The organism is Hyphococcus sp. D3-15, assembly GCF_055809375.1.
In genome coordinates this window covers 57,672-113,890 of sequence record NZ_CM147910.1, presented here as the reverse complement: position 1 = coordinate 113,890, position 56,219 = coordinate 57,672, and the positions used below count along the sequence as shown (strand labels likewise).

Annotated in this window: 53 protein-coding genes and 3 pseudogenes (1 of these 56 only partly in view); 37 read left to right on the top strand and 19 right to left on the bottom strand. The window is 59.5% G+C overall.

The window, feature by feature from the left end; translation table 11 throughout:
* Window positions 1–93: 93 nt before the first annotated feature.
* From AC0L8G_RS00540 to AC0L8G_RS00525, 4 genes are read left to right on the top strand one after another with little or no spacing between them, the layout of a single operon-like run.
* A complete protein-coding gene (locus AC0L8G_RS00540; protein WP_473386043.1) occupies window positions 94–1,437 on the top strand; it encodes an anthranilate synthase component I family protein in 1,344 nt (447 codons plus the stop codon).
* Window positions 1,434–2,015, top strand: a complete 582-nt coding sequence (locus AC0L8G_RS00535; protein ID WP_473386042.1) for an anthranilate synthase component II — start codon at window positions 1,434–1,436, stop codon at window positions 2,013–2,015. The genes AC0L8G_RS00540 and AC0L8G_RS00535 overlap by 4 nt, the downstream gene beginning before the upstream one ends.
* Window positions 2,012–2,869, top strand: a complete 858-nt coding sequence (locus AC0L8G_RS00530; RefSeq protein ID WP_473386041.1) for an aminotransferase class IV — start codon at window positions 2,012–2,014, stop codon at window positions 2,867–2,869. The genes AC0L8G_RS00535 and AC0L8G_RS00530 overlap by 4 nt, the downstream gene beginning before the upstream one ends.
* On the top strand, window positions 2,866–4,020 hold the full coding sequence (locus AC0L8G_RS00525; protein WP_473386040.1) for an acyl-CoA synthetase family protein: 1,155 nt from the start codon (window positions 2,866–2,868) through the stop codon (window positions 4,018–4,020). The genes AC0L8G_RS00530 and AC0L8G_RS00525 overlap by 4 nt, the downstream gene beginning before the upstream one ends.
* 44 nt (window positions 4,021–4,064) lie before the next feature.
* Here the strand turns inward: AC0L8G_RS00525 and AC0L8G_RS00520 are convergent, their stop codons facing one another.
* Complete coding sequence (locus AC0L8G_RS00520; RefSeq protein WP_473386039.1) at window positions 4,065–4,535, bottom strand: pilus assembly protein N-terminal domain-containing protein; 471 nt, start codon at window positions 4,533–4,535, stop codon at window positions 4,065–4,067.
* A 176-nt stretch (window positions 4,536–4,711) separates the two neighbouring features.
* Here AC0L8G_RS00520 and AC0L8G_RS00515 point away from each other — a divergent pair, with 176 nt between their 5' ends.
* The 10 genes and pseudogenes from AC0L8G_RS00515 (at window position 4,712) to AC0L8G_RS00470 (ending at window position 14,742) form a co-directional block, all read left to right on the top strand.
* A complete protein-coding gene (locus AC0L8G_RS00515) occupies window positions 4,712–5,434 on the top strand; it encodes a Crp/Fnr family transcriptional regulator (RefSeq protein ID WP_473386038.1) in 723 nt (240 codons plus the stop codon).
* Between the two features lie 169 nt (window positions 5,435–5,603).
* Entirely contained in the window at window positions 5,604–5,771 is a 168-nt protein-coding gene (locus tag AC0L8G_RS00510; protein WP_473386037.1) for a Flp family type IVb pilin, read from the top strand.
* 142 nt (window positions 5,772–5,913) lie between these two features.
* Window positions 5,914–6,420 carry an A24 family peptidase gene (locus tag AC0L8G_RS00505; RefSeq protein WP_473386036.1) on the top strand — a complete coding sequence of 169 codons (507 nt, stop codon included), beginning with the start codon at window positions 5,914–5,916 and terminating at the stop codon, window positions 6,418–6,420.
* A gap of 91 nt (window positions 6,421–6,511) precedes the next feature.
* A complete protein-coding gene (cpaB, locus tag AC0L8G_RS00500) occupies window positions 6,512–7,255 on the top strand; it encodes a Flp pilus assembly protein CpaB (RefSeq protein WP_473386035.1) in 744 nt (247 codons plus the stop codon).
* Between the two features lie 67 nt (window positions 7,256–7,322).
* On the top strand, window positions 7,323–8,621 hold the full coding sequence (locus AC0L8G_RS00495) for a type II and III secretion system protein family protein (RefSeq protein ID WP_473386034.1): 1,299 nt from the start codon (window positions 7,323–7,325) through the stop codon (window positions 8,619–8,621).
* Window positions 8,622–8,770: 149 nt separating this feature from the next.
* Window positions 8,771–9,451, top strand: coding sequence for a CpaD family pilus assembly protein (locus tag AC0L8G_RS00490; RefSeq protein WP_473386033.1), 681 nt, complete (start codon window positions 8,771–8,773; stop codon window positions 9,449–9,451).
* Between the two features lie 39 nt (window positions 9,452–9,490).
* On the top strand, window positions 9,491–11,263 hold the full coding sequence (locus AC0L8G_RS00485; RefSeq protein WP_473386032.1) for a CpaE/TadZ family protein: 1,773 nt from the start codon (window positions 9,491–9,493) through the stop codon (window positions 11,261–11,263).
* 9 nt (window positions 11,264–11,272) lie between these two features.
* Window positions 11,273–12,764: pseudogene (locus AC0L8G_RS00480) on the top strand (CpaF family protein).
* A gap of 12 nt (window positions 12,765–12,776) precedes the next feature.
* Window positions 12,777–13,763 (top strand): type II secretion system F family protein, encoded by a 987-nt coding sequence (locus AC0L8G_RS00475; RefSeq protein ID WP_473386031.1) that lies wholly within the window; start codon window positions 12,777–12,779, stop codon window positions 13,761–13,763.
* A gap of 4 nt (window positions 13,764–13,767) precedes the next feature.
* Entirely contained in the window at window positions 13,768–14,742 is a 975-nt protein-coding gene (locus AC0L8G_RS00470; RefSeq protein ID WP_473386030.1) for a type II secretion system F family protein, read from the top strand.
* Window positions 14,743–14,745: 3 nt separating this feature from the next.
* Here the strand turns inward: AC0L8G_RS00470 and AC0L8G_RS00465 are convergent, their stop codons facing one another.
* The gene (locus AC0L8G_RS00465; protein WP_473386029.1) at window positions 14,746–15,762 is read right to left on the bottom strand and encodes a GlxA family transcriptional regulator; all 1,017 of its coding nucleotides are present in this window, start codon (window positions 15,760–15,762) and stop codon (window positions 14,746–14,748) included.
* A 50-nt stretch (window positions 15,763–15,812) separates the two neighbouring features.
* Here AC0L8G_RS00465 and AC0L8G_RS00460 point away from each other — a divergent pair, with 50 nt between their 5' ends.
* The gene (locus AC0L8G_RS00460) at window positions 15,813–16,451 is read left to right on the top strand and encodes a DJ-1/PfpI family protein (protein WP_473386028.1); all 639 of its coding nucleotides are present in this window, start codon (window positions 15,813–15,815) and stop codon (window positions 16,449–16,451) included.
* Between the two features lie 13 nt (window positions 16,452–16,464).
* Window positions 16,465–17,109: a glutathione binding-like protein gene (locus AC0L8G_RS00455; RefSeq protein WP_473386027.1), complete on the top strand. Its 645-nt coding sequence runs from the start codon at window positions 16,465–16,467 to the stop codon at window positions 17,107–17,109.
* Window positions 17,110–17,115: 6 nt separating this feature from the next.
* Here AC0L8G_RS00455 and AC0L8G_RS00450 read toward each other — a convergent pair whose 3' ends face one another.
* The 5 genes and pseudogenes from AC0L8G_RS00450 to AC0L8G_RS00430 all read right to left on the bottom strand — a co-directional run bounded on the left by AC0L8G_RS00450 (window position 17,116) and on the right by AC0L8G_RS00430 (window position 21,007).
* Window positions 17,116–17,526 (bottom strand): GFA family protein, encoded by a 411-nt coding sequence (locus AC0L8G_RS00450; protein ID WP_473386026.1) that lies wholly within the window; start codon window positions 17,524–17,526, stop codon window positions 17,116–17,118.
* A 54-nt stretch (window positions 17,527–17,580) separates the two neighbouring features.
* Entirely contained in the window at window positions 17,581–18,057 is a 477-nt protein-coding gene (locus AC0L8G_RS00445; protein WP_473388919.1) for a lytic transglycosylase domain-containing protein, read from the bottom strand.
* Between the two features lie 328 nt (window positions 18,058–18,385).
* The gene (locus AC0L8G_RS00440; protein ID WP_473386025.1) at window positions 18,386–19,339 is read right to left on the bottom strand and encodes a hypothetical protein; all 954 of its coding nucleotides are present in this window, start codon (window positions 19,337–19,339) and stop codon (window positions 18,386–18,388) included.
* Between the two features lie 164 nt (window positions 19,340–19,503).
* A pseudogene (locus tag AC0L8G_RS00435) lies at window positions 19,504–20,285 on the bottom strand (uracil-DNA glycosylase).
* Between the two features lie 83 nt (window positions 20,286–20,368).
* Window positions 20,369–21,007, bottom strand: a complete 639-nt coding sequence (locus AC0L8G_RS00430; RefSeq protein WP_473386024.1) for a lysoplasmalogenase — start codon at window positions 21,005–21,007, stop codon at window positions 20,369–20,371.
* Window positions 21,008–21,136: 129 nt separating this feature from the next.
* Here AC0L8G_RS00430 and AC0L8G_RS00425 point away from each other — a divergent pair, with 129 nt between their 5' ends.
* The 4 genes from AC0L8G_RS00425 to AC0L8G_RS00410 are packed head-to-tail and all read left to right on the top strand — an operon-like array spanning window position 21,137 to window position 26,565.
* Window positions 21,137–22,831, top strand: coding sequence for an electron transfer flavoprotein-ubiquinone oxidoreductase (locus AC0L8G_RS00425; RefSeq protein ID WP_473386023.1), 1,695 nt, complete (start codon window positions 21,137–21,139; stop codon window positions 22,829–22,831).
* 12 nt (window positions 22,832–22,843) lie between these two features.
* Window positions 22,844–24,565, top strand: coding sequence for a tetratricopeptide repeat protein (locus tag AC0L8G_RS00420; protein WP_473386022.1), 1,722 nt, complete (start codon window positions 22,844–22,846; stop codon window positions 24,563–24,565).
* A complete protein-coding gene (locus AC0L8G_RS00415; protein ID WP_473386021.1) occupies window positions 24,562–25,428 on the top strand; it encodes a 4-(cytidine 5'-diphospho)-2-C-methyl-D-erythritol kinase in 867 nt (288 codons plus the stop codon). The genes AC0L8G_RS00420 and AC0L8G_RS00415 overlap by 4 nt, the downstream gene beginning before the upstream one ends.
* 36 nt (window positions 25,429–25,464) lie before the next feature.
* Complete coding sequence (locus AC0L8G_RS00410; protein WP_473386020.1) at window positions 25,465–26,565, top strand: glycosyltransferase family 4 protein; 1,101 nt, start codon at window positions 25,465–25,467, stop codon at window positions 26,563–26,565.
* A gap of 1 nt (window position 26,566) precedes the next feature.
* Here the strand turns inward: AC0L8G_RS00410 and AC0L8G_RS00405 are convergent, their stop codons facing one another.
* Window positions 26,567–27,487 carry a polyprenyl synthetase family protein gene (locus AC0L8G_RS00405; protein WP_473386019.1) on the bottom strand — a complete coding sequence of 307 codons (921 nt, stop codon included), beginning with the start codon at window positions 27,485–27,487 and terminating at the stop codon, window positions 26,567–26,569.
* A 320-nt stretch (window positions 27,488–27,807) separates the two neighbouring features.
* On the opposite strand from AC0L8G_RS00405, the gene AC0L8G_RS00400 reads away from it, so the two are divergent.
* Window positions 27,808–28,692, top strand: coding sequence for a S49 family peptidase (locus tag AC0L8G_RS00400; RefSeq protein WP_473386018.1), 885 nt, complete (start codon window positions 27,808–27,810; stop codon window positions 28,690–28,692).
* Window positions 28,693–28,751: 59 nt separating this feature from the next.
* Window positions 28,752–28,964 (top strand): hypothetical protein, encoded by a 213-nt coding sequence (locus tag AC0L8G_RS00395; protein WP_473386017.1) that lies wholly within the window; start codon window positions 28,752–28,754, stop codon window positions 28,962–28,964.
* Between the two features lie 9 nt (window positions 28,965–28,973).
* Here the strand turns inward: AC0L8G_RS00395 and AC0L8G_RS00390 are convergent, their stop codons facing one another.
* Window positions 28,974–29,384 carry a secondary thiamine-phosphate synthase enzyme YjbQ gene (locus AC0L8G_RS00390; RefSeq protein ID WP_473386016.1) on the bottom strand — a complete coding sequence of 137 codons (411 nt, stop codon included), beginning with the start codon at window positions 29,382–29,384 and terminating at the stop codon, window positions 28,974–28,976.
* Window positions 29,385–29,498: 114 nt separating this feature from the next.
* Here AC0L8G_RS00390 and AC0L8G_RS00385 point away from each other — a divergent pair, with 114 nt between their 5' ends.
* From AC0L8G_RS00385 to AC0L8G_RS00370, 4 genes are all read left to right on the top strand, one after another.
* Window positions 29,499–29,990, top strand: a complete 492-nt coding sequence (locus AC0L8G_RS00385) for a 3'-5' exonuclease family protein (RefSeq protein ID WP_473386015.1) — start codon at window positions 29,499–29,501, stop codon at window positions 29,988–29,990.
* Between the two features lie 30 nt (window positions 29,991–30,020).
* Complete coding sequence (locus tag AC0L8G_RS00380) at window positions 30,021–30,884, top strand: alpha/beta fold hydrolase (protein WP_473386014.1); 864 nt, start codon at window positions 30,021–30,023, stop codon at window positions 30,882–30,884.
* A 144-nt stretch (window positions 30,885–31,028) separates the two neighbouring features.
* Complete coding sequence (locus AC0L8G_RS00375) at window positions 31,029–31,820, top strand: SapC family protein (protein ID WP_473386013.1); 792 nt, start codon at window positions 31,029–31,031, stop codon at window positions 31,818–31,820.
* Window positions 31,821–31,964: 144 nt separating this feature from the next.
* Window positions 31,965–34,067 carry a protein-disulfide reductase DsbD family protein gene (locus tag AC0L8G_RS00370; RefSeq protein WP_473386012.1) on the top strand — a complete coding sequence of 701 codons (2,103 nt, stop codon included), beginning with the start codon at window positions 31,965–31,967 and terminating at the stop codon, window positions 34,065–34,067.
* Here AC0L8G_RS00370 and AC0L8G_RS00365 read toward each other — a convergent pair.
* On the bottom strand, window positions 34,056–34,235 hold the full coding sequence (locus AC0L8G_RS00365) for a hypothetical protein (RefSeq protein ID WP_473386011.1): 180 nt from the start codon (window positions 34,233–34,235) through the stop codon (window positions 34,056–34,058). The two genes, AC0L8G_RS00370 and AC0L8G_RS00365, sit on opposite strands and share 12 nt — an antisense overlap.
* 95 nt (window positions 34,236–34,330) lie before the next feature.
* Here AC0L8G_RS00365 and pgi point away from each other — a divergent pair, with 95 nt between their 5' ends.
* On the top strand, window positions 34,331–35,998 hold the full coding sequence (pgi, locus tag AC0L8G_RS00360; protein WP_473386010.1) for a glucose-6-phosphate isomerase: 1,668 nt from the start codon (window positions 34,331–34,333) through the stop codon (window positions 35,996–35,998).
* 14 nt (window positions 35,999–36,012) lie between these two features.
* Here pgi and AC0L8G_RS00355 read toward each other — a convergent pair whose 3' ends face one another.
* Complete coding sequence (locus AC0L8G_RS00355) at window positions 36,013–36,213, bottom strand: hypothetical protein (protein ID WP_473386009.1); 201 nt, start codon at window positions 36,211–36,213, stop codon at window positions 36,013–36,015.
* Window positions 36,214–36,308: 95 nt separating this feature from the next.
* Between AC0L8G_RS00355 and AC0L8G_RS00350 the strand changes: the two genes are divergently transcribed.
* On the top strand, window positions 36,309–36,902 hold the full coding sequence (locus tag AC0L8G_RS00350; RefSeq protein ID WP_473386008.1) for a peptidylprolyl isomerase: 594 nt from the start codon (window positions 36,309–36,311) through the stop codon (window positions 36,900–36,902).
* A 3-nt stretch (window positions 36,903–36,905) separates the two neighbouring features.
* On the opposite strand, the gene AC0L8G_RS00345 is transcribed toward AC0L8G_RS00350, so the two are convergent.
* Window positions 36,906–37,379 (bottom strand): hypothetical protein, encoded by a 474-nt coding sequence (locus AC0L8G_RS00345; protein WP_473386007.1) that lies wholly within the window; start codon window positions 37,377–37,379, stop codon window positions 36,906–36,908.
* A gap of 144 nt (window positions 37,380–37,523) precedes the next feature.
* On the opposite strand from AC0L8G_RS00345, the pseudogene hisS reads away from it, so the two are divergent.
* A pseudogene (hisS, locus tag AC0L8G_RS00340) lies at window positions 37,524–39,006 on the top strand (histidine--tRNA ligase).
* On the opposite strand, the gene AC0L8G_RS00335 reads toward hisS, so the two are convergent.
* A complete protein-coding gene (locus AC0L8G_RS00335) occupies window positions 39,003–39,935 on the bottom strand; it encodes an AEC family transporter (RefSeq protein ID WP_473386006.1) in 933 nt (310 codons plus the stop codon). The pseudogene hisS and the gene AC0L8G_RS00335 overlap by 4 nt on opposite strands.
* 298 nt (window positions 39,936–40,233) lie before the next feature.
* On the opposite strand from AC0L8G_RS00335, the gene AC0L8G_RS00330 reads away from it, so the two are divergent.
* On the top strand, window positions 40,234–40,575 hold the full coding sequence (locus tag AC0L8G_RS00330) for a DUF2794 domain-containing protein (protein ID WP_473386005.1): 342 nt from the start codon (window positions 40,234–40,236) through the stop codon (window positions 40,573–40,575).
* Window positions 40,576–40,585: 10 nt separating this feature from the next.
* Here the strand turns inward: AC0L8G_RS00330 and AC0L8G_RS00325 are convergent, their stop codons facing one another.
* The 4 genes from AC0L8G_RS00325 to AC0L8G_RS00310 form a co-directional block, all read right to left on the bottom strand.
* Window positions 40,586–41,812, bottom strand: coding sequence for a tetratricopeptide repeat protein (locus AC0L8G_RS00325; RefSeq protein WP_473386004.1), 1,227 nt, complete (start codon window positions 41,810–41,812; stop codon window positions 40,586–40,588).
* 90 nt (window positions 41,813–41,902) lie between these two features.
* Window positions 41,903–42,766 (bottom strand): sulfurtransferase, encoded by an 864-nt coding sequence (locus AC0L8G_RS00320; protein ID WP_473386003.1) that lies wholly within the window; start codon window positions 42,764–42,766, stop codon window positions 41,903–41,905.
* Window positions 42,767–42,955: 189 nt separating this feature from the next.
* Window positions 42,956–43,684, bottom strand: a complete 729-nt coding sequence (locus AC0L8G_RS00315; protein ID WP_473386002.1) for a Bax inhibitor-1/YccA family protein — start codon at window positions 43,682–43,684, stop codon at window positions 42,956–42,958.
* Window positions 43,685–43,870: 186 nt separating this feature from the next.
* Window positions 43,871–45,433: an RsmB/NOP family class I SAM-dependent RNA methyltransferase gene (locus AC0L8G_RS00310; RefSeq protein WP_473386001.1), complete on the bottom strand. Its 1,563-nt coding sequence runs from the start codon at window positions 45,431–45,433 to the stop codon at window positions 43,871–43,873.
* Between the two features lie 181 nt (window positions 45,434–45,614).
* Between AC0L8G_RS00310 and AC0L8G_RS00305 the strand changes: the two genes are divergently transcribed.
* Complete coding sequence (locus tag AC0L8G_RS00305) at window positions 45,615–46,349, top strand: YbjN domain-containing protein (RefSeq protein ID WP_473386000.1); 735 nt, start codon at window positions 45,615–45,617, stop codon at window positions 46,347–46,349.
* A gap of 60 nt (window positions 46,350–46,409) precedes the next feature.
* Here AC0L8G_RS00305 and AC0L8G_RS00300 read toward each other — a convergent pair whose 3' ends face one another.
* A complete protein-coding gene (locus AC0L8G_RS00300; protein WP_473385999.1) occupies window positions 46,410–47,456 on the bottom strand; it encodes an ABC transporter substrate-binding protein in 1,047 nt (348 codons plus the stop codon).
* Window positions 47,457–47,597: 141 nt separating this feature from the next.
* Between AC0L8G_RS00300 and AC0L8G_RS00295 the strand changes: the two genes are divergently transcribed.
* The 6 genes from AC0L8G_RS00295 to AC0L8G_RS00270 all read left to right on the top strand — a co-directional run bounded on the left by AC0L8G_RS00295 (window position 47,598) and on the right by AC0L8G_RS00270 (window position 54,912).
* The gene (locus AC0L8G_RS00295; protein WP_473385998.1) at window positions 47,598–48,275 is read left to right on the top strand and encodes a response regulator transcription factor; all 678 of its coding nucleotides are present in this window, start codon (window positions 47,598–47,600) and stop codon (window positions 48,273–48,275) included.
* Window positions 48,272–49,693: a sensor histidine kinase gene (locus AC0L8G_RS00290; protein WP_473385997.1), complete on the top strand. Its 1,422-nt coding sequence runs from the start codon at window positions 48,272–48,274 to the stop codon at window positions 49,691–49,693. The genes AC0L8G_RS00295 and AC0L8G_RS00290 overlap by 4 nt, the downstream gene beginning before the upstream one ends.
* Before the next feature lie 54 nt (window positions 49,694–49,747).
* Window positions 49,748–50,584 (top strand): hypothetical protein, encoded by an 837-nt coding sequence (locus AC0L8G_RS00285; protein WP_473385996.1) that lies wholly within the window; start codon window positions 49,748–49,750, stop codon window positions 50,582–50,584.
* Between the two features lie 411 nt (window positions 50,585–50,995).
* A complete protein-coding gene (locus tag AC0L8G_RS00280) occupies window positions 50,996–52,195 on the top strand; it encodes a tripartite tricarboxylate transporter substrate-binding protein (protein WP_473385995.1) in 1,200 nt (399 codons plus the stop codon).
* A gap of 12 nt (window positions 52,196–52,207) precedes the next feature.
* Window positions 52,208–53,731: a tripartite tricarboxylate transporter permease gene (locus tag AC0L8G_RS00275; RefSeq protein ID WP_473385994.1), complete on the top strand. Its 1,524-nt coding sequence runs from the start codon at window positions 52,208–52,210 to the stop codon at window positions 53,729–53,731.
* Between the two features lie 2 nt (window positions 53,732–53,733).
* Window positions 53,734–54,912, top strand: a complete 1,179-nt coding sequence (locus AC0L8G_RS00270) for a carbohydrate porin (protein WP_473385993.1) — start codon at window positions 53,734–53,736, stop codon at window positions 54,910–54,912.
* A 25-nt stretch (window positions 54,913–54,937) separates the two neighbouring features.
* Here the strand turns inward: AC0L8G_RS00270 and AC0L8G_RS00265 are convergent, their stop codons facing one another.
* Window positions 54,938–56,219: the 3' portion of a putative porin gene (locus tag AC0L8G_RS00265; RefSeq protein ID WP_473385992.1), read on the bottom strand. 65 nt of this gene lie beyond the right edge of the window; the window shows 1,282 of its 1,347 coding nt (coding positions 66–1,347); the start codon falls outside the window, past its right edge; its stop codon occupies window positions 54,938–54,940.

The following is a 56,219-nucleotide window of genomic DNA, read 5'->3' as shown; positions in this document are numbered from 1 at the left end:
GACAGGGTGCGGTCTGGGCGCAGTTCGTTGTTTGCGCGCATTTTTAACGGAAAACCGCTCACACTTTTCCAAAATGCGCGCTAGGAAAGCGCCATGATTTTGTGGGAAATCGACTGGCGCGACCCTATGCGCGCATTCGCGCCGCTGGCGGGCGAGGCTCATGCTCATTTGTTGCATGGGGGCGACCGGTCCGCGCGCGCAGAATGGTCTGTCATCACGGCGTTTCCTTCTGCGTTACTGGAGGCGGAAAAGGATGGCGCCGATCCGTTTCCCGCGCTTGATGCGATGCTTGCAGAACGCGTGCTGCCCAAGCCTGAAGAGTTTGACGGCATGCCCTTTGTTTCCGGCGCGCTCGGTTTTGTCGGATATGAGGCGGCGCGGTTTTTCGAGCCCTCCCTGAAAATGCCCGCCTCGCCATTTGCGCTGCCTGATGTGGCGCTCGGCTTTTATGATGCGGCGGCGTTGTTCTCGCGGCGTCAGCGCAAGGCCTATCTGGTCGGGCGCGACGAGAAAGCCTGCCGTCGTCTGCGCGCGGCGCTGGGGCGCGATGAGATTGCTCCGGCGCGCCGCGCCTCAAATTTCAAGGTTGCGTCGAATTTCACGGCGGCGCGTTATCGCGAAGCAGTCAGTGAAATTATCGAAAACATTCTCGACGGCGATTTTTATCAAGCGAATTTGACGCATCAATTGTCTGCGCAAGCGGATGCGCCGATTTCAGCGTTCGATCTTTTTCGCGAACTCGCCGGCGGCAGCGATGCATTTCACGGCGCCCTTCTGCAATATGATGCGGGCGCGATCGTATCGAATTCTCCCGAACGGTTTTTCCGCATTGAGCAGGGCGCTTTTGGCGCGCGCCGGATTGTCGCCGAGCCGATCAAGGGCACGCGCCCGCGCGGGAAAACGCCGGCGGAGGATGAATCGCTCGCCCGCGCGTTGCTGGATGATCCGAAAGATCGCGCGGAGAACATCATGATCGCCGATCTCTTGCGCAATGATCTGTCGCGCATTTGCAGTGACGGCACAATCCGAGAAGAAGAGGTATGCGCGCTGATGAGCCTTGCAAATGTGCATCATCTGGTCTCTCGGATCAGCGGCTTGTTGCGAGAAGAGGCAAGTGCGGCGCGCATTTTTGCGGCTCTTTTTCCCTGCGGCTCGATCACCGGCGCACCGAAAATCGAGGCGATGCACGCGATTGCTCGAGTGGAGGCGATCGGGCGCGGCCCCTATTGCGGCGCGATTGGATATTTTGACGATCGCGGCGGCGCTGATTTTTCTGTTGCGATCCGCACACTGATGGTTGAAGGCGCGCGGGCGGCGCTGCCTGTCGGCGGCGGCGTCACTTTGCGTTCAGATCCGCAAGGCGAATATGATGAAACCCTGGTGAAGGCGCGCGGCGCCTTGAACGCGCTTGGCGTCACGGATGAGGCGCTCGCGTGATCCTCATCATCGATAATTACGATTCCTTTGTGAATAATCTCGCGCGCTATGTGCGAGAGGCGGGACATGAAACGACGCTGCTGCGCAATGATGCGGTTGATGTTGACGCCTGCCTAGCGTTCAAGCCGGATGGCGTCATTATCTCGCCCGGGCCGAAAACTCCGGCGCAATCGGGCGTGTCAATTGACCTGATGCGCCGGCTCGATGCGCAGACGCCATTATTCGGCGTCTGTCTGGGCCATCAGGGGCTGGTTGAAGTCTTTGGCGGCGAAACGCGCCGAGCGGTGTTTCCCCTGCATGGGGAAGCCAGCGAGGTCCGTCATGATGGTTCGGATCTGTTCAAGGGAGTTCCCTCGCCGATGATGGCGGGACGCTATCATTCATTGATCGCGGCGCCCAAGGCGGGCGGTCCTTTGCGGGAAACAGCCTGGAGCGGCGACGGCGAGCTCATGGGCGTCGCGCATGAAGACCGGCCCTGGTTTGGCGTGCAATTCCATCCGGAATCGCTTCTGACGCCGCATGGCCGGCGAATCATCGGAAATTTCCTTAGTTTTTGCAGGCGAAGATCAATTCCATGACCTTTTGGCTGAATGGCGCGTTTCACGAGGACACCCGGGCGGGGGCGATCAATATTGCAGATCGCGGGCTGCTGCTTGGGGACGGGCTTTTCGAGACCTTTTTGGTTCGCGACGGCGTTCCCGCATTTTTATCCGCGCATCTCGAGCGCATGCGAGCAGGCGCGCAAGCGCTCGGATTTGAGGCGCGCATCGACGAAGCTGAGATCGCCGCGATTATTTCTGACCTGGCTCAGCGCAACGGCGCCGCGAGCGGCATGGCGTCGGCGCGCCTGACGGTGACCCGTGGCGCAGGCGCGCGCGGACTGGTGGTCGAGAAGGGAACGCTGACGCCGACATTATTGATGACCCTGGGCGCTTATGCGCCGCCCGACATCTCGGCGCCGTTGAAACTCATTGTCAGCCGACACAGGCGCAATGAGCTGAGCATTACCGCGCGCTGGAAAACCCTCAACTATCTCGACAATATTTTGGCGCGGACCGATGCGGGCGAGAATGATGCGGACGACGCCATCATGCTCAACAGCGCAGGGCGTGTGGCCTGCGCCAGTGCGGCCAATATTTTTGTCGTCAAGGGAGATGTTGTGACGACACCGCCTGTCGTGGAAGGCGCGATGCCGGGCATAGTCCGCGGCGTCCTCATTGAGGCGGCGCCGGCGGCCGGAATTGAGTTGCGGGAAGCGCCGATAGAAGCGGCGGCGCTTGACGGCGCCAGCCTGTTTCTCACCAATAGTCTGATGGGGCCGCGGCCTGCGACGCTGAAGGGCGGCGGCGGCGCAAGTCGGGTGCTGGATCGCCTGCAAACATGTTATGGCGAGGCCATGAAGCGTGATCTTGATAAGCGGGCGCAGTCGTGAAGGCGTTTTCACTCACCGAAGCGCAGATTGCTCGCGTCATCGGCGCCGCCGCTGCGGATGAGTTGTCCCGGCGCTTTAACCGGCATGTGGATTTTCTCACCATCGCTAGCTGGACGCAGGACACGGCGCTGGGGCGGGGCGGCATGTCCGTTGACGGCGAGGAACGGGTCGCCTGCGCGCGCCGGGCGGCAACGCAGTTCGGGCTTGATCCGGATTTTCTGATCGCACGACCGGCGGAAAAAATTGCTGACTGGGCGCGCGATATCGCGCTTGCGCTGAAAGAAAACCTGACGGCGTTCACATTCAAACCAGCGGCGCGCGGCGATCACGATCTTGCGCATGTTCATCGCGCGGATGAAATTTTTCAGGATGCAGCGGCGGCGGCGAATGTCCTCTATGGACGCCGACGGCTTTTGTCTTTTGTGGCGCCGCACAGCCTGTTGGGGCTTGAACTGTCTATTTTGACGCCGAATCTGTTGTGCATCGAATCCGTTGATGCGCGCGGAATGACGCCGGACGCATTGTCGAAAAACCTGTTATTCGGGGATGTGCTGGTCGCGACCCCGACGCTTTGGCGCTATATGATGCAGGAAAAACTCCAGGCGCCGGACAACACGCTTGCGGTCTCCTTTGGCGAGCCGATGACGCCCGATCTTGCTGCGGATATGCGCAAGAGCGGCTTTGGCGTGCTGCGCGAATTATATGGGTCGACGGAGACCGGGCTGATCGCCTGGCGTGATTCTCCCGGCGAGGCGTTCGTCCTGTTTGACCATTGGCGACGAGACAATGGAGATTTGTTTCGGATCAGTCCGGAAGGCGATGCGCGCCATATTGATGCGATGGATGACCTTTCCTGGTCCGGCGAGCGCAGTTTCACACTTGGCGGGCGGCGTGACGGCGCCATTCAGATCGGCGCCGTGAACGTGTTTCCGGATGCTGTGGCGGAGACCATGCGCAGCCATCCCCATGTGAAAGACTGCCGCATCGTGGTCGGACGCCGCGGCGATGGAGCCACGCGGCTCATCGCCAATATTGTCCTGTCGGAAAAGACCCAACCCAATGAACGCACTGCGCGCGACATTGACGTCTGGTGCCGCATTAATTTGCGTCAGCAGGAGCGGCCGCAGATTTATAATTTTGAGGCGGAGTAAACGCCGCGGCTTAACTTGCCGGCGGCGTTTTGTGCGCGCCGGGGCTAGTTGTTGTTGTCGCCGCCGCTGCCTGATTCAGAACCAAGGGTTGTCGCCTGGTTGTATTTTGCGTTCACCTGTGTGGAAACGCCGGCGAATGTGGTCAGGTCATCGCCCACTGTGACCGTCGCTTCGCAATTGGTCGTGCAATTATATGTCGTGCGCGCTGCGCCGCGATGCACGGTCAGCATGTCTGAGCTTGGCGTGCGGACGCGGATGGTGAGATTTCTTGCCGCGTCGCCGTTCTCATCGAACACATAGATATTGGTCAGGCCAGGCGCTTTCCCGAAAAGAAGAAGATTGGTGTTGTCCTGGATGGTCACATCGGCGATCGCCGGATTGCCGACGACGATGGACTGCGCTGGCGCTTCCAGTTTGAACGGGCGCACCTGATCCATGGTCAGCCACAATTGCTCAGCGGCTGCGCCTTGGGTCATGGCGGCGAAAATGGCGGCGGCGGCGAAAATCCTGCGCATGGGATCATCCTTCGTGAAAACAATCCCTTTACCCTAGCGGCGAGGAGTCAAAGAAGGCTTAAAGAGGTGCGCAGCATTTCGCCCATCATGCGCGGCTAGAGCGATAGTTTTACTCGGCAAATTTTACCGGACCTTAAATCGCGGGTGTTATTGCGTCCTGACCGGTGGAGTATGTCATGACTGCAGCCCCAGTTGAAATCGTTTCGGCGGCCGACGGCCTTGTCGAGATGCTGGCGAAGATCGTTCCTTTTCAGGATTTGCCGGAAACGGTTTTATCACTGCTGTGCGAGCACAGCGAGCGCCGTACCTATGGCGCCGGGCAAACCGTGTTTTCTCTTGGCCAGTATGATGGGGGCGAGTTTCTTGTCGTCCTTTCCGGCGCTTTGCGGGTTTCGATTGCAGATGGTGAAACCGGCGCCATGATGATCGACAATGTACATGAGAGCGGCATTTTCGGGCTTGAGATTGCGCTCGCCGAGCCGGACTCTGAGCTTTTCCAGCAGATCGCCGTAAACGCCGAGTCAGATTGTGAGCTGGTCGTGCTGGATGCGGCGGAATTTAAATCGCTTGCCGCCGGGCGCCCGTCTTTGATGCGCAATGTCGCTATCTACCTTGCGGATTTGCTCGTGGTGCAGCGCTATCGTGCGGTCACCCCGCAGGCCGCGCCGGAGCAACGTATTTATGCAGCCCTGATTGAATGTGTTGCGCGCGATCCGATCAGCGGATTGTGGCGGATCGAGAAAATGCCGAAGCACCGCGAATTGGCGGATCGTGCGGGGTCAGATGAGACCGCCGCCGCCGCCGCCGTCGCTGCATTAATTCAAGAAGGCGTCGCGCAACGCGATTATCCTGGGCTTATTGTAAACGATATGTCCAGGCTGAATCAGCTCGCGCGCTAGGCGGCATGCGGGTTTGCGGCTTGGTTAACCGCATTTAACTATAATCCGCATACAGACATAAAAAGCATTCATATTCATTTTTTCTTTACGCCTGTTGGGCAATATGGACGAGACTGAAGGGGGAATTCTTCTTCAGCGGTGCAAGTGAAGAGTAAGCAGGAGTCGACACATGAAAACTCTTTTTAATCGTTTCAAGAAAGACGAATCCGGCGCGACGGCCATCGAATATGGCCTGATTGCCGCACTCATTGCCGTTGCCATTATCGCTGCCGTTCGCGCAGTTGGCGGCAGCCTTTCTGAGACTTTCGACAACATCAATACCGAACTCGGCGAATAATAACGCTACGCGGCTCACTTGGCCGCCGAAGCGTATTGTTTACGGAAAAGGAGACCTCTCGGTCTCCTTTTTTGTTTATATCTAACGAAGCATTAAGAAGGCTTACGCTAGGCTGCTCGTGAATTTGCCTGGAGAGCAGGGCGTGATCGCATACCTTCTTTTATCGGTGTTTCCGGCGGCCCTGCTGATTGCGGCTGCCAATGACATTTACGAATTTAAGATCCCAAACTGGCTGTCGATCATTCTGGTCTGCACCTATCCGCTTGCGGGAATCGCGGTTGGCGCCGGGCCTCACGTAATGATGGAAGGCGCGCTAATCGGCGCTGCAGCCCTGACGATAGGGTTTTGTCTGTTCGCTGCGAAAATCGTTGGCGGCGGCGATGCAAAATTGTTCGCTGCGACCGCGCCCTGGCTTGGCCTCGGCAGCCTTGGAATTTTCCTCTTCAATACGGCTATCGCCGGTCTGTTACTCGCCATCGCAATGGGCATGTTCCGGAAGCTACCCGTGCTCCCCGTTTACGCGCATGCGCCATGGTTGATCCGCTTGCATGAGCGGAAGAAAGATTTGCCATACGCCGTGGCGATTGCAGCAGGCGCACTTCTTAGCTTTTCACAAACGCCATACTTCCAATTGGTCATTGGCGGTTAACAAAACCAGTTAACAGAGTTTTGAGGAGTTTCGCGCACTATAGAATGTAAGGCGTTCTGTATGCGTAGCGTAATAGATAGGCAGGGTCGAAATGAACGTTAGTCGTATAGCAATTTTGGGTATCGCGCTGGTCGCCGGCGCTGCCGCATTTTTCTTGATGCTCAGCCAGAACAAGGATGTTGGTCCTGTTCAGATCGTTGAGCCCGTCAAGGAAGAAACCGTTCGCGTGCTTATCTCGACCCGGGATATTCAGCGTGGAGAGCGTCTGACGCTCGAAGACACGAACTGGATCGCCTGGCCGAAAAAAGCGGTGCAGCCGACCTTTATCACAGATGAAAATTCGCAAGCGCGCGATGAACTCGAAAGCGCAGTGGCGCGTTCGCTGATCGTGACCGGCGAACCGATTGTAAACGCCAAAGTCGTTCAGGCCGGTTCATCGAGCTTGATGGCGGCGATCATCGCCCCGGGTATGCGCGCTGTCACACTCAAGGTTTCCGCTGAAACTTCTTCCGGCGGATTTATCCTTCCGGGCGACAAGGTCGACATCATGTTTACCGGCGGTCGCTCGGGCAAAGGCTCCGCGCGCACCATCTTCAAAGAAGTTCGCGTTCTCGCCGTTGACACGCTGTTTTCTGAAAATAGCGGCACGGCGCATGTCGCCGGATCAAATGTAACGCTGGAGCTTGCGCCGTCTGATGCGCAGGCATTCATCTCGGCGCGCGAGTCCGGCACGTTGAGCCTCGTTCTGCGCAGTATTTTCAAACCGGAGAATGAGCTTGAAACGACAGAGCGGCGTTCATCCAATGTAAGTGTGATCCGTTATGGGCGTTCGTAACAAAGAGTTTGACCAGGGGGTTGAAATGCAAATCCTTCCAAAATCCGCGAACCCCACGGGAGCGAGCATGTTGAAACCGTTATTTGTCGCGTTGGCCGGTGTCGCCGCATTTGGCCTTTTGGCGCCTGCTTCTGCGCAGCGCGGTTCACAGCCTGTGCGGATTGATTACGGCGGCAATAGCGCCGTTTCAAAAAGCATTGTGTTGCCGTTGAACAAAGCGGCGATCGTTGAGCTTCCGCAAGCGGCGTCCGATGTGCTGGTTTCTGCACCGTCGGTTGTCGATGCGGTCGTGCGCTCTCCGCGCCGGGTATATCTGCTTGGTCTCACGACCGGCCAGACAAACGCATTTTTCTTCGACTCGCGCGGTCGCCAGATTCTCAACCTCGAGATCGTCGTCGAACGCGACATGGATGCCCTGGCTGAGTTGCTGAGCCGCGTCATGCCGGATTCGCGCATCGAAATCGATGCGGTGAACGATAATGTCGTGCTCAAGGGCGTGGTTCAGTCAGCCGCCGAAGCCGCGAATGCTTCTGACCTTGCCGGACGTTTTGTCGGCAATCCGGAGCAAGTCATCAATATGCTGACTGTTCGCGATCCGGGCCAGGTTATGTTGAAGGTCCGCATCGTTGAAATGCAGCGCCAACTGCTGAAACAGCTCGGCGTTGCGGTGAGCGGCTCTATTCCGATTTCCAACTCCGCATTCACCTTTGCGGCGCAGAACGCGATCGCCACCAATGGCGGCGTCGGTCTCTCTGGGTCGCGTCCGAACCCCGGCGGCACTCTGCAGAATCTCAATGCCAGCTTTCAGGCGTTTGAGTCGAATGGTCTGGTGCGCGTTCTCGCGGAGCCGAACCTGACGGCGATTTCCGGTGAATCCGCTCGCTTCCTTGCTGGTGGTGAGTTTCCGGTGCCTGTCGGTCAGGATGACGGCGTCATCTCGATCGAATTTAAGGAGTTCGGTGTCGGCCTCGGCTTCTCGCCTTTGGTGCTGAGCAAGGGTCGTATCAATCTGAAGATCAACACCGAAGTGTCGGAGATCACCACTGAGAATGCGTTCTTCGTACCGGGCGCGACGACTGTGGATGGCGACGGCAATCTGGTTTCGACGGCGGGCCTTTCAATTCCCGGTCTGTCGGTGCGTCGCGCCAACACAGTGGTTGAACTTCCATCCGGCGGCAGCCTGGTTATGGCTGGCCTGCTGCAGGAAGATATGCGCTCGACCATCGAAGGCATTCCGGGCGTCAAGGACGTGCCGGTGCTCGGACAGCTGTTCCGCAGCCGCAACTACACCAACAACGAGACCGAACTGGTCATCATTGTGACGCCTTACCTCGTCAATTCGACTCACGAGATCCAATCTGATTGATCCGTCGGAAGGCTTTGCCCCGGCGAGCGATGCAGAGACGATCCTTCTGGGAAGAATTGTCGCGACCTACGGATTGGCGGGCGCTGGTGTGAACACCGCCTCGCTGCAGGGCCCAATGGGTTTCATTCTGGATTAATGGGAAGCAAGTCATGACAACGTCAATTTTCAAAATCACGCTTCTTTCCGCCTTTGCGCTTACCGCCGCTGGTTGCTCGCATGGGTTTACGAATGGAGAAGCGCATTCGGCGACTGTCGCTGAGACGCATCCGATCGCGGTTGATGGGCAAGTGGTTACGCTGACAATCCGGGCGGATGAGACAACCACAGATCTCTCCAATGTCGACAAGGCGCGCCTACGCGCTTTCGCCGACTCTTATATGAACAATGGTCACGGGCCGCTGACGGTCACCGGGCCTTCTGGCGCTGGCAATGACCATGACGGTCATGAGGCGTCTGCGGATATTCGCCAGGCGCTCAACAATGCGGGCGTTCCCTGGTCTTCTATTCATGGCGCCACCTATCGCACCGGCAATGCGGACAATGAAATTATTCTGTCGTTCACACGCTATGTGGCGACGGCAAGCCCATGCGGCGTCTGGAGCGGCATGCGCGCACGCGAATATCGCAATCTCAGAACACCGAATATGGGTTGCGCGACAATGAATAATTTGGCGGCGATGGTTGCCGATCCGCATGACCTTGTGGCGCCGTCTGATGAGGATCCGCGCGACGGTCAGGCTGTTGCGCGCGCCGTTGAACTTTATCGCGCGGGTGAAGTCACTGCATCTGCGATCGATTCGACAATTAACGCGGCGACTGCTGGGAACTAGTGCAAGCGAACTCGAAAATGGGGATGCTTGAGGGAGATTATGATGAAAAACGCTGCTGAAAACGTCTATCAGCCGGCTGAGGATGAAGAAGGCGTAGCTGAGGGGGCTGCCAGCCTTGGTGCTGACGGCGGTCCGGCGGGCGGCGCTCCGGCAAAATCCGGTGCGATTGATTCTGCGTTTGAAGACAATCTCGACGACGCCTTCGGCGACGACGCGTGGCTGGACGAAGAGCTTTCGGACGAAGAACTCGCCGCTCTCGGTGAAGAAGATTTCGGCGAGGACGCCTTTGCTGACGAAGACTTCAATGCGGAAGAATTCGCTGGCGATGACGCGCTGGAAGCTGATCTTGAAGCTGCGTTCGAGGATGATATCGACGAATTGGGTTCAGCGCCGGTTGATGAAAGCGTCGCGGCGATCGAGGGGGCGTTTGAAGACGACTTCGAAGAGCCTGCTGGCGAAACCGCGCTCGAAGAAGAAGAGGCGGACGAGGCTGCATCGCATGGTGCGCTTGTAACGGCCGCTGCGGCTGTCTCCGGCGGCGCGTCGGCCAATGTGCCTGACACAACGGATAATTATGGCGGCGACATCTCGGAGATCACTGACGAGGAAGTCGATCACCGTCCGGTTCCGAGAATTTCGATCCACGCATTTTGTGAAACGCCTGGCGTGACTGAATTGCTGGAAAAGGCGTCGGTAGACCGCCGCCTCGCCAAAGCGCATCTCACTATTCATATGGGCGGCATCGCCAAGGCGGTGGATCACTTCCAGACCGCGTCGACGCCGAACCTGATTATTCTGGAAACCATGGCTGGCGCGGCGGAAATTTTCGCCAAGCTTGGAGAGCTGGCCGAGGTTTGCGATCCGTCGACCAAGGTCGTCATCATCGGCCAGGTCAACGACATCATTCTCTATCGCGAGCTGATCCGTCAGGGCGTCAGCGAATATATTGTTCGCCCGCATTCGCCGCTGCAGATCATCAAAACGGTCGCGGATCTTTATGTCGATCCGTCTGCGCCGCCGATCGGCAAGACCATGGCCTTTGTCGGCGCCCGCGGCGGCGTCGGGTCATCCACCATTGCGCATAATGTGGGCTGGTGCACGGCTGAGGAATTCAAGAGCGACACGGTCATTCTCGACCTCGACTTGCCCTTCGGCACGGCGAGCCTCGACTTTGATCAGGAAGCGTCCGCCGGCCTGGTGGAAGCGCTCAGCTCGCCAGAGCGACTGGATGATGTGTTGCTGGACCGCCTGCTGCAAAAGCATACGGACCGGCTGAGCCTTTTCACGGCTCCATCCATGCTTGATCGCGACTTTGACCTTGATGATCAGGCGTTTGAAACCGTGCTCGACGTTGTGCGCGGAACAGCGCCGACCATCATCGTCGACGTGCCGCATTTGTGGACATCTTGGGCCAAGCGCATCTTGATGACAGCGGATGAAATCGTCATCACGGCGACGCCGGATCTCGCTTCTTTCCGCAACACCAAGAACCTAATCGATATCCTTGGCGCGGCGCGTCCGAATGATTCTTCGCCAACGCTGATCATCAACCAGTTCGATCCGAAAATGTCGGCGGTGCAAGCAGATCAGTTTGCAGAACATGTGGGCATCACGCCGGCGCAGGTCATCAATTGGGATCCGCAACTCTTCGGCGCGGCGGCGACCAATGCTGCGCCGCTTACGGAAGTCGGGGCGAAGTCAAAAGCCGCCCAGTCGATCCGTGATCTCTCGGGGCAACTTCTGGGGCGCAATGAGGCCAATATTGCACGGCCGAAATTCAGCCTGTCCGGCATGTTCAAAAAGAAACGGTAAGGGGTACGCATGTTCGGACGCAGAACAGGTCCGGTAGATTCGGCGCCAAAGCCGGCGCCGGCTGCCAAAAAGCCAGCGCCTAATCCTGCGGCGGCAAAGCCTGCTGCGCCAAAACAGGTGAAAGCTGCGAAACCGGAAGCGAAGGCGAAAGCCACGCCGCCGGCGCCGCCGCGCGTAGCCTCCGCTGCCGGCAAAGCGCCGGAAACGGTTGAGATTGGCGGCCGCTCGGACGAATATTTTCAGACGAAAACCACGATTTTCAACGCGCTGATCGACACGATCGACTTGTCGCAGCTTGCACAGCTCGACACGGAAGCGGCGGCGGAAGAAATTCGCGACATCGTCAACGAGATTATCTCGATCAAAAACGTGCAGATGTCGATCTCTGAGCAGGAAGCGCTGCTTCAGGATATCTGCAACGACGTTCTCGGCTATGGTCCGCTTGAGCCTTTGCTCGCTCGCGATGACATCGCTGATATCATGGTCAATGGCGCCAGCCGCGTCTTTATTGAGGTCGGCGGCAAGATCCAGCTGACCAATGTGCGGTTCCGCGACAACGCGCAGCTGATGAACATCTGTCAGCGTATCGTGTCCCAGGTCGGCCGCCGCGTCGACGAGATCCAGCCCCATATGCGACGCGCGTTTGCCGGACGGGTCTCGTGTGAACGTCATCGCGCCCCCGCTTTCGATTGACGGCGCAGCGCTCACCATTCGTAAGTTTAAGAAGGACAAGCTCCGCATTCAGGACCTTGTCAATTTCGGGTCGATTTCGCCGGAAGGCGCGAAGGTGCTCGAAATTGTCGGCTATTGCCGGATCAACACGCTGATCTCCGGCGGTACCGGTTCTGGTAAGACGACGCTGCTCAACTGTCTCACCGGTTTCATCGAACATGATGAGCGCGTCATCACTTGCGAGGACGCCGCGGAACTCCAGCTACAGCAGCCGCATGTTGTGCGTCTCGAAACGCGTCCGCCGAACCTTGAAGGTCAGGGCGAAGTGACGATGCGCGACCTTGTTAAAAACTGTCTGCGTATGCGTCCTGAACGGATCATCGTCGGCGAGGTTCGTGGCCCGGAAGCTTTCGATTTGCTTCAGGCCATGAACACCGGTCACGACGGATCGATGGGCACGCTCCACGCCAACAGCCCGCGCGAAGCCTTGCAGCGTATTGAATCCATGATCACCATGGGCGGCTATAACCTGCCGTCGAAAACGATCAAGGAAATGATCGTTGGTTCGATCGATGTGATCGTACAGGCTGCGCGTTTGCGCGACGGTTCGCGCCGCATCACCCATGTCACCGAAGTGCTCGGCACGGAAGGCGATACGATCATCACGCAGGACCTCTTCATCTACGACATGGATGGCGAGGATGATGACGGCAAGATTGTCGGCAAGCACAAATCCACTGGTATTGCGCGCCCGTCTTTTTGGGATCGCGCTCGGTATTACGGCAAAGAAGCCGAGCTTGCTTCGGCGCTCGACGCCGCTGCAGATTAAGAGAGGGCGTTCATGGATCAGCAGGTCCTCATTGTTCTGGTTCTTGGGGTCGTCTGCTTAGGCGCGCTCGCTTTCGTTCTTCTTGCGCCCAATCAGCGCGACAAGACGAAGAAGCGCGTTGATGAAATGAAAGCGGCGAAAGCCGTGAAGCGCGGCGGCGGCAACGCTGAAGCGCAGAACAAAGAACGTCGCAGAAAGCTTGCCGATTCGCTTGCGGCGCTCGACGACAAAACGAAAAATCTGAAGAAAAAACGACGTCAGTCGATGGACCAGATGCTTGAGCAGGCTGGTCTGCCGATCAAGCCGAAGCAGTTCTATATCGGCTCGGTCGTAATCTCTATTGTCTTTGGTCTGATTGGCATCGTCTCAGGACAGCAACCGTGGATCAGTGGCCTGCTCTTCCTGGTGGGCGGTTTCGGCTTCCCGCGCTGGGTGCTGAACTTTCTGCGCGCACGCCGCCAGAAAAAATTCACCAGCGAATTTTCAGGCGCCATTGACGTTATTGTACGCGGCGTGAAAACCGGTTTGCCGGTCAACGAATGTCTCAAAATTATTGCGCGTGAAGCGCCGCGCCCGGTTTGCGACGAGTTCCACATGCTGGTTGAGGGCATTCGTGTCGGCCTTTCCATGGAGCAGGCGCTTGAGCGCATGTATGAGCGCATGCCGCTTCAGGAAGTGAACTTCTTCGGCATTGTTTTGATGATCCAGCAAAAGACCGGCGGTAACCTTGCGGAAGCTCTTGGCAACCTTGGCGGCGTGTTGCGCGCTCGCAAACTGATGGAGGGCAAGGTCGCCGCTCTGTCGTCTGAAGCGAAAGCGTCCGCTTACATTATTGGCTCGCTGCCCTTCCTCGTTGCAGGCGCGGTGCAATTGTCCTCACCGGACTATCTGGCGCCGTTGTTCAACACGCGAGTCGGCAATTTCATTCTCATCGGCGCCGGCATCTGGATGTCGACAGGCATCTTTGTGATGAAAAAGATGACGCAGATTAAGGTTTAGTCCCATGGAAGCGATCATCAACGCCGTAACAGATCGGTCATTTCAGATTGCGTTGCTTGTCTCATTGGCGGCGATCGGCACGATCTTCACCATTCTTGAGCCGCTCCTGGTCAAGGACAAGCTCAAGGAGCGGATGAAATCCGTCGGCACCTATCGCGAGGGCCTGCGCCAGAAACAGCGCGAAGCCTTGTCGAAGAAGACCAAAGGCCTGCGCAACACCAGCCCGCAGGGCGCGGTCAAGGAGCTTGTGGAGAGCCTCAAGCTGCTTGAAGTTTTCGATGCGGATTCGGCGCGCAAAAAACTGATGATGGCCGGCTATCGCGGTCAGGGCCCGGTGTTCACCTTTATGGCGGCGCGCCTTGGATTGCCTTTTGTCGTCGCGATCCTCATGGGCATCTATGTGTATCTGCTTGATGGCTTCGAGCTCGACAATTTCGGCCGCCTGCTTGCGACATTTGGCGGGTTCTTTATCGGCTTCTATCTGCCGAACATTTATGTCTCGAACGCAGTCTCCAAACGTCAGCAGCAAATCCAGATGGCCTGGCCGGACGCGCTCGATCTTTTGCTGATCTGTGTTGAATCGGGCATGTCCATCGAGGCTGCATTTCAAAAAGTCGGCGACGAGGTGGGCCCGAATTGCCCCGAACTGGCTGAAGAACTGGGCCTGACCACGGCTGAACTTTCCTATTTGCAGGAGCGCAAGACAGCCTATGTCAACCTCGCCGAACGGACCGGACTTGATTCGGTGCGCGGCGTTGTCACCGCGCTGGTGCAGTCGGAAAAATACGGTACGCCTTTGGGGCAGTCCTTGCGCGTGATGGCCAAGGAAAGCCGTGACATGCGGATGCAGGAAGCGGAGAAAAAAGCCGCTGCTCTGCCGCCGAAGCTTACCGTGCCGATGATCGGGTTCTTCCTGCCGGTGCTGTTCGCGGTTATTCTCGGGCCTGCGATCATGAGCGTGATGGGTCTTGAAACCTGATCGTCACGAATAAGAAGACACGCCAGCCTGACCTTTGTGCATGGCGGCGTGCTGCGATGGCGACAATCCAAACTTTGCTTTGAAAGAAGTGCGGAACGCTGCTTCCGACTGATAGCCGACGGCTCTGCTCACGGCGCTCACGGATTGCTGCGATTCCAAAAGCGTGCGCGCTCTTTCAAGGCGCATCATGTCAAGGCATTGCGAGGGCGTGAGGTTCAGGGCCGCGGTGAATTTCCGGTAGAATGACCGCTCAGACATGCCCGCCGCCTTCGCCATGTCTTCGACGCGCAGGGGCTTGTCGATATTGTTTTCAAGCCAGGCGATGACTTTGGAAAAGCGCGCGCCCGCCGCAAGCTGCATGCTGAGCATATCGCTGAATTGCGATTGATTGCCCGGACGGCAGGCGTAAACGACGAGCCGCTTTGCAACTTGCCCCATCAAACTTTCCCCGTGATCGCGCGCCAAAATCGCAAGCGACATGTCAATGCCGGTAGTAACGCCCGCCGATGTCCAGGAATGTCCATCGACGACGTATAGGGCGTCTTCGCGCACGGAAATATCCGGATAGCGTTTGCGCATCTCTTCGCAGCCGAGCCAATGGGTGACGGCGGCGCGATGATCCAGCAATCCGGCTTCTGCAAGAATGAAAGCGCCGGAACAAACAGATCCTATGCGCTCGCATATTGGCGCAGCGCGTTGCAGCCATTGAAGCAGAGTTTTGTCTTGCATCGCCTTGCCAAGGCGAACGGGTTCGCCTCCGGCGACAAGCACGGTGTCGCGGGCGATCGGCCGGGCTTCCTTCAAGGGCTGCGTATTGAGGCTGGCGCCGGCAGTGCTGTTGATCGGGCCGCCTTGTGCGGAAAGATAGCGAAGCTCGTAATGGGTTTCCCCGGCGATGTTATTTGCGGCGGCGAACACCGATGCCGGTCCGGAAACATCGAGCAGTTCAAAGCCGTCATACAGGATAAGGAGCACGCGCCGGGGTTTTGTCATTGGCGGAATATAGTCGATTATTGTCATTTCCGCCAGCGCGGCGGCTCGGTAGGGTTCAAGAAAACAGGGAGAACTCCATGCAAATCGGCTTTTTGATTTTTCCGATGATTACGCAGCTTGACGCGACCGGTCCGGCGCAGATCCTCAGTCAGGTGCCTGGCGCCAAGATCCATCTGATCTGGAAAACGCTGGACCCGGTTCCCACTGATGCAGGGTTTTCCCTCCTGCCGACCACGACCATCGCGGATGCGCCGCCGCTCGATGTGATCTGCATACCCGGCGGCGCCGGCCAGCCGGCGATCATGGATGACGAGGTGATCCTCGACTTCGTGCGCCGTCAGGGCGCGCAGGCGAAATATGTGACCTCCGTGTGCACGGGCTCGCTCTTGCTGGCGAAGGCCGGTCTGCTCGACGGCTATGAAGCTGGCTGTCACTGGGCGTGGCGGCACCTGCTTGCCGATTATGGCGCTAAGCCTGTGAACAAGCGCGTCGTGCGTGATCGCAACCGTTTGTCTGGCGGTGGCGTCACCGCCGGCATCGATTTTGGGCTGGCGCTGGCGGCGGAACTCGCCGGCGAGCCTATGGGGCGTTTTCTTGAACTCGCATTTGAATATGACCCGAAACCGCCTTTCAACTGTGGCTCGCCGGAAAAAGCCGGGCCCGAGCTTGAAGCGGCGGTTCGCAACGTGATCGCAGAAACATTTCCACCTTTCTAGGGAGAAAAGTTCCATGCAGGCTTTGCTTTATCATCATCCGATGGCGTGCTCGACAGCGGCTCGCATCGCCGCCGAAGAGGGGGACGCGCCGCTGACTATTGAGCCCGTCAATGTATTTACAAAGAAGGTCGATGGCGGCGGATCGTTATTTGATGTCAGCCCACTTGGACAGGTGGCGGCGCTAAAGCCGGGAGACGGCGAAGTCCTGACCGAGAATGTCGCGATCTTGTTATGGATACAAAATCAGGCGCGCCGGCCTTCCTTTCGCTGTGCGCCGGAAGACCCGGACTATTTCCAGCTTGTGCGGTGGCTCGGATTTTGCGCTACCGAGCTGCATAAAAGTCTGTTGTGGCCGATCTTCAATCCGGCGGCGCCGGAAGAGATGAAAACTGCGGCGCGGAGATTTGCGCCAGCAAAGCTCGCCTTCCTCAACACGCATCTTGCCTCGCGTGATTATCTTTTGGGCAGTGAGTTCAGTGCGGCGGACGCTTATCTGATCTGGTTTCTGACGCTCGCGCCCTTCGCCGGTATTGAACTCGCTGAATATGACAGGCTGTCGGCATATGCGCAGCGCATCATGGCGCGCCCGGCGACGGCTCGCATAATGAAAGAGGACAGCGACGAAGCGCGGCGCCAGCGGGAAGCGGATGCGAGCTGAGGTGCGCTAGCGCTGCGGCCCCCGGGAGTGCCTCGGCAACTCATCCCTTGTGTCAAACCAGCCAATGCGGCTTTCGCAATAGATGTGAAAATTGGGCGGCGCGAGCGCCGGATCGTCGAGCGTCGCGGTGTTGACGCTGATCGTCTCCTCCGCGTTATCTTCGCGAAAGACGAGATAGGTCCCGCAATTGGTGCAGAACTCGCGACCGGCATGATCTGATGCGCGGTAAGTTCCCGGCGCACCTTTCAGATAGGCAAATCCCGATGGCGCGAGCGCAAACCACGCGACCACGGGCGCGCCTGATTGTTGCTGGCAGGTCCGGCAGTGACAGTAACCGCTTTCATCGACTGCTCCCGAGACGCGGTAACGGATTGCGCGGCAAAGGCAGCCGCCTTCGGCGTTGATCATTGCGGACATGGGGATGCTCCCTCGCTTATGCGCAAAGGAGATTATCCGCTCCGCTAAAAAACGCTATTGCGCAGTTTCCCCGGCGATCTGGTCGATGGCTTCATATAGGGGAAGTTCGCCGGCGGCGACTTTTTCGCGAGATGGCGCCGGTTGGCCAAGGCGGGCGCGATAGACCCAGAAATTGGTCAGCACCTTCTCCACAAAATCGCGGCTTTCGCGATTCGGGATGCTTTCAATAAACAGCAGCGGATCCTCGACCTCCACCGCGCGTTTCCAGCGGCGCAGATTGCCCGGCCCGCCATTGTAAGCGGCGGCGAGATTGAAGAGGTCGCCATCAACCGCGCGGGTCATCAAATGATCCACATAGTTCTGGCCGAGCTCCATATTATAGGCGGGATCGTAGAGCCGCTCGCGGCCCGACTGGTAGCGCAAAGAACGGTCGCCGGAAATGAAACTCGCCGTGCGCGGCATGAGTTGCATCAGCCCGCGGGCGCCGACCCGGCTTGTCGCATCGGTTTTGAATTTCGACTCCTGACGCATCAGCGCATAGAGCAGGGCGCGATCGATCTTAAAGCCGTTTTCCGGCGCGAAATGTGGAATCGGAAACAGGCCGGCCTGCAGCGCCGGATTATCGTCGTCAGAAAGCGCGATATCGATCTGCGCTGCGGGAAGGTCGAGGGCAATGGCGAGTGCTAAAAGCTGCGGCGACATGCTTTCATCGAGCGAGCCATTGGCCCAGCGCAGCTCAAGGTCTGCTTCGCTATCGCGTCCTACTTCAGCCAGGGCGATGGCGCGGGTGATGCGCGGCTGGTCTTCGACCAGTGCGTCGAATTGCTTTTGATTCAGCTCCGGCGCCGTCCAGTTGAAGTCATAAGACCTGCCAAGCTGGGCGAGGGCGAGCTGGCCGTAAAAGGTGAAGGGAAAACCGGCTGCGATTTCGAGATTGGGCGTTACGTCTGCTGGCGCGCCGGCTGAGAGCGCGGTGCGGGCGGCCCAGAAGCCGGCGGCGGCGCGCAACAGAATCTTCCTGATACGGAACAGCCGCCATGGCGCTGAAATGGCGGTGGGCGCTGGCGAGGTCGCCTTGGCGGAACTCGATCAGGCCGGCGATCCAGTAGGCGAGGACGGCGCTGTCGCCATTGCGGTCGGCGGCGCTCTCGGCGATCTCCTGCGCCGCATCGACATATCCCTGATAGTAAAGGCTCGCAGCGATCCAGGAGCGCATCCGGTCATATTGACGTTCGGTGATCACGCCGCGTCTTAAATGATTGTCGATTTCTTTTTGAGCCGTCAGCGCGCGCTCTTTATTCGCAAGAAAACGTGTCCGGCCTTCAATCTGGCGCAAGCGGGATTTGCCGGTTTTTTCGTAGTCGGCGACAAGCTCCGGGCTTAGCTCTTTTTCCGGCTCTGCCCGCCATTTGCGCGAGATCGGCCGGATTGGCGCCGACTGGCCTTTGGGCTGGCGCTTGCGGGCGAGCGAATAGATTTTGCCTGCATCGGGATGGTCGGCGTAGAACGCCATCCAGCGTTTCAGCTCATTAAAGCTTGAGCGATATGCGGTCGGGTGCATGTAGCGTTGATGCTGCACATAGCCCAGCAGAATGTCGTTTTCGAGGGCGGCGATCTTCTTGTCGGCGTCGCCCCATCTGCCGTCTTCCTGGAGCGCGAAAATTTCCTGATAGAGCGCGATGTCGGAATCGCTCAGGACACGGATTGAAAGGGCTTCGGTCTCGTCCGCCGCAGCCAGGGCGGCGTCAGCCGTCGGTGCTTCGGGCGCCGCTTCCGGCGTCGCAGCTTGCGCGTGAGCTGTCAGCAAAGCCAAGCCTGCAAATCCTAGACTTGCTATCCGCTGCATAGCTCTCATCAATCGCACCTTTCCCCGCCATGTTTCCATGCGGGCTTTTCGGCGGCGCTGCCGCCAGACATCAAAAATGGGAAATGATCCCAACGCCCCGAACTTTACACCTAAGATTATCGTAATGTCGGTTAATGCTCCTTTAACCGCTGGTCGAGGGATTGAAGATCGGCCCAGGCAAGGCGCTTGCCCGCCGGCTGGCGCAGCAGAAATGCCGGGTGATAGGTGGGCAAGGCCGGAAACCGCTTGCCGCCTTGGGTTTCGATATCCCGCCAGACGCCCCGGGCGCGCATGATCCCGGTTATGCCGAGGAGCGCCTGCAGCGGCGCGCCGCCGGCGATCAGCACCGCTTTCGGGGCGGTTAACTCTATCAGGCGGTCCACGAAGGGCCGGCAGACGGCGGTTTCGAGCGCTGTTGGCGTTCGGTTGGCCGGGGGCGCCAGAAAATAACGTTTGAAATCAACACGTTCTCTGTTCTGGAGCGCCCAATGGCGGCGAGCATTCGATCAAGCAATTGACCGGCCCGCCCGACGAAAGGCTTGCCCAGCCGGTCCTCGTCACGGCCCGGCGCCTCGCCGATGACCAGAAGATCCGCGCCGGGGACGCCATCGGTGAAAACCGTGTTCTTCGCGCCCGCCTTGAGGGGGCAACCGTCAAAAGCCTGCACAGCCGCCGCCAGGGCTTCGAAACTGTCACAGGCAGCGGCGGCAGCCTCTGCGGCCTTGATCGCCTCGTCTGTGGATTGGGCGGCGACGTTCGCCGCAGGAGCCTGCGCGGGCGGTTGCGAGGGTTCGTTCGCCTTTATGGATGTAAGGCGCGGGGCGGCGCGTTCCCCAGCCTGCCCCGGCTCAGCCGGTCCGGACCAGGCGTAAAGATCGGCGGGAGAGGCGGCGACCGCTTCGTCGACCCCCATCTCCAGGTGCCAGCGCAACAAGGCGCGCATCGCATCCGTCTGTGAAACTTCCACCATGGGCGCAGTCTAGCACCCGCGAGGACCTAAACAGAAGCGGCGAGCAGCAATTGCGCTCCATAATAAAGCGGCAGCCCCCATGCCCTGTTGAAAAAATTCGGCGCGACGAATTTTTCACGCGCCACCGCAAGGTCGGAGACCGCGAAGCCAATCGCGCCCAAAATGACAATTAGGTTGGGGGCGGCGGCGCCAGCCGGGGACGCCAGGAAGCTCGCGGCGACCATGGCTGCGATAATCACCGTATAGACGGCGACCGGCGCGCGAAACGCGCCCAGATGCGGCCAGAGCCAGCGCAGGGACAGGAGGGCGAAAATCGCCATACCCGCCGCGCCAGCGAAAAACAGCGGGGAAAATGACGGCCCGCCCGATGCAAACGCCCCCACATAGGCGAGGTGCCCGGCCGCAAAAGCGCCCATACCTGCGAGAAAGGTTTTTTCGCCCTTGGGGATAAGCAGAATATCGCCCGCCATGCACAAGATCAGCGCCGCCAGCACCCAAAGGCCGTAAGTGCTGGCAAGGGCGCCCGCGCTGATCGCGGTCAGGACAAAAAACACCGAAGCGGCGGTCTTGGCGGCCCAGATCACCCTGCGGTCTTCCCGATATTCGCCCCAAAGCAGCACCGCCACCGCCGCCGCGCAGAGCGCCCCGAAGATTATCGTCGCCATATCACCGCCCTTATTCCGGCAATGAAGCCGGCTCGCTGCAAAACAATTGCGGCGATCATGGCTTTTCCCGGCGATTTTTGCCAGAAACGAAGGCCAATATCTGTCCCGAGGCGATAAAGAGAAGACGCAATGACAAACGACGCGCCCCATGGCGAAAGCCCAGAACGCGAAGCAATGGAACTTGATGTCGTGATTGTCGGCGCCGGCCCTGCCGGTCTGTCCGCGGCGATCCGGCTGAAACAACGTGCGGCGGAAACCGGCGCCGAAATCAATGTGGTTGTGGTCGAAAAGGGTTCAGAGGTCGGCGCGCATATTCTTTCCGGCGCCGTGCTCGATCCCGCCGGGCTTGATGCGCTGCTCCCCGATTGGCGCGACATGGGCTCGCCCATCGACACTGAAGTCGTTTCTGAAAGCTTCAAAGTGCTGGGGCCAAGCGGATCAATGTCGCTTCCCGTGTGGGGCATGCCGGACATGGTCAAGAACCATGGCTGCTATATCGTTTCCATGGGCAATGTGTGCCGCTGGCTCGCCGAGCAGGCCGAAGGCATGGGCGTCGAGATTTATCCCGGCATGGCGGCGTCGCAATTGCTGTATCGCGATGACGGGTCGGTGCGCGGCGTGGTGGTCGGCGAAGTCGGCGTCGGCAAGGACGGCGCGCCCAAGGATTCCTATGAGCCGGGGATGGAGCTGCTCGGCAAATATGTGCTGATCGCAGAAGGCGTGCGCGGATCTCTCGCGAAGCAGCTGATTGCGAAATATGGGCTTGATGATAATCGCGAGCCGCAAAAATACGGCATCGGCCTGAAAGAGCTTTGGGAAATCGCACCGGAAAAATCGCGTCCCGGCCATGTCCAGCATACTTTCGGCTGGCCGTTGAAAGACAATACCGGCGGCGGATCGTTTTGCTATCACTATAACGACAACACGATCGCGTTAGGGTTTGTCGTTCATCTGAATTACAAAAACCCCTATCTTTATCCGTATGGGGAGTTTCAGAAATTCAAAACGCATCCGGAGATCGCCGAGCTGCTCGAAGGCGGCAAGCGCATCGCTTATGGCTCGCGCGCGATCACCGAAGGCGGCTATCAATCCGTGCCGAAGCTTGTCTTCCCCGGCGGCGCGCTGATCGGCTGCTCTGCGGGCTTCGTCAATGTGCCGCGCATCAAGGGCAATCACAACGCCATGCTCACCGGCATGATGGCTGCTGACGCAGCGTTTGAGGCGGTGGCTGCGGGCCGTGAAGGCGATGAGCTGAGCGCGTATGAAACCGCTTACGACAAGTCCGGCGTCAAGGCTGAGCTGTTCAAGGCGCGCAACGCCAAGCCGTTATGGTCCGCTTTCGGCACGCGCATCGGCGCGATTGCGCTGGGCGGCGTCGAGCTTTGGATGAATTCGCTGGTTCCCGGCCTGTCCTTTTTCGGGACAATGCGCCACGGCAAAACCGATGCGGCGGCGACCGAGCCGGCGGCGAAGCACAAGCCCATCGCCTATCCGCGCCCGGATGGCGAACTGACCTTCGACCGGCTCACCAATGTGGCGTTTTCCGCCACCAATCACGAAGAAGATCAGCCTTCACACTTGAAGCTTAAAGATACTTCAATCCCAATCGGCGTTAATCTGCCTGTCTATGCGGAGCCGGCGCAGCGTTATTGCCCGGCCGGTGTTTATGAGGTGGTGAGCGAGGAAGGCGGCGCCGATCCGAAGTTTCAGATCAATGCGCAAAATTGCGTTCACTGTAAAACTTGCGACATCAAGGATCCGTCGCAGAATATCGTCTGGACAACGCCGGAAGGCGGCGGCGGTCCGAACTATCCGAATATGTAAGGAACGCATCTGTTGCGCATAAAATCTTTATTCGTCTCGCTGGCTGTCGCCATGCTCGCCGCGGGGTGCGCCAGCACGCCGCGTCAGGGCAGTGTTGTCGGCGACTATCTTACCGGGCGCATGGCGGCGAGCAGCAACGACATCAGCGTCGCCGCCTCTTCCTTTGAGGGCGCGGAAGCTGAAGGCGTCGGCGCGGAGGAAGTGCTGCGCGGGGCGTTTTTCTTCAAGGTCGCGTCGGGCGATATAGACGGGGCTGCAGCGCTTGCCGGAAAAATTCTCGCCAATGAAGACAAGGAAGATGATGATTTGGCGCGGCTGGCGCTCGCCGCGCGCGAGCTGAAAGCAGGGAATTTCGCGGCGGCGCGTTCGGCGCTCGCCGCCAAGGCGCAGGTTGAGTATTTTTCAGCGGCGATGGTCATCATCGACGCCTGGGCGCTCGCCGGCGAACAAGGGCCCGAAGCGGCGTTGCGCGCGCTGGCGGAACGGGACGAAGAAACGTTTCGCGGGTTCCATCCCTTGCATCAGGCGTTCCTGTTTGAAAAAGCCGGTCTCGATGATGAGGCGCGCACGGCCTATCAACTGGCCTTGATGACCTATGGCGGCGTTGTCGGACGAGACGCTTACGGATCATTCCTTCAGCGCAGCGGCGATGTGGATGCGGCGCGCTCGCATTATGAATTGCTGGCGCAATATCCCGGCCTCGATCGGCAGGTCGCCGAGCGCGGCCTTGCGCGGCTTGACGCCGGCAAGGCGGACCGCAACTGGGCGAATGTCAGCCCGCAAAAAGGCGCAGCGGTGGCGCTGTTTTCATTTAGCTCGGCGATCCTGCAGCAAGTGGCGGATCAGCGCAGCGCAGCGGAAAAAGCCGGCTTCCGCGTCGGTGACGCAAATTACGACATGCCGCTCGCTTTCACGCGGATCGCGCTTTACCTCGCTCCGGATTTCGATCACGCCCAGCGCCTCGCGGGCGCCATTCTCAATGCTTATGGCGACAATACCCATGCGCTGGCGATGTTGCGGCGGATTCCGAAGTCTTCGGCGTTTTACGAGCAGGCGCAGATCGACATCGCCGGCGGCCTGATCGGGCTTGGCCGTGAAAAAGAAGCAGAAAAAGTATTGCGGGATGCGGCGCGTTCGGGCCGCTCTCAGGAAGTGAAATTCACTTACGCCAATTTGCTCGCCAGTCAGGACCGTCATCGCGAAGCGACGCAAATCTACGGCAAGCTGATCGCGTCATTGCCGGAAGATCCGCCGGAAGACGCCTGGCGGTTTTATGTGGGCCGCGCTGCATCGTTGATGGAGCTCGATAACTGGCCAGATGCGGAGACTGATCTGAAACGCGCGGTGGAAGTCGCGCCGAAGGAAGCCGCTGCGCTGAATTATCTGGGCTATTCATGGGCGGAGCGCGGTGAAAATCTGGAACAGGCTTTCAAGCTGATCGAGCAGGCGGTGGCGATAGAGCCGAATTCCGGCGCTTATATCGACAGCCTTGGATGGGCGCATTATCAGCGCGGCGAATATGAAATCGCCGTCGGCCATCTTGAGCAGGCAGCCTCGCTTGTGCCGGGCGATCCGACCGTGACGGACCATCTCGGCGATGTTTATTGGCGTCTCGGCCGTAAGGTTGAGGCGGGCTATGAGTGGAAGCGCGTGCTGGAGCTGGAGCCGCCGGAGAAATTGCGCGACGCCGTCAAGCGTAAGCTTGAGGAAGGCTTGCCGGAAGAGGGCGCATGATCGCCGAGACCGCTCCCGCCAAGGTCAATCTCTATCTTCATATCGGACCGGTCCGCCGCGACGGATTGCATGACCTTGCAAGCCTGTTCGTTTTCGCCGAACAGGGCGATGTGATCAGGGTCGAAAAAGCGGATCGTTTTTCGCTTGATGTGACGGGGCCGTTCGCCGCTTTGCTTAGCGATTTGCCGCCGGAGAAAAATCTTGTTTTTCGCGCGGCGACATTACTGGCGCGCAGTGCTGGCGTCAGCGAGGGCGCGGCGATCACTCTGGAAAAAAATCTCCCTGTCGCCGCCGGCATTGGCGGCGGTTCGGCGGATGCGGCGGCCTGCCTGCGCGCGCTTGTCAGGCTCTGGGATGTGGCGATCAGCGACGCGGCCTTGTCGAAACTGGCCTTTTCGCTGGGCGCTGACGTGCCAGCCTGTCTGGCGCGCGCGCCGGTGAATGTTTCCGGCGCCGGCGAAGTGCTGAGCAAGGGCCCATCACTGCCGCCCTTATGGATTTGCCTTGTGAATCCGCGAGTCGATATGCCGACCGGACCGATATTCCGCGCGTTCGATGCAGCGATGGCGTCGCCGGAAGATCCGGTCTGCGATGCATTTTATACGCCCGGCTACGCCATGCTGACCGGTGCAATGGCACGGACCCGAAACGACCTTGAGCCATTCGCCATTGCCCGCGCGCCGGTTATTCGCGCAGTGATTGATGATCTCGCCAACGCGCCCGGCGCGCTTGCTGCGCGTATGTCGGGCAGCGGTGCTACCTGCTTTGCATTGTTCTCGTCATCGCAAGCCGCCGAGCGTGCGGCGGTCCGCTCACACGCGCGCGGCTGGTGGGCCATGGCGTCGGCGCTGCATGTGCGTTAGAGTCTGCAGTGAATAACACCGCCTACGGAAAGACGGATGCTGATCGAACCCTTCATCATGGCTGTGGCCGCCGCAATGACGGTGTCCATCGTCTATTGCATCAGCATGTTGCAGGCGCGCGCGCGCAAATTTCTTGATCAGCCGAATGAGCGCTCAAGCCATAGTCACGCAACGCCGCGCAATGGCGGCGTGGCGATTTTTTGCGGCTGGATTGCCGGATGCTTCGTCATGGGCGCGTTCACTGAAGGCGCGGGCATTGCAAAAGAGATCACGCTGATCGCGCTGTGCGGCGGCGCCGCTTTCGCGGTGGGGCTTGCCGACGATACGATTGGGCTCAAGCCGGTCTGGAAATTCGGCGGACAATTTCTTGTTGCGGTGCTGTTCATCGCTGTGTTCGGACCATTGCAGGCTGTTCCGGCGCCGGCTTTTGGCGACGTGGCGCTCGGGCCGGTCTGGGGATCGCTGATCACACTGTTCTGGATCGTCGCGTTCATGAACGCATATAATTTCATGGATGGCGCAAACGGCCTGGCGGCGGGCGCTGCGGCGACAGGGCTTGCCTGGTTTGCAATTTTCGCCGGTTTGTCGGGAACCCCGGTTCTTGCGGTCACTGCGCTTCTATTGTCGCTGGCGGCGGCCGGATTCCTGCCCGAAAATCTTATCCGCGGCAAAATCTTCATGGGCGACAATGGCAGTCAGATGATTGGCTTTCTGATCGCCGGGCTGGCGGTGCTGGCTGCGAACTGGACTGAAAACCGCATCAGCTTGCTGGTGGCGCCGGTGATCTTTCTGCCATTCATTTTCGATGTCGCGTGGACGCTCATCTCGCGCCTCTTGCGCAAGCGGAATGTGCTCGAGGCGCATCGCGAACATTTATACCAGTTGCTGCTGCGCAGCGGCGCCTCCCATGCGCGCGTCGCGGTGATCTATATCGGGTTGATCAGCCTGTCCGCGGCGGTCGCGGCGATGATGCTGACCTTGCCGCCTTCGTTGCAATGGATGGCGCCGGTCATTCTGGCGTTGCTGTTCGCCTTCGCCGCTGCGCAGATTACGGCGCGCGCCTATAAAAATGGATTGCTGGCGGAGACGTCAAAGGCCGATGGCGACGCGGACACCGCTCTGCAGGCAGCGGAATAGGTCAGGAACCGCGCGCAATTGACGTTGCGGCAAGGGCGCCAAGCGCATCACGAAACTCATTGTCCGGCGTCAGGGACAGCGCGTCGAGCGCCTTGGCGGTGTAGTCGCGCGCGCATTCCAGCGTATCGGCGATGGCGCCGTCGCGCTCCATCAGCGCGCAGGCTTTCTCGAAATCGCCGGGCTCCTGCCGCCCCTCGGCGATGACGCGGCGCCAGAAGGGTTTTTCCTCTTCGCGCGCGCGTGCAATTGCAAAGACCACCGGCGCAGTCATCTTGCCTTCGCGGAAATCGTCGCCGACGCTCTTGCCGAGCGCGAATTCAAATCCTGCATAATCGAGCGCATCGTCGACAAGCTGGTAAGCGACGCCGAAATCCTCGCCGAAACGGCGCATGGCGATTTTCTCATCCGCAGCGCGGTCGGTGATCTGCGCGCCGACTTCCGTCGCGGCGGCGAACAGCGCCGCCGTTTTGGCGCGCACCACATGGATGTAGGTCTCAAAACTCGCGGCGATGTTTTTCTGCGTCGTCAATTGCAGCACTTCGCCTTCCGCAATCACGCCGGATGCATGGGAAAGCGATTTCAGCACGTCGAGATTTTTCGCCTCGACCATCAATTCAAAAGCGCGCGAAAAGATGAAGTCGCCAACAAGAACGCTTTCTTTATTGCCCCAGATGATATTCGCGGTTGAGGCGCCGCGGCGCAGGGAAGACGCATCAACCACATCGTCATGCAGCAGCGTGGCGCCGTGAATCAATTCAACCGCCGCGGCGAGCTTGATGTGGTTGTCGCCCTCATATCCAAACAGTCTCGCTGAAGCGAGCGTTAGCATCGGGCGCAGGCGCTTGCCGCCCGCATTGATCAGATGACCCGCAAGTTCCGGAATCATCGAGACCGGCGAGATCGAGCCGTGCAAGGATTTCACGGTTAACCGCTTCAAGGTCGCGTTCGGTCAGCGCGCGCAAGTCTGCAACTGCGGACGGAAACTCCGGCTGACGCTTTTCGGCGACGGTCTCGCTTGCTGTCGCGGCCAATCCCAAAACTGACGCCTTTCCTTAAAAAACTTGCGATCTGGGCGCAGATTGGTCGCTGGGCCGCTCCCGGTCAAGCATAAGCGGCGGCGATGCGTCAGCGGCGAATCAGCGCTGTTTGAGCGTGTGACAAGGTGTTTTCGCTGATCCGCCACAGATTGAAAAGGTTCAGATATTCGCTTACCTGCATACAATGACTGATTGGAAAGACCATTTGAAATCTCTCTGGCGCGTCATGCCGTTTTCCGGCTCTGGCGAGCCTCTCGTAACCGTGATTGAAATGACCGGCGTCATTGGCGATGTCAGCGGCGCGAGGAAAGGGCTGTCCCTCAAAAAGCTTGAAAAGGCGATCCTGGACGCTTTCAAACCGACTGACGTGAAAGCCGTCGCCCTGGCGATCAATTCACCAGGCGGTTCGCCGGTTCAATCGCGCCTTATTCTGAATGCCGTGCGCCGTCAGGCCAAAGAAAAGAATGTGCCGGTCCTCGCTTTCATTGAAGATGTCGGCGCTTCCGGCGGCTACATACTCGCATTGGCGGGTGATGAGATTTACGCTGATGAGAGTTCGATCGTCGGATCGATCGGCGTCATTTCCGGCGGCTTTGGGTTTGATCAGGCGATCGCCAAGTTAGGCGTTGAACGGCGCATCTACACCGCCGGGAAAAACAAATCGACGCTCGATCCCTTCAAGCCCGAAAACCCTGAAGATGTGGCGCGCCTCAAGGAGATGCTGGAGGAGCTACATGAGCAGTTCATCACGCTGGTGAAAGACCGCCGCGGCGCAAAACTGTCCGAAGATGAGACGCTTTTCACCGGGCGCTTCTGGAGCGGCGCGACCGCGGCGAAAAAGGGTTTGGTCGACGGAACCGCTCAACTCGGCGATTTTTTGCGCGACCGCTATGGAAAAGATGTTAGGATTAGGCGCATTTCGCTGGAAAAGGTGTCTATCCTCAAAATGCTGCTTTCCAGCGGCTTAAGAGGCTGGGCGCGCGGTGGTCCCGATCAGGCGGGATTGCCGGAAAACCTGGCCTTGCTTGACGCAGATGAGCTGATGGCGGCGAGCGAGCGTCGCGCCTTATGGGCGAGAGTGGGGCTTTAAGCGCTGCTTTCAAATTGCACCGAGACGCAGGAAGATGAAGCGGAAGAAGGAGACGAGATATGAGCGCAGTCACTACGCTAGTCGCTACTGTCGCCGCCGCTGCGGGCGCTGTTGCGCTTTACCGCTTTGCCGAACGCCGCACGCGCCCTTTGCGCAGTGCGATTGATGAGTTGCGCAAGTCAGCGCGCGCAGACGCTTCCGGCGCCGTCATCGATTACGAAAAAGATCCAGAAAGCGGCGTCTTCAAACCAAAAGGCGCGGAACGTTACTGACCTGTTGCGCTAAAGAGCGGGAATCAGGGTGACGACGATGCGCCTTTGTTGCGGCGCGCGGCGATGTTCCAGCACATAAACGCCCTGCCATGTCCCAAGCAAAAGCCGCCCATGCTCAAAAGGCAATGATAGCGACGTCGCGGTCATCGCCGATTTCAGATGCGCGGGCATGTCGTCGGGCCCTTCCGCCCGGTGGCGGTATGGTCCGGTCTCCGGCGCGGTCCGGTCGAGCCAGTCAAGCAGGTCAGACATCACATCCGGGTCGGCGTTTTCCTGTATTGTGAGCGACGCTGAGGTGTGCTGGATAAACAGATGCGCAAGGCCGCTTTGCGCGCCGGCATTTGCGATAATTTCCGCAAGTTGCTCCGTGACATCGACGGCGCTGCGTCCGGGCGTATTTACCTTTAAAATGCTCGCCATGGTTTAGTCCCTTGTTCTTGTTGTGAAAATAGAATTCACATTTACTTTGCCGCGAGACGGGGAACACGCCATACTCTCCCGTCTCGCTAACAGCCGTAACCGCTAGTTTCCGTTTTGAAAGATATCGCCTTCATCGATCTCGAAGCGTCGGGCCTCTCGGCGCGGTCCTGGCCGATTGAGGTGGGCTGGTGCTTTGCTGACGGTAGCGTGCAGGCGTTTTTGATCAAGCCGGCGCCGGAATGGTCTCTTAACGACTGGAGCCAGGAAGCGGAATCCCTGCACGGCATTTCCCATGAGACGCTGGTGAAGGATGGCATCGAGGCTGCGGAGGCTTGCGATCGGCTCAATTCAGCGCTTGGCGGCAAGATCATCTATTCCGACGCGCCCGACTGGGACGGCTTCTGGCTGTATCGTCTGTTTCAGGCCGGCAAAAAGCGCCAGCGCTTTATCGTCAGTGATTTCGCCAGCCTGTTGCGTTCTGTCCCACCGGAACATATCGGCCCGATGGTCACGGCTGCGGAATTGCGGGCGCCGCGCCGTCATCGCGCCGCGCCGGATGTGCTGCATATGCGCATGCTCTATCAGCTTGCTGCGGCTGGCGATTGATTTTCACGGCGACTTTCACACATTGCGGCCATGACAAATCAAAACGCGCCGGCGCGGATAAAGATCGACCTTGATGATGGCGTCATAACCGGGCTTCGTTGGGCTGCGCCCAACAAGCCGCCATTGCTGTTTCTGCATGCGACCGGCTTTTGCGCATCTGCCTATCGGCAGTTGCTGAGCGGCCTTGAAGACCGTTTCGATGTCTATGCGCTCGATCTTCGCGGTCACGGGCGCAATACGCGTCCTGCAGATCCGGCGCGGCTGCGCTCCTGGCGACCCTTTGTGGATGACGCCTGCGCATTCCTTGACCAGTCCGGTCAGGATGGCTGGACGCTGGCCGGCCATTCCATGGGCGCGGCGACGTCGGTCTTCGCAGCCATGGGCCGCAAGGATGTGGCGTCGCTCAAACTAATTGAACCGGTGGCGATGCCCGAATGGTTTTCCATGGCGGCGAAAACGCCCTTCTGGCCGTTGATGACCGGCGCCATTCCGATGGTGAAGCAGGCGGCGCGCCGTCGCGATCACTGGCCTGACCGCGAGGATGTGCGCGCCTCCTATGCCCGCAAAAGGCTGTTCTCCGGCTGGGCGCCCGGCGTGCTGGAAGACTATCTCGAAGATGGTCTGACGGAGGCGGAAAACGGGGTGCGTTTGTCCTGTGCGCCCGCTTGGGAATCGGCGACATTTGCGGCGCAGGCGAATGATTTCTGGCGTGCGGCGAAGGCGGCGCCCGCTCCCATAGAGCTCTATGCGGCGGATCATCCGTCCTCGACAGTCCCTGCGGCCATTCGCGCTCGCTTTGAGCGGCTCGGGGCGGCGATTAGGGTAAATGCGGATGCCGGTCATCTCGCGCCCATGGAAAAACCCGCAGAACTCGCCGCTTTCTTGCGCCAATAGCCCTCCCTGCCGGGAAAAGAACCGCCCTGAAGGCACGGAAGGCTTGGAGGCGGGCGGCGTTTTTGCTAAGCGTGCCCGCGACCGCCCGGGAGGGGCCCCGGCGCAAATCATGCGCCGCTGACGTGTTTTAAGGAAGGTTTGACAATGAGCGAGGCGCAAGCAGCTCCGCAGGTTACCGGCAAGATGTTCCTCTATGAAAAGCCGGAACTTTTGATGAAAGAACAACATGGCGATCTGGCGCTGAAGCCAGCCACGTCGCCATTCGGTTTTGCAGCCAAAGCGCGCGCCATTCCGGTAACGCTCGGCGAAATCCCGGCGGCGATGAAAGATTACCCGCTGATTTTCCTGTCCAACGAGCAACCGCAAGTGCTCGCCGTGACCGGGCTGTATGACGATGTGAACCTGTTCGTCGATGAAAAGGGCGTCTGGGAAGAAAATTGCTACATTCCCGCTTATGTCCGCCGTTACCCGTTTGGCCTGGCGACCGAGAACAATGGCGAGCGCATGGCGATCGTTATTGATCGCGCCTTTGAAGGGCTGTCGCCTTCAGGCGACGTCAAGCTCTTCGACAAGGGTGAGCCGACGCCGCAGACCCAACAAGCGGTCGAATTCTGCAAGAATTACGAGCGCGACCGTCAGATGACAGATCAATTCGCCAAAGCGATTGCCGAGGCGGAGCTGATCCAGTCGCAGACTGCTCAATACACGCCGACCGGCGCTCAAGAGCCGGTTTCTTTTGCGCAGTATTTCGGCATTGATGAAAAGCGCATGAACGATCTCGACAAAGACAAGGTCGTGGACTTCCACAATCGTGGTCTTCTGCCGCTTGCTTATGCGATGCTGATGTCTATGGGCAATTGGCGCGTGCTTCTTCAGCGCCGCGCCAAGCGCTTCAACCTGACGGAAGAAAACGTCTTCAAGCCGGTCGTGAACTAGGCTTCCGCGCTGTAATTGCGAAAACCGGGCCCGCCTCAGGCGCGCCCGGTTTTTTTTGTTCACCTTCCGGCGAGCCTTCCCGTGAGGCGGTGAATAGATGTTGGCGCGCGTGACGGGCCCGGCTACCAAGGGGATATGAGTTTCATGCGACGCCTCGTTTTCGCCATTGCCATGCTTTGTGCTGTGTCCTCCGCAGGCATCGCGCAGGCGCAGACCGTCATTGAGAACGAATATACCGCCCGCTCGGAAATCGTTGCGGAAGCACAGGGCTTTGTTCCCGGAGAAACCTTGTGGTTTGCGTTGCGTCAGGAACTGCAGCCCGGCTGGCATGTGTTCTGGATCAATCCGGGCGCCGCCGGCATGCCCTTGCAGCTCGACTGGACGATGCCGCAGGGGTTTGCGGCTGGCGCGCCGCTTCATCCGGTCCCGGAATATATTCCTGTCGGCCCGCTTGCGAGCTACGCCCATGAAGGCGCGCCGGTCTTTCTTGTGCCGGTGACGGCGCCCGCTGATGCGTCGCCCGGTGACGAGATTGAAATTGTCATCGACGCCAGCTGGCAGACTTGCGAAAAAATTTGCGTGCCCGAGGAAGGGCGCTTCGCCTTTTCCATGCCTGTGCTGGAACAGTCTGTGCCAGACCCGGCGCATGCGGATATGTTTTCAGCGGCGCGGGCGGCGTTGCCCGAGGAAGGCGATGCGCAAGCGCAATTTTCGGTGGAAAACGACCGCTATGTTTTGACCGCCGCCGAGCCGGAAGAGTTCGATGCGCAAGGCGCGTTTTACTTCGCAGCGCCTGATGGGCTGGTGGAGCCGGCGGAGCCGCAAGGGATTTCGGTGTTAGATGGCGGCGTGCGCGTTTCAATGACGCCCGGCTGGATGGACGGCTTTGACGGCGCTTCGATCGATGGCGTGCTGACCTATGACGGCCCGCAAGGGCGCCGCGGCGTCTGGCTGCGCGCACCGCTCACTGCGCCGATCACGGCGCCGGAACCGATCGCGCCAATCATCACGCCTGCGCCAACGCTGCAAATGGGCCTGCCGGCGCTGCTGGCGCTGGCGTTTTTCGGCGGCGTGTTGCTCAACATCATGCCTTGCGTATTTCCGATTGTGTTCATCAAGGCGGCGTCCTTCATGGAATCGGCGCGCGACCATGCATCCGTCGCGCGCCGGCATGGCCTGCTATATGCGGCGGGCGTGCTGGCGAGTTTTCTGCTGATGGGCGGGCTGTTGCTGATTTTGCGCGCCGGCGGCGAGGAGCTCGGTTGGGGTTTTCATCTTCAGTCGCCGGCGGTGACGGCGCTCTCGGCTTATGTGTTGTTGCTGGTCGGGCTCAATCTGGCAGGCATGTTCAGCGTCGCAACCAGCCTTGCCGGCGCCGGAGAAACGCTCGCATCAAAGCAAGGCGCGGCGGGTGCTTTCTTCACCGGCGTGCTGGCGGTGGTGATTGCTGCGCCCTGTATCGGTCCCTTGTTGAGCGCGCCCATGGGCGCGGCGCTGTTGCTGCCGCCGCTCGCCGGACTGGCGATATTCGCCGCGCTCGGCATTGGTCTCGCCGCGCCCTATCTGTTGTTGTCCTTTGCGCCGGGGCTGGGGCGGCGCTTGCCCAAGCCCGGCCCGTGGATGGTTGTCTTCAAACAATTGCTGGCTTTTCCGGTTTTCGCCGCCGCCGCTTATTTCTTGTGGGTGCTGGCGCAGCAGGTCGCCGGCGCGGGCCTCGCCATGGTGTTGGCCGGGGCGGTGCTGATTTCTTTCGCGGCCTGGAGCTTTGAAAAGAGCAAGGGCGAGGGAAGCGGCGCCTTTGTCTTGCGGATTGTTTCGGCGCTGGCGGTGGTCGCAGCGCTGGCGCCGCTGACCCGGCTGGACGCCGCCCCCGCCGCATCACAAAAAGAGGCGGGCGCATATGGCGCGATGCAGGCGGTTCCCTATAGCGCGGCGGCGCTTGATGGCTATCGCGCCAGCGGAACACCGGTCTTTATCGATTTCACCGCCGCTTGGTGCGTCACCTGCCAGTTCAACAAGCTGACCATTTTCACTGATCCGGTGGTGGCGCAGGCGTTCGATGACGCCGGCGCTGTCTTGATGATTGCCGACTGGACGGTGCGCGACCCGGAAATCACCGAAGCGCTCGCGAGCTTCGGGGCCAGCGGCGTGCCGCTATATGTCTATTATTCGACTTCAGGGGAGGCGCAGGTGCTGCCTTTGCCGTTAGGCAAAAAAGCCGTGCTCGCCGCGCTCTCAGGAGCCTGAGACAGCGCTCGCATTGGCCAGTTTCGGCGCTTCGGGATGCGCCATCGCCGCTCGTTTCTCCCACTCAGCCTCTTTTATGGCGAAGATTGAGGTCACCGCGAGAATGGCGGCGAGGCTCGTCAGAGCGCGTTTGATGAGGTTTGTGCGGTGGGCGGCGGAAACTTGCATAACGCCCGTTTACCGCCTTTTCGTTTAAAACGCGTTGAGGACAACGCTTAAAATCCGTATCAAATGCAAAAATTTGACGCGAGGGGATGACATTCATGACCGACATCACCGGCACGCCGGAATGGCAGGCGCTCGAACAGGACGCGGCGATGTTGAAGAGCGTGTCCATGCGCTCCTTGTTCGAGAAGGAAAAGGACCGCTTTTCGCGCTATTCCATCGAAGCGGCGGGCCTGTTCCTCGATTTCTCCAAGAACAAGATCAATGAAGATGTGGCCGATCACCTGATCACGCTCGCCATGGCCGCCGATCTTGAAGGCGCGCGCGACCGCATGCTGGCGGGCGAGGCGATTAATGTCACTGAGGAGCGGGCGGTGTTGCATCCGGCGCTGCGGGACTTTTCGCAGCGGGATTATTATGTCGGCGGCGAAAATGTCTCGCAGAAAGTCCGCGCTGAACTCGCCAAGATGAAGATCTTCGCGGACGGGATCCATGCTGGCGAGCGCAAGGGCTATACCGGCAAGCCGCTGACTGCCATCGTCAATATCGGCATTGGCGGCTCCGATCTCGGTCCGCTGATGGCGGTGGAGGCGCTGCGGCCATATTGGATTGATGGACGGCGCGCCCATTTCGTCTCCAATGTGGATGGACAGCATATCGCTGATACGCTTGCCGGCGCTGACCCTGAAACCACGTTGTTCATCGTCGCGTCCAAGACCTTCACCACGCAGGAGACGATGACCAACGCCGAAACCGCCAAGCGCTGGTTTCTCTCCCATGGCGCGAGCGAAGGCGACATCGCGAAACATTTCATCGCGCTTTCCACCAATGCGCATGCGGTGAAGTCATTTGGCATCGCGCCGGAAAACATGTTCGAATTCTGGGACTGGGTCGGCGGGCGGTATTCCCTGTGGTCAGCAATCGGCCTGTCGATCGCCTTGCAGGTCGGCTTTGATAATTTTGAAAAATTGCTGCGCGGCGCCCATGCCATGGACGAGCATTTCCGCGCCGCCCCCTTGCGCGAAAACATGCCGGTTATGCTGGCGCTTGCAGGCATATGGAACCGCAACTTCCTCGGCGCCGCCTCTCACGCGGTGCTGCCTTATGACCAGCATCTCCATCGCCTGGCCGCCTATCTGCAGCAGGCGGATATGGAATCGAATGGCAAGGGCGTTTTGCGCGACGGCAAGCCAGCGCCATGCGCCACCGGGCCGGTGATTTTCGGCGAGCCCGGCACCAACGGCCAACACGCCTTTTACCAGCTTCTTCATCAGGGCACGGATATTGTTTCGGCGGATTTCATTGCGCCAGCGATCAGCCAGGAAGAAACCGGTGACCATCACGAAAAACTCCTGTCGAATTTTCTAGCCCAGACCGAAGCGCTGATGCGCGGCAAGACGGAAAAGGAAGCCCGCGCGGAGCTAAAGAAAGAAGGTTGCGCGCCGCCTGAGATTGAAAGACTCGCGCCACATAAAGTGTTTCCCGGCGATCGTCCGACCAATTCGATCCTCATGGAAAAGCTGACGCCGGAAAATCTCGGCGCGCTGATCGCGCTGTATGAACACAAGATTTTCTGTCAGGGCGTGATCTGGGGCGTCAATTCTTTCGACCAATGGGGCGTGGAACTGGGCAAGGCGCTCGCCAAGTCGATCCTGCCGGAGCTGGCCAAAGCCGGTGAGGATAAGCCAGCGGCGAGCGGGCATGACGCGTCAACCAATGGGCTGATCGATCGCGTGAACGCCATCCGGTCGAAGCTGGGACGGTGATCAGCGACAGAGGGTTATTTGCCGCCGGATGATTTCGCGCGCCCGATGACAATCGCGCCGAAAGTGGCGGCGATGACGCCGGCGCTGATCAGCGGCAAATTTCCGTCACGCCCTTCAGTCAATCTGAATATCGCATAAGCGAGATTTGCAAAGCCGACCGCGAATAAAATAGCGCCGACGGCGATTAGGGCTTTTGGCGTTGGTTTTTCAGACATGAAGCTCCCCCGGTTTTTGCGCGCGTCTAGTTTATGAGTATAATGCCGGGAATAAAAGTGCGCGTCGTATCAGCGATTTTAGGGAGCGATTTGTAGTGTTCAGGATTTGCGTCATTGCCGCACTTTTGATGGGCGTTTTATCGCCGGCGGGCGCTGCCGATGAGGCCGCAACACACGCCAAAATCCAGACCTCCCTGGGCGACATCGTGGTCGAACTTGAGCCGGAAATTGCGCCGGCGACCGTCGAAAATTTTCTGCGCTATGCGACCGGCGGCCATTATGACCGTACGCTGATGCATCGGGTCGTGACAGGCTTTGTCATTCAGGGCGGCGGCTATTCGCGCTTTTACAGTGAACGCCCGACGCGCGATCCGATCCCTTATGAAGGCGACAAGGGATTGAAAAATGTGCGCGGAACCATCGCCATGGCGCGCAGCGATAGCCGCGACAGCGCGGCGGCGCAATGGTTCATCAATCTGCGCGACAATCCGAAACTCGACCACTCCATGTTCGAGGGCCTTCCGGTCTATGGCTATGCCGTCTTCGGTCATGTTGTCGAAGGTATGGAAGTGGCCGACGCCATCGGCGCGGTGGAGACCGGACCCGGCGGCCCCTTTGATGCGGAGGTCCCGGTGGAGCCGATCCTCATTCTGCGCGTCGACCCGATCGACTGGCCAGAGGCGGAGTAGCGCTTAGCGCGCGCCGGTTTTCGCCGCTTCAAGTTTAGCCTTGTCGACAGTGAAGCGTTCAGTGATCGTCACTGTCTCGCCAGCGTCAATCGCTGCGGTTTCTTCTTCATTGAGCTCACGGCTGAAAATGACGCGTTCGCCGGGCGCCAGCGTGTCGACCATTTCTCCCTTCACGGTGATTTCCAGTGTCGCGAGAAAATTATACTCCACGCTCTGGTCCTCTTCGGTTTCCACCGCCTTCAAAATGAAGGTCGCTTCGTTCCCGCCTTCATGCACCAGCGCATTGATCGGCCCGCCGCCGCTCATCCAGCCATTTTCGCTGGACAGGAATTCGTTGCTCTTGCCATTCACCAGCGTTTCGACCGCGACGCCGAAGGTCGACACGCTCATCGTCAGATAGACGCCGGACGGGACCGGCCCGCCGCAGCCCAGCAGCGCCAGGGCGGCGGCCAGCCAGCCCAAATTCAGAAATTTCATGATCAGTCTCCCCTTGGATCCTTGAGAGTATGACCCCGGACCGGTCATGCCTCAACTACGACCGGCCCCGCGGCCCGGCCTTGCGGGTCGCCCAATTGCCCCTGCGGGCGGCATCGGCTATCTCCGCCCCAACAGGAAAAGATGATGGCCAAGAAACAAAAGACCTTCCGCCCCAAGGCCCGCGTGCCGCGCGGCTTCCGTGACCGCCTTGGTGCGGAGATCGCCGCCGAACGCGACATGCTGGCGAAAATCAGCGCGGTTTATGAGGCCCATGGCTTCGATGCGCTGGAGACCCCGGCCTTTGAATATACGGACGCGCTGGGCAAGTTCCTGCCCGATGTGGACCGGCCGAACCAGGGCGTGTTCTCGCTGCAGGATGATGACGATCAGTGGATGAGCCTGCGCTATGATCTGACCGCGCCGCTAGCGCGCTTCGTGGCGGAAAATTACGATGGCTTGCCCAAGCCGTTTCGCCGCTATCAGATTGGCCCGGTCTGGCGCAATGAGAAACCCGGCCCCGGGCGCTTCCGCCAGTTCACCCAATGCGACGCCGACACGGTGGGCGCGCCTGCGCCTTATGCCGACGCGGAAATCTGCGCGCTGTTCGCCGATGTGATCGAAGCAGCGGGAATCGCCCGCGATGATTTTTTCATTCGCGTGTCGAACCGCAAGATCGTCGACGGCCTGTTTGAAAAGATCGCGCTGTCGGGTGAGGCGGATGCCGAGACTCGTCTCACTGTCATGCGGAGCATGGACAAGTTCGACAAATTTGGCGCGCAAGGCGTTGGGTTGTTGCTTGGCGCCGGGCGCAAGGACGAGTCCGGCGACTTCACCGAAGGCGCGAGATCTCGATGACGGGAAAATTGAAACCGTGCTGGCGTTCCTGCAGTCGGGCCCGGAAAATTCCGGTGACGACCCGTTGGCGGTCATTGCGCAGCTTCTTGGCGACACGCAGAGCGGCGCCGACGGGCTGGAGGAGCTTTACGGCATCAAATCATCGATACCGGATTTTGCTGCGCGCCCGATCCTGTTCGATTGCTCGGTCATTCGCGGGCTCGACTACTACACCGGCCCGGTCTTCGAGGCGGAATTCAAATCGACGCTGACCGACGCCAAGGGCCGCCCGGTACAGATGGGCTCGATCGGCGGCGGCGGGCGCTATGACGGTCTCGTCAAGCGCTTCAAAGGCGTCGAAGTGCCCGCAGTCGGCATTTCAGTGGGTATTTCGCGCCTTCTGGCGGCGCTGGAGCTTAAGAAGGACGCCGAAGAAACCGCGCGCGGGCCGGTCGTGGTGCTGGCCCTCGAAAAAGATCAGATGGCGGAGTATCAGGCGATGGCCGCCGAATTGCGCAATGCGGGCGTTAGGGCCGAAGTCTATCTCGGCGGCTCGAATTTCGCCAAGCAATTGAAATACGCCGACAAGCGCGCGGCGCCCGCTGCGATTATTCAAGGCTCTGATGAGCGCGAAGCGGGCGAGCTGCAAATCAAGGATCTCGTCCTCGGCGCTGAGTTGTCGAAAGAAATCGAAGACAATGCCGAATGGCGCGAGGCGCAGCCCGCGCAATTCTCGGTCAAGCGCGGCGAATTAGTGGAGGCGGTGAAGAAGGTTTTGGCGCGCACGCGCTAGCCATACATCATCAGCACCGCTGAGATCGTCAGCACCGAGAGCAGCAGGGTGAAGCTGACAGCGGCGGCGGATTCGCTTTCATAGACCTTATACTGGCTCGCCAGCACAAAGCAGCCGACGCCGGACGGCACCGCGACGAACAGCGTCAGCGCGCCGCGATAGACCGGATCGGTGACGCCGAGAAAATGAGCTGCTGTGAGCGCCACGATGGGCAGCACGCCCATTTTGGTGATTGCGATCAGGCTGACCCGGCCTGCGACGCTTTTAAACGCCGGGAATTGATGCGTCGCGAGAAAAAGACCAAGCGAGAACAGCGCTGTCGGGCCCGCCGCCCGGCCCAGCAGGTCGAAAAACGTCCGGACCGGCCCGTCAAACGGCAGGCCGCTGGCGGAATAGAGGAAGCCGAGGATCATCCCGAAAATCAACGGGTTCTTCAGCGGCGTGAAAATGAAATTCGCGGCGCGGGCGATTGCGTGACCGTCCTGTTTGCGCGGCGAGATCAGCGCCATGAGGATGGCGATGATCAGCGTACCCTCGATCAGCATCGCCGATACAAACGGTTTCGCCCAGCCTTCAATGGTCAGCGCAATGGGCAGTCCGAGAAACACCGCATTGCCAAGCGTCGATGTCAGCGCATGGGCGCCGGCTTCCTGTTTTGAAAGACGGAATATGCGCTGGGAAAGAAAATAGCCCACAAGCAACGCCGCGAGCGCGCCCGCGCCATAAGAAAGCGCAACAGCAAGATCTTTCTCATCGGGCGGCGAGGCGCCGGCCGTAAGCCCGAACAGAGCGGCGGGCATGGTGAAGCTGAAGATGAGTTTGTTGAGCGTGCCGGAATCCGCCGCGCTCATCATCTTTGCGCGGCCGGCGAAATAGCCAACGGCGATGACAGCGAAGACGGGCAGGGCGACGGTGATGACAGGACTCATGGTCCCGAGCGTTTCACAGGCGCCGCCTGATCCGTCAAGCGGCGGGCGGGATGCGCTTCATGCTGTGGAGAGAAAATGCCGGGCGGAAAGAAGTCAAATCTCCCGGGGGCTGGGGGCGATGGTTAAAACCGGAAATTCCGACCATGCTGCCCGCCCGGCCTGATCAAATTGATCCCAGATTGGGGCGCTGAGAGGGACCAATTAAGGCGATTTTAAGAATGATTTTCCCCGGAACCCGGCAGCTCCCGACGGAAATTGGGGCTTGCGGCCCGGCCCATCCCGCGCGATGCTGGGGGTGATGCGAAGCTTGAACCCAGCGCCCCAACCCATTCCGCGCGCCGAGCCGGTGGCGTTCACGCGCAGCGAATTGACCCGCATTCTTTCCGTCTATGGATATTTCGTCGCCGCCGGTGAATGGCGCGATTACGCCATTGATTGCCTCAAGGATGCGGCGGTGTTTTCAATCTTCCGGCGCGCCTCGGAAATGCCGCTTTACCGCATCGAAAAACGCCCGGCGCTGGCGCGCAAGCAAGGCTCATGGGTGGTTGTGTCGATGACCGGCGCGGTGTTGAAACGCGGTCAGGATTTGAGCCAGGTGTTGAAAGTCTTCGACCGCCAGAAACTAAAGCTCGCGACGTAGCCGGACGCCGCTAGTTCACCGCATCCATTTCCGCGCGGTCTTCAAAACAAGCCTCAAAGGTTTCCGCAAAAACATGACGCTGGGCATGGCTGCCGCCAATGCGGTGCAAGTCGCCAAGAAGCGGACCGAGCAATTGCGCCGCGCGGTCGCGGTCATCGCGGGCAAAGGCGGTGATTGCCTGCGCCGCCGGCAGGCAGATGTCGGACCAGACAGGGTTGGCGGAGCTTTCAGCTTTCGCGCTTAGGGAAGCGAGAAAAGCGTCCGCCTCTTTTGTGTCGCCGGCGCGCGCCAGAGCGTAAAGATAATGCAGATCATGAAACGGGAAAATATGTTCGCCCTTGCGGGCGCGCGCTTGTTCCACGACCGGCGCCCAGCGTTCGCCAACATCAATCCCGCGCAACTCGAACCGCCACAACATGGAAACGGCGCCGATCTGTTCTTGCGGAAATTCCGGCCATTCGCCCCATAGTCGCTTGTCAAAAAGCACGAGGGCTTCTTCGTCGCGGCCAAGCGCCAGCCGGAACAAGGCGGCGTGCCAGTAATTATGGTCGCGTATGAAGACGCCTTTTTTCTCCCAGGTATGAGCGCAATGATCGAGCCAGCGCGCGCCTTCGCGCGCGCGCCCTTGCGTTTCCATCACATGGGCGACCGCGTGATGGGACCAGGCGTCGTCTATGGCGATCTCGCTGGCGCGCAGGCCTTCGTCTTCGGCTTCTTCAAGGCGGTGATTTTGCTCCAGCGCGAAAGCGGTCATGCCATGGGCGTATGGCGCGTTTTCATGGACGATCCGCGCGCGCTCGCCAAAGCGCAACAGCGCGGCGGCGTCGCCCAGATTGAAGGCGTGATACTGGCCCCATTTGATGGCGCATAAATCCGCCGGCCAGCGCACAGTCAGCTCATCAAGCGCCGCCATGGCGCGCGAAAAATCATGTCCCGCCCAAGCTTCGACCGCGCTGCAGAACAAGCGCTCGCGCTCGGTTCCTGATGCGTGCGCGGCGCGCATCTTTTCAAGATAAGGCAGTGCGGCGCTCCAGCCCTCGGCGCCTTCAAACGCCAGATGCAAGGCGCCCGCATGAGCGTTCACCAGCGGCGCGCCCGGATTGGCGTCAGCGACGGCGAACAATTCTCGCAGCTCGGCGCCGTAACTTAAAAACTCGCTCACATAGCGGTCATATCCGCGGGCGGACTGGAGGCATGCGCCGGTGATCGGCAGGTCGAAATAATCGCGTACTGGCATGATGTGAGCTTAGGCGGCGGCGCGGGGCCCTGCAAATCTCAAATTTATGACGCAAGCTCACTTTTGCGTCCGCGCGTGTCATCGCCCGACCTAGCCCGTTTCCATCGGCGCATCCGGGTCCGCCGTCCACTCGGCCAGGGAGCCGTCATAGACGGCGACGTCGCGATAGCCGAGCAGGGTCAGGGCCAGCGCATTGTTGCAGGCGGCGACGCCGCCGCCGCAATAGGCGATGGCGGGCTTGTCCTTATCCGCGCCCGCCGCTGCAAATTGCGCCGCCAGCTTTTCTTCGGAAAGATAGGCGCCGCTTGCGTCGTCAATGAGCGATGATGCGGGCGCGTTGACGCTGCCTTTAATGCGCCCAGCGCGCGGCATCGGGCATTCTTCGCCGGTGAATTCCGCGCGGGAAAGGGAATGGATCAGCGTCCGCCCGCCTTCTTCGATGGCGGTCAAGACATCTGTTTTCGATGCGATTTTTTCCGGTTGGTAACGCGGCGTGAAGCTCGCGGATTTTATGTGCGGGGCGTCTTTGGAAACCGGGCGGTTCTCCGCCGTCCATTTCTTGAAACCGCCATCCAGCACGGCGGCATTATCGAAGCCGTAGGTTTTCAGGCTCCACCAGACCCGCGCCGCCCAGCTTTGAATGCCACGGTCATACAACACAACAGCGCTGTCATCGCCGACGCCCAGCGCTTCCATCGCGGCTTTAAAGGCGTCCGGCTTCGGCATCATCAGCGGCCGCGGATCATCCTTGTCGCCCAGCGTCCCGAGAACGTCGCAGAAGACGGCGCCGGGAATATGCGCTTCGTCAGAAGCCGCGCGGCCGGGGACAAATGCATAAGCGCCGTCAGGGGTTTCCTGCTGGATTGTCGTGCAGTCGAGAATGACCAGGCCCGGCGCGTCTGCGTTCGCAGCGAGCCACTGCGTTGAAACAAGCGGTGTCGGCATGATCGTCATCGGCGTTTCCTTTTTCGTCTTGTGCGATCATCCCGCCGCATGGGCGGGCTGTAAAGAACCGGGACGGAAATGAAAAAGCCCCGCCAGAGGCGGGGCTTTTCTTATTGTTCTTGGACGTTTCCTCGAATTAGTCGCGTTTTCAGCAAAAGTGGTTCTGGTTTTGCGGTTCGAAAACGCGATAAAACAACCCTAGTCGCGCATGATCCCGAGAATGTTGAGGATGTGCACGAAAAGCGTGACGAAGGAGCCATAGAGGGCGAAGGCGCCGAAAATCGCCGTACGCTCATTCATGGCGCTGCCTTCGCGATAAAGCGATTTGATCATCTGCGTCTCATAGGCAGTGATGCCGGAGAAGACGAGAACAACCAGCGATGAGGTGATGAGGCTCATCATGCCGCTCTTGAAGATCAGCGCGTTCACGACAATCGCGATCAACAGGCCGACAGTCGCCATAAAGAAGAACTGGGCGAAAGTGGAAAGGTCGCGTTTCGTCGTATAGCCATAAAGGCTTACTGCGCCGAATACGGAAGCGGTGATGAAGAACGCCTTGTAAATCTCAACGGCGGCGCCGGATTGCTGGAACATGAACAGCATCGGCGCGATCATCACGCCCCAGAGCGCGGCGTATGCCCAGAACATAGCGTGGGCCATGACCTTTGAGCCATTCATCATCACCCGCGGCGCAAACCAGCCGATGCCGAGAATGCCGATAAAGCCAACCCATTTCAGCGGCGAGGTCATGATTGCGATCATGAGCGCCTGATTGCTGGCGATGAGCATGGAGAAGAGGCCGGTGGCGGCGACGCCGAGGGCCATGTAGTTGTAGACGCCCAACATGTACTGGCGCAGGCCCTGATCAATGGCCAATCCGTCAGTCTGCGAGACGGTTCCGCCAAATTGTCTGCGTGGTTCGTTCATGAAAAGCCTGTCCTTTCGATTCCCTGACATAGCAGCACGGGCGACCCGAAGGGCCGCCATTGCTCTGAGTGACAATATCGGGGTCGCTGAGGCTGCAATCAAGGGGAATCGGACCGGAATCGACGAAAATCGGACCGGTCGCCAAACGCCTTAACCGTTTCAATTTTAACGACTTTAGGGCGTCTGTCAGCCGTTGAGACGGAGTCGGATCGCAAAGAAGCCGTCCATGCCGCCATCGCCGGGAAGCAGCGAAGGCAGGGTTCTCAGATCCCCGTCGCGGGTGATCGCCTTTTCAAGCCCGCCAATCTCGGCGGCTGTGACGGGCACGCGCTCAACATTGGGATGCCGGGCGAGCAATGCCTTCGCCTGCGCTTCGCCTTCTTCGCGCTGCAGCGAACAGACGCAATAGACCAGCGTTCCGCCGGGCTTGAGCAGGTTCTTCAACGCGTGGTCGATCATCTTGCCTTGGAGTTCGGCAAGCGCGGCGAGCGCTGTTTCGCCTTTCGACCAAGGAATATCAGGATGGCGCCGGATCGTGCCGGTGGCGGTACAGGGCGCGTCGAGCAAAATCGCATCGGCCTTGTCCGCCGGTTTGAAGCGCAGTGCATCATCCTCGATGATCGCAGCGGTGAGTTTGGTGCGCATCAGGTTTTCGCTGACCCGCTCCATCCGTGTGCCGGATTTATCGACCGCGGTGACGATGGCGCCGGCGGCGGCAAGTTGGAGCGTTTTGCCGCCGGGTGCGGCGCAAAGATCAAAAACGGTCTTGCCGGAAACGTCACCCAGCAAAGTGACGGGCAGGCTTGCCGCCGTGTCCTGCACCCACCAGGCGCCTTCATCGAAGCCCGGCAAGGCGGTCACATCGGAGATGCGGGCGAAACGAACAGAGCCGGTTGGCAGCAGCTTCGGTTCAAGTCCCGCTTCGGTAAAGCGCGCGATCCATGCCTGTTTGTCTTCGCCCGGTTTGAAGGTCAGGTCGAGTGGCGGCGTTGCGCGATGAGCCTCGCCAATGGCTTTTGCAATCACGGGTCCGAACTGGCGCTCCCATCCGCGCCACATCCAGGATGGCGTGTCGGTTCTGGCGGGAACTTTTTCCAGCGCTTCCTTGCCGGCTTGCGAAATCTTGCGGGCGATTGCGTTGACCAGCGATGCATAGCCGCCGGTTTCGCCGCGCTCATTGGCGAGTTCGACCGAGGTTGAAACGGCGGCATGCGCCGGCGTTTCAAGGATCAGCAATTGCGCGGCGGCGATACGTAAGATGTCCATCACGCGCGCTGATTTTTTCGGCAGCGGCCGGTCGAGCCAGTTGCCGAGCAGATGATCTATGGCGCCGCGGCGGCGCAAGGTCTCGCTGGCGAGCAGGCGGGCAAAGCTGCGATCGGCGCCTTCAAGGCGTTCGAAGGGACGCGTGCGCGCGATGGCGTCTTCCAATGTTGCGCCTTCGCCGACCCGGTCGAGAATCTCCAGCACGGCGCGGCGCGCATCGACGCCTTGCATGGTGGAAAGCGGGCGCGAAGGGGCGCGGTCCTCATCGGAATCGCGGCGCCGGGACGGGCGCTCGCCGTCGCGGTCTTTCGGCCGGTCATCGCGATTGTCGCGCCGGGGTCCATCACGCCTCGGGCCGTCACGCCCGGCGCCCTCTCGTTTCGGGCCGGATCGGGGGCCGGAGAATTTTCCGCGCGGTTTGTCATCCCGGCCGCCATTGCGGGGGCCGGATGGGGGGCGTCTGTCCGAAGGTCGTTTTTCCATAAGCGCCCGGCTAAACCACGCCTTAGACCGAAAGTCACCCGAAAACATAAGTAAAACAGCAATGCGGGCTCAAAGCCGGGCGCAATTGGCCGCCGGTCTGGTCGAAGACGGGCTTTTCGCCTAGAGTTAACGAGGCGGGGGAGCCCCCGGCCAGAAGTTCAAGGGGAGTTTGAGAGGGGTCATGAAACCAATTACAGCCATTTTCGGTGCTGCAGCGATGGCGCTTGCCGCCGGTGTTACGGGCGCATCCGCGCAAAATACCATGGGGTCAGAGCAAGGCGCCGGGACGGCGCTGTCCAATCCGGAATCCGTGGTGCGTAAATTCAGCGTCCAGACGGTTGGGCCGGTGCTGAATGAGCTCGGCATGCCATGGCAGATCGGCCAGCTTTCCGGCGGCGCGCAATATATTCACGCGGCTGCTGGCGGCATGCAGTTTGTCGTGCTGTTCACCGCCTGCAACGGCGCCGAATGCTCCGGCATGCAGACTGTGATGCTGTTCGGCGATACAGGCGCCAATTCGCAGACCGTGCAAGCCTTCAATATGAGCTACCCCTTTGCGACGGCGGGTATCGATCAACAGGGCCTGACCTATATCAGCCGCTATGACATCGCCGATTTCGGTATTCCGCGCGGCAACATTGCCTCTTCTGTGGTGAACTTCCTGTTGCTCAGTGAAAAATTCGCCGCCGAACTGGCGAATTCGCACCAGACCGTCAGTCTTGACGGCTATGCGGGCGACCTTTCTTCCTCGCATCTCAATCGCCAGCAGCTAAACCATGTTTCGGGCGAAGCAACAGGTTTTTCCAATCAAAGCGACAAGCACGCAGATGGCTTTGAGCAGGGCGCGGAAATGATCCGTATGCTGCTGGAAGATAAAACCTCGCCACGCAACAAAATTTCCAACGTAAAAGATTAAGCGCATTGCGCTTTCTTACGGAAAAGGCGCTCTTCGGAGCGCCTTTTTTGTTGGCCGGATTTAGTTTTGCGCCGCCGACGCTTCATTGGTCGCGCGCGACCAGTCGCGCAAAAACCGCTTTCGCTTGATCTGATCGAGATTGATCAAAAGCGTCGGGCCGACGGATACGGGCCGGATCGCCTTGGCGGAAAGATTGGCGCCGTCCTGGGTTGAGATGTCCTCCCTGACCGGCGCCATATAATGACGCGATAATTCCGTTTGGCCTTGCTGGGACAGCAAAAAGTCCAGGAACAATTTTGCGGCGTTTGGATGATGCGCGTCGCTCAAGATCACCGCGATGCGCGACACCACAAGCGTGTAGTCGTTCGGCATGATGACGCCGAGTTGAGGCTCCTTGTCGCGCCACGCCATGGCGTAGGATCCAATGACATTATAGGCGAATGCATTTTCGCCCGATGCGACGCTCGCCAGCATGTCGCGGCTATATTGGTAGAGGTCGACTTCAGCGTCGCCGAGCGCGCGGGCCAGACTCCAAAGCTCGCGATTGGCCTGATAGTCCTGCGTTAAAATCAGATAACCGGCGCCGGACAGCGCAGGGTCAAAGGTCGCGACTTTGCCCTTATACAAGGCGGAGTTGCTGCGCAGCATGCGCGTAAGCTGCATATGGGATTGCGGCGCCTGCTCCGGCGCGATCAGATTGGTGTTGTAGGCGAAGACGACCGGTTCGGCGGTGACGCCATAGGCTTCGTTTTTCCAGATCGCCCAAGCCGGCAAATAGGGTTTTTCCGGCGACGCATAAGACTGCGCGTAACCGTCATTAACCAGCTTGATTTGCAGGTCCATGGCGGAACTCCACGCCAGATCACCTGCGCGTTTGTCTGTCTTGGCGTCGTTCAAAACCTGCTGGTACAGATCGCGCGAGCCGAGTTCGTGATACTCGATTTCCAGAAACGGATATTGCTCTTTAAACAAGGCAAGCAAGGTCGCGACTTCGTTCTGGTCGGTCGTCGAATAGATGGTTAACTTGCCTTCATCGCGCGCGGCTTCGATGATGTTGGCGTAGGAGCGCGGATAGCTTTTGGGTTGTGCATGCGCGCTGGCGAACATGCCGGCGGCGAAAAATGCAGCGGAAATGCTAAGTAATATTGGGCGGAGCGAAGTCAGCGCGTGCATAATTTATGCGACTTTGTAATGACCAATCTTTCGGCTATATACCAAGCGGGGAAGGGCTGTCAAAAAAAGAGCAATATGGCGCGCATACTGATTGTTGAAGATGAAGAGGCTTTGGCGCGAGGCGTTTCGGCGGCCCTCCAGGCGCAGGGATTTTCTGTAGATTGTGCTTTTGACGGTGAGTCGGCGCTGGAAATGTCGCGCGACGAACCATACGCGGTGATCACGCTGGATGTCGGCCTGCCCGATATGTCCGGCTTTGACGTGCTGAAAAAGATGCGCGCGCAGGGCTGTAAAATGCCGATCATCATGCTGACTGCGCGCGATACGCTGCAGGACAGGGTGTTCGGTCTTGATCACGGCGCGGACGACTATTTGCTGAAACCGTTCGAGCCGGAGGAGCTGACGGCGCGGCTGCGGGCGCTGTTGCGCCGGCCGCTGGTCGACCCCTCGCCGGTCATTACCATTGGCAAGCTGCAGCTTGACCGGTCGCGCTGCGCGGCGTCGGTCGACGGCTCGGATCTGGGGCTGCGGCGGCGCGAATGGGTGGTTCTGGAGCGGCTTGTCGCGCATGTGGGCACGGTCGTTTCCAAGGATCGGCTGGCTTCGGAAGTGTTCGGCTATGACGAGCCGGTGGCGCCCAATGCGATAGAGGTTTACATCGCGCGCCTGCGCCGCAAGCTTGGTGAAAATGGCCCTGCGATCAAGACCCTGCGCGGTTTGGGGTATTTGATGGAGCGCGACGCCGAAGCATGAGGCGTGTGATCGGGAACTCCCTGACGGCGCGATTGCTGGTCGGCATGATCCTCCCAACGGCGGGGCTCGCCTTGATCCTCGCGCTTGGCGGGCTGCTGGTCATCCAGAATATCGTTGAAAATGTCAGCGATCGTCTGCTCGACGCGTCGGCGCGCGCGATCGCCGATACGCTGGCCTATGAGGAAGGCGACGTCACGCTGGACCTGCCGCTGTCGGCCTTCGGCATGCTGGAAAATGATGCGCGCGATAATGTCTATTACAGCGTGCGGCGCGGGGACGATCTGGTTACGGGCTATCCTGATTTGCCGGTGGCGGCGGGGCTTGCGGGCGAACCCGGCGAGACGGTCTATCAATATTCAAGTTATCGCGGCGTGCCGATCCGCATGATTGCGGTGTCGCGGCGGGTGCCGCGGATCGCCGAACCCGTCGTGGTGCAGGTCGCGGAAACGCTGGTCGCGCGGAACCGGCTGCGCCAACGCATGTTGATCGCCATGGCGGTGGTGGAGGCGCTTCTCATTGGCACCTTGCTCGTCTTGCTGCCGCTGGCGGTTTACTGGGGCTTGCAGCCTTTATCCCGCGTCCGGGAACAATTGGATCGCCGGGAATCGCAGGATTTTACGCCGTTGAAGATCGAAGAAGCGCCGGTGGAGCTGCGGAGTTTTCTGACGGCGTTTAACGGCTTGTTGCAGCGTCTCTATGCGGCGATGGAGGGGTTGCGTCAGTTCACAGCAGATGCCTCGCATCAGATGCGTACGCCGCTTTCAATTCTGCGAACCCATCTCGAGATTTTACGGCAGGAAGATGAGCTGAGCGACAAGGGGCGGGAATCGCTGCGCGACATCGATGCGGCGACCCGCCGGTTGCAGCGCCTGCTCACGCAATTGCTTGCGTTGGCGCGCGCGCAAGGCGCCAATGACGATCTCAGCATGCATGCAAAATCTGTGGATCTGACCTCTGTGGTGCGCGCTGTCGCAGAGGAAATGGTGCCCTTGGCCCTGCGCAAGGGCGTCGACATCGAGTTTGATGCGCCCGATGCGCCGGTAAGTGTCGTAACGGTTGATGCGCTGGCGACGGAAATGCTGAAAAACCTCGTGGACAACGCCATTCGCTACAACCGGCCTGGCGGTTCGGTAACTTTATCTATCGAGACGGGCGACAAAGAAGCGCGCGTGGTGATTGATGATGACGGGCCGGGCATACCGCTGGAAGAGCGTGAAAATGTCTTGAAGCGGTTCTACCGGCTGCATCATGACGACCAGAACCGGCAGGGGAGCGGGCTTGGCCTGGCGATCGTAAAGGCGCTGGGCGACAGCATCGGCGCGACGGTGGTGATTGGCGAGCGTGACGGCGCGCCGGGCCTGCGTGTTCAGGTGATTTTTTCCGCCGCGCCGCCGGACAAGCTTGTGACAGGCCGCTGAAAGAAAACGCGATTAGCTTCACCCTACAGATAGTAGCGGTAAAAGGGCGGGCGCGTGTCGAATTCAGAAAAAAACCAAAGCGTGACTGTGGCGGCGACAATCCGCAAAGCGGCGTCAGCGGCTTTGTTGGCGGTTTCATTATTGTTCGCGACGGTTATTGGCGCAGGCGGTTCCGCGAGCGCGCAATCTCAACTGGAAAACGGCCCCAGCGCATTGGTGATTTCCTACAAGGCGAGCGCGGAAAATCGTCCTGCGTTTCGTGACTATTTGAACACGACGCATCGCAAGATGCTGGACGGCATGCGTAAAGACGGCGTTCTGAAAAGCTATCGTATTTTCTTCAGCTGGTACGAGCAGTCCTATGACTGGGATGCGATGGTGGAGTTGCAATTCGTCGACAGCGACGCGGTCGCTGTTTGGAATGAACTTGTGAAGAAGTCGCCCGCCGGGCTGACGGCGAAAGGGCTTTCGCTGGCGACGCCGGTTATGACGGTGGCCGCAGACGTCGACTCTCATGCGCAAGCGCAAGGCGCTTCAGACGGGACGGATGCGGTATATCTCGTCATCCCTTACACATTTCACAGCACTAGCGAATATCGGGCTTATTCGCGCGCATATGTTTTGCCGCAATTTGAAGGCTGGTTAAAAGAAGGCGCCCTCAGCGCCTATGAAGTGCTGATCAACCGCTATCCGGCCGGCACGCCCTGGGACTCGCTGATTATTCAGCAGTACAAGGATTTTCGCTCTTTCGGTCAACGTGACCGCGTCAAGGGTAAGGTGCGCGCAGCATTGAAAGACAATCCGGAATGGGTCGATTTTCATCAGCGCAAGGGCGACATCCGTGAAGAGACCGGCATCGCCATCGCCGAACTGGTGGCGTTCTCCGAGTAATCGAGAACGGTGGTTGCAGGTTGATGGCGCCGTAGCAGCGCTGATCAGCCTGCAAGTTGAGCGGCAAGCGCAAAAATAACAAACAACGCGCTTGATGTAGCGTATTGATGAGGCGCGACGCATCCGGACTTTCGGGCTGTGGCGCCGGGCGGGGAGACTAAAGAGCAGTCTGATGGGGCATGAAAACCAAAGCACTCAAAAGCGTTCGTTTAGCGTAAAAAGGATCGCCTTTTACGCCGCCTTGATCGTGGCTGTCGGCGTCTATCTCGCCCCCTCGCAGCGCGCTATGCGCAGCATGAAGGCTTCGCCTATAACGCGCTTGCATCGGGGGCCGAAGAATTTCCGAACCGGCCGATAACCGTCATCGCGCCGGCGAGCCCCGGCGGCGGCTGGGATCAACTGGCGCGGCTGATGCAGCACGTTCTGACGACAAAGCATATTTCGCCGGTGCCGGTCGAGGTGGTGAATCGCGGCGGCGCCGGGGGCACAATCGGTCTTGCGGAACTGATCACGCAACATCGCGGTGATCCTTACACGCTGATGGTGGGCGGCAGCACGCTGGTCAGCGCGCTCATCATGCATGACAGCCGCTTTAACCTGAATGAGGTGGAGCTGCTGGCGCGGCTGGCGAGCGAATATAATGTTGTCGCAGTTGCAAGTGACTCCCCGCTTTTGAGTTTTGAAGATTTGCTGGTGCAGTTTCGTGCAGACCCGGAGAAATTTGTTTGGGGCGGCGGATCAGCGGGCAGTGCGGACCATTTGTTGATCGGCTTGATCGCGCGTGAAGCGGGCGTTGACCCGGCGTCATTGAACTATGTCGCTTATACGGGCGGCGGCGAAGCGGCGGCTGCCGTCATGGGCAATCAAATCATGGCGGGCGTCGCGGGCTATGCGGAATGGAAAGATCTGGCGGCGGCGAAAAAGATGCGCATTCTCGCAATATCGTCGCCGAACCGGTTCCCCGGCGTTGATGTGCCGACCATCAAGGAATTCGGCCTCGACATTGTTCTAGAAAACTGGCGCTTTGTCATGGCGGGCCCCGGCGTGAGCCCGAAAGAGCGCGCGCAATTGCTCGACATGATTACCCAGATGCGCGCCTCGCCGGAGTGGCGGAAAATTCTGGATACCTATTTCTGGGAAGACCGGTTCCTGACCGGGCCGGAACTGGAAAAGTTTGTCAGCGATCAAACCTCGATCACCGCCCAGCTTCTGGTTTCGCTGGGGATGGGCGCGCTGGGCGAGGGTTACTCTTCGACCGGGCCATATCTCTTTCCCGCGCTCATCATCGCGATGCTGGTGATGCTTGGCTCATTGATGGTCTATCAGCGATGGCGTCGTGTCGCGCCCGTTAGCGCGAGCGACGAAGGCGAGGCGGATGATGCGGGCAAAAAACTTTCCTGGAACAATTTTGCGCTGAGCGCCTGTCTGATTTTGGGTTTTGTCCTGGTGCTCAGCAAAATCGGTTTCTTTTACGCGACGCCGCTCTATCTGGTGGCGCAGGCGCGCTTGATGGGGAGCAAGCAGACGCTTCGCGACATCATCGTCGCAGTGTTCTTCACTTGCGCCGTCTTCATCGTTTTCGAAAAAATGCTTCTGATTAGCGTGCCCTAGCAGGATATTGGCGTGGACAATATTTCAACGACTTTTTCTCAACTCGGCGCCGGCTTCGCTTCCGCGCTGGCGCCTGAACATTTGCTGTTCGGCATTTTGGGCGTGCTGTTGGGCACCATGACCGGCGTCTTGCCGGGGCTTGGTCCGGCGGTCGCGATTGCGCTGCTCTTGCCGATGACTTTCGGGCTGGATCCGATTTCGTCTTTCATCATGTTTGGCGGCATCTATTACGGCGCGATGTATGGCGGCGCGATCACCTCGATCCTGGTCAACACGCCGGGCGATTCCGCAGCGGTCGTCACCACCTTTGACGGTTTCCCGCTGGCGCAAAGCGGACAGGCCGGCAAGGCGTTGATGGTGGCGGCGATTGGCTCCTGCATTGGCGGCGGGTTTGCGACATTGATGTTGACGCTGACGGCGCCGCTTTTGATCGTCTTTGCCTTGCAATTCGGGCCGGCGGATTATTTCTCGCTAATGTTGCTGGCGCTCACCATGGTGGCGGCGATCGCCGGCAAGTCGGCGACCAAAGCGGCGTTTGCCGCTTGCGTGGGCCTGCTTTTGTCGATGATCGGCATTGATCTGCAGACCGGCGTCGCGCGCGGCACATTCGGCATCCCGCATCTTTATAACGGCATTGATGTCGTGCTTGGCGGCATCGGATTATTTGCAATCGGGGAAGTGCTGTGGGTCGCCTCCGGCGGTCACGCCAAGCAAGTGGAAGATTTCAAAAATCAAAAGGTCATGTTGACCGCGCAGGAATGGGTGCGCTCGGGTGTCGGCTGGGTTCGCGGCGCGTTGATCGGGTTCTTCGCGGGCGTGTTGCCCGGTTCCGGCGGCACCTTGGCGACCTTCATGGCGTATGGCGTTGAAAAGCGTTTTTCAAAACGCCCGGAACAATTCGGCAAAGGCGCGATCGAAGGCGTCGCCGCGCCGGAAGCGGCCAATAACGCGTCGGCTGGCGGCAGTATGGTGCCGTTGCTGGCCTTGGGCATTCCCGGCTCTGCGACCACGGCGGTGATGCTTGCGGCCTTTCAGCTATACGGCCTGCAACCGGGACCGCTCTTGTTTCAGAACAACGCCGATCTGGTGTGGACGCTGATCGCCAGCCTCTACATCGCCAATTTGTTACTGGTTGTTTTGAACCTTCCCCTGGTTGGGGTTTGGGCGCAGCTCTTACGCGCGCCGCGAAGCATTCTCTATAGCTGCATCATGGTGTTTGCGACGCTCGGCGCCTACAGCTTGCAAGGCAGCATTGGCGATGTGGTCATCGCATGGGGGCTCGGCGTTCTCGCTTATGTGTTCCGGCGGTTTCAGTTTCCGGTCGCGCCGATATTGCTGGCGCTGGTGCTCGGACCTTTGCTTGAACAGGAATTCCGCCGCGCCATGGCTGTCTCCTCGGGCGATTTAAGCACTTTCGTGACGCGGCCGATTTCCGCCACGCTGCTTTGCGTCGCGCTGGTTTCGATTATCGCATCGGTGGCGTCCAACCGAAAACCGTCCGCCGCGCCCGATGCGCCGAAAGCGGAGCGCGCTTAAAGATGGTGAAATGGCGCGCGCTTGCCGGCGGACTCGCCGCTATTGGCGGATCGGAAGCCGTTATTGATCGCGCCAATGCTCAGGTGAAACTGGCGGAAGGCGTCGAGATAAGCGCGGGCTACACATTTGACGTCTTGTCGAATGTCGATGGCGGCTTGCGCCGCGGCGTCCGGTATCTCGACAATGCGGATCTGGCGCTTGATATCGATCCGTCGCAATTTTCCGCCTGGCGAGGCGGACATGTTCACATCTCCGGTTTGTATAATAATGGCCGGGGGTTTTCTGAAACACTGGTTGGCGACTTACAGGTCGTCAGCAATATCGAAACGCCAGTGCAGGCGTTCCGGCTCTATGAGGCCTGGATCGAGCAGGGCTTTGCAAATGACAATGTCTCGGTTCTCGCCGGTCTCTATGATTTGAATTCCGAGTTCGATGTGATCGATAGCGCGGCGGTGTTTTTAAACAGCTCGCACGGTATCGGCGGCGACATTGGCCAAACCGGAGAAAACGGTCCGTCTATTTTCCCGGTCCCGGGACTCGCAATTCGCTTGCAGGGAAAGCTGTCCGATCAGCTTGTTGTCCGGGCCGCCATTTTAGAGGCGACGCCCGGCGATCCTGATCATCCCAAACGCACGATTGTGAAATTCGCCGATGATGAGGGAGCGTTGTTGATTGGCGAAATTGAGCGCGGCGGCGAAAGCGGCAAGGTTTTGATCGGCGGCTGGGGGTATAGTGCGGCGTTTGATCCGCTTGCGCCATCGGCGACGCGAAAGCGCGGCAATGCCGGCGCCTATATTCGCGGCGAGCGGGCCTTGATGCAGACTGGCGCCCGGACTGTAACCGGTTTTGCGCGCGCCGGCTGGGCCAGCCCGACATTCAATCCGATTGAGTTTTATGCGTCCGCCGGCCTTGCGATTGCCGCGCCAGCAGCGGAACGACCAGACGATCTTGTCGGCATCGCGATCTCATGGGCCCGGACAGGACGCGCCTATCGCGAAAGCCTAGTTGCGGAACACGGCGTCGCAAGCGATCAGGAAATTGCAATTGAGCTGACCTATCAGTATTCGCTGACAAACCGCATCTTCATCCAGCCCGATTTGCAATACATCATTTCCCCTTCGTCTCGCCGGGATATCGATGATGCGCTGGTGCTGGGTGTTCGCGTCGGCGCTTCTTTGTAAGCGCGCCGACGCAGAACAAACTTTCTTAGAACGTCACAACAGCGTTGAGCCGCAGCCTGTTCAGCCATTCGGTTGACTGAATCGTGGACGCGTCGATGTCGTGGAGCGGCCTGTAGCGGTAATAGGTGGCGTTCAAGGACAGATGATCATCAAGCACATAGTCGGCCGTTAGCGCATGAAGTTTGTAGTTTGTCGCCAGCCCGAGATTATCGTGACTGAAGGCTGCAAACACCGCATCGACTTCCGATTGCATATAGCCATAGCCAAGCCGCCAGTCATGTTGCTGTTTAGCGCGGCCGGCGCTGACATTCACGGCATAGCCGGTGTCTTCACTGGTGGCTGAGCCGTAGTTTTTGACAAAGTCACCAGACAGACTCACCGGCCAGCGGGCGCCAAAGCCGCTATAGGTAACACCGCCATTGACGTTGAGCAGATTGAAGTCGGAGAGATAGCTTCCATCCATCGCCAGCAAATTGCTGCGGAAATCTCCGGCGTCGGCGCCGCCGAGGCTCGACAGGGAATAATCAAAATAGGCGACGGCGCCGTTTAGGGTGAAATCGCCGCCGGTATTGGTGCGCAGGCCGATTTGCGCGCCGAGCATATCGCTATCGGGACCGGCGACATCCTCGTCGATTGTGAAATAGAGCCCTGCCAGGTCGATTTTTGTCCCGCCGAGGTCTGATGTGTAATTGACGCTCGCGCCTTGCGGATTGACGTCGCCGTCCCATACCAGATCTGTCCGTTTAAACGGGAGCGGGAATTTGCCGCCATGCACGACTGCGCCGCCGAGTGAGAACGCCGCATAGGCCTGGTCGAGGCTGACGGAGAGATCGTCAGCGAAAGCCGAAAGCGTCACGTCGTCGCTATTGGGGTCGTCCGGATTGCCGGTGCCGATGCGTCCGCCGATTTTCAACCAGTCATTCAATTGATAATCCGCGCGCAGGCGGGCGCGAATGACGCCGCGATTGCGGGATGTCGCCGTGTCTGAAAAATTGCCTTCATAACGAAGGCGCAAATCACCGGACATATTGAGGCGGGAAGGCGTGACGGGAGACGTAGCGTCTAACTGCGCCGTCGATTGTTGCGCCGGGCGCGCAATGACTTCGGGCGCTGGTGCAATTGCGCCGCCCGCCAGCTGATTTAGCGCGGATTCGATGGTTTCCATGCGCGCACTCGCCGCCTGCTGCTGCACGCGCATGTCGTGAAGTTCCTGTCGCAACGCTTCAATTTCCGCCGCTGACAAATCGGGCGCCGCCGCGAGGGCGGGCTGTGCGCAAAATGCGCCAAGCGCGGCGGCGCTCAGCAGC

Excerpts from the sequence above, each read along its gene's own strand:
- AC0L8G_RS00540 (WP_473386043.1), top strand. The coding sequence starts at position 94 with ATGATTTTGTGGGAAATCGACTGGCGCGACCCTATGCGCGCATTCGCG.
- AC0L8G_RS00530 (WP_473386041.1), top strand. The coding sequence starts at position 2,012 with ATGACCTTTTGGCTGAATGGCGCGTTTCACGAGGACACCCGGGCGGGG.
- AC0L8G_RS00520 (WP_473386039.1), bottom strand. The coding sequence starts at position 4,535 with ATGCGCAGGATTTTCGCCGCCGCCGCCATTTTCGCCGCCATGACCCAA.
- AC0L8G_RS00515 (WP_473386038.1), top strand. The coding sequence starts at position 4,712 with ATGACTGCAGCCCCAGTTGAAATCGTTTCGGCGGCCGACGGCCTTGTC.
- AC0L8G_RS00510 (WP_473386037.1), top strand. The coding sequence starts at position 5,604 with ATGAAAACTCTTTTTAATCGTTTCAAGAAAGACGAATCCGGCGCGACG.
- cpaB (WP_473386035.1), top strand. The coding sequence starts at position 6,512 with ATGAACGTTAGTCGTATAGCAATTTTGGGTATCGCGCTGGTCGCCGGC.
- AC0L8G_RS00495 (WP_473386034.1), top strand. The coding sequence starts at position 7,323 with ATGTTGAAACCGTTATTTGTCGCGTTGGCCGGTGTCGCCGCATTTGGC.
- AC0L8G_RS00490 (WP_473386033.1), top strand. The coding sequence starts at position 8,771 with ATGACAACGTCAATTTTCAAAATCACGCTTCTTTCCGCCTTTGCGCTT.
- AC0L8G_RS00485 (WP_473386032.1), top strand. The coding sequence starts at position 9,491 with ATGATGAAAAACGCTGCTGAAAACGTCTATCAGCCGGCTGAGGATGAA.
- AC0L8G_RS00475 (WP_473386031.1), top strand. The coding sequence starts at position 12,777 with ATGGATCAGCAGGTCCTCATTGTTCTGGTTCTTGGGGTCGTCTGCTTA.
- AC0L8G_RS00470 (WP_473386030.1), top strand. The coding sequence starts at position 13,768 with ATGGAAGCGATCATCAACGCCGTAACAGATCGGTCATTTCAGATTGCG.
- AC0L8G_RS00465 (WP_473386029.1), bottom strand. The coding sequence starts at position 15,762 with ATGACAATAATCGACTATATTCCGCCAATGACAAAACCCCGGCGCGTG.
- AC0L8G_RS00460 (WP_473386028.1), top strand. The coding sequence starts at position 15,813 with ATGCAAATCGGCTTTTTGATTTTTCCGATGATTACGCAGCTTGACGCG.
- AC0L8G_RS00455 (WP_473386027.1), top strand. The coding sequence starts at position 16,465 with ATGCAGGCTTTGCTTTATCATCATCCGATGGCGTGCTCGACAGCGGCT.
- AC0L8G_RS00450 (WP_473386026.1), bottom strand. The coding sequence starts at position 17,526 with ATGTCCGCAATGATCAACGCCGAAGGCGGCTGCCTTTGCCGCGCAATC.
- AC0L8G_RS00445 (WP_473388919.1), bottom strand. The coding sequence starts at position 18,057 with ATGCGTCAGGAGTCGAAATTCAAAACCGATGCGACAAGCCGGGTCGGC.
- AC0L8G_RS00430 (WP_473386024.1), bottom strand. The coding sequence starts at position 21,007 with ATGGCGACGATAATCTTCGGGGCGCTCTGCGCGGCGGCGGTGGCGGTG.
- AC0L8G_RS00425 (WP_473386023.1), top strand. The coding sequence starts at position 21,137 with ATGACAAACGACGCGCCCCATGGCGAAAGCCCAGAACGCGAAGCAATG.
- AC0L8G_RS00415 (WP_473386021.1), top strand. The coding sequence starts at position 24,562 with ATGATCGCCGAGACCGCTCCCGCCAAGGTCAATCTCTATCTTCATATC.
- AC0L8G_RS00410 (WP_473386020.1), top strand. The coding sequence starts at position 25,465 with ATGCTGATCGAACCCTTCATCATGGCTGTGGCCGCCGCAATGACGGTG.
- AC0L8G_RS00395 (WP_473386017.1), top strand. The coding sequence starts at position 28,752 with ATGAGCGCAGTCACTACGCTAGTCGCTACTGTCGCCGCCGCTGCGGGC.
- AC0L8G_RS00390 (WP_473386016.1), bottom strand. The coding sequence starts at position 29,384 with ATGGCGAGCATTTTAAAGGTAAATACGCCCGGACGCAGCGCCGTCGAT.
- AC0L8G_RS00380 (WP_473386014.1), top strand. The coding sequence starts at position 30,021 with ATGACAAATCAAAACGCGCCGGCGCGGATAAAGATCGACCTTGATGAT.
- AC0L8G_RS00375 (WP_473386013.1), top strand. The coding sequence starts at position 31,029 with ATGAGCGAGGCGCAAGCAGCTCCGCAGGTTACCGGCAAGATGTTCCTC.
- AC0L8G_RS00370 (WP_473386012.1), top strand. The coding sequence starts at position 31,965 with ATGCGACGCCTCGTTTTCGCCATTGCCATGCTTTGTGCTGTGTCCTCC.
- AC0L8G_RS00365 (WP_473386011.1), bottom strand. The coding sequence starts at position 34,235 with ATGCAAGTTTCCGCCGCCCACCGCACAAACCTCATCAAACGCGCTCTG.
- pgi (WP_473386010.1), top strand. The coding sequence starts at position 34,331 with ATGACCGACATCACCGGCACGCCGGAATGGCAGGCGCTCGAACAGGAC.
- AC0L8G_RS00355 (WP_473386009.1), bottom strand. The coding sequence starts at position 36,213 with ATGTCTGAAAAACCAACGCCAAAAGCCCTAATCGCCGTCGGCGCTATT.
- AC0L8G_RS00345 (WP_473386007.1), bottom strand. The coding sequence starts at position 37,379 with ATGAAATTTCTGAATTTGGGCTGGCTGGCCGCCGCCCTGGCGCTGCTG.
- AC0L8G_RS00335 (WP_473386006.1), bottom strand. The coding sequence starts at position 39,935 with ATGAGTCCTGTCATCACCGTCGCCCTGCCCGTCTTCGCTGTCATCGCC.
- AC0L8G_RS00330 (WP_473386005.1), top strand. The coding sequence starts at position 40,234 with ATGCGAAGCTTGAACCCAGCGCCCCAACCCATTCCGCGCGCCGAGCCG.
- AC0L8G_RS00325 (WP_473386004.1), bottom strand. The coding sequence starts at position 41,812 with ATGCCAGTACGCGATTATTTCGACCTGCCGATCACCGGCGCATGCCTC.
- AC0L8G_RS00320 (WP_473386003.1), bottom strand. The coding sequence starts at position 42,766 with ATGACGATCATGCCGACACCGCTTGTTTCAACGCAGTGGCTCGCTGCG.
- AC0L8G_RS00315 (WP_473386002.1), bottom strand. The coding sequence starts at position 43,684 with ATGAACGAACCACGCAGACAATTTGGCGGAACCGTCTCGCAGACTGAC.
- AC0L8G_RS00310 (WP_473386001.1), bottom strand. The coding sequence starts at position 45,433 with ATGGAAAAACGACCTTCGGACAGACGCCCCCCATCCGGCCCCCGCAAT.
- AC0L8G_RS00305 (WP_473386000.1), top strand. The coding sequence starts at position 45,615 with ATGAAACCAATTACAGCCATTTTCGGTGCTGCAGCGATGGCGCTTGCC.
- AC0L8G_RS00300 (WP_473385999.1), bottom strand. The coding sequence starts at position 47,456 with ATGTTCGCCAGCGCGCATGCACAACCCAAAAGCTATCCGCGCTCCTAC.
- AC0L8G_RS00295 (WP_473385998.1), top strand. The coding sequence starts at position 47,598 with ATGGCGCGCATACTGATTGTTGAAGATGAAGAGGCTTTGGCGCGAGGC.
- AC0L8G_RS00290 (WP_473385997.1), top strand. The coding sequence starts at position 48,272 with ATGAGGCGTGTGATCGGGAACTCCCTGACGGCGCGATTGCTGGTCGGC.
- AC0L8G_RS00280 (WP_473385995.1), top strand. The coding sequence starts at position 50,996 with ATGCAGCACGTTCTGACGACAAAGCATATTTCGCCGGTGCCGGTCGAG.
- AC0L8G_RS00270 (WP_473385993.1), top strand. The coding sequence starts at position 53,734 with ATGGTGAAATGGCGCGCGCTTGCCGGCGGACTCGCCGCTATTGGCGGA.